This window comes from Blastocatellia bacterium, from assembly GCA_025054955.1.
Classification (GTDB): domain Bacteria; phylum Acidobacteriota; class Blastocatellia; order HR10; family J050; genus JANWZE01.
The window spans coordinates 1-41,954 of the sequence record JANWZE010000038.1; the positions used below are offsets into that span (position 1 = coordinate 1).

35 protein-coding genes and 1 pseudogene are annotated in these 41,954 nt (G+C 56.1%); 22 read left to right on the forward strand and 14 right to left on the reverse strand.

Translation table 11 applies throughout. From position 1 onward, the window contains the following. Positions 1–518 precede the first annotated feature (518 nt). The 14 genes from NZ823_05185 (at position 519) to NZ823_05250 (ending at position 16,240) form a co-directional block, all read left to right on the forward strand. Positions 519–2,054: a replication initiator protein A gene (locus NZ823_05185; protein ID MCS6804524.1), complete on the forward strand. Its 1,536-nt coding sequence runs from the start codon at positions 519–521 to the stop codon at positions 2,052–2,054. 112 nt (positions 2,055–2,166) lie between these two features. Beyond that, complete coding sequence (locus tag NZ823_05190) at positions 2,167–2,754, forward strand: hypothetical protein (GenBank protein MCS6804525.1); 588 nt, start codon at positions 2,167–2,169, stop codon at positions 2,752–2,754. A gap of 119 nt (positions 2,755–2,873) precedes the next feature. Next, entirely contained in the window at positions 2,874–3,554 is a 681-nt protein-coding gene (locus NZ823_05195; protein MCS6804526.1) for a type II secretion system protein M, read from the forward strand. Continuing rightward, positions 3,551–4,558, forward strand: coding sequence for a hypothetical protein (locus tag NZ823_05200; protein MCS6804527.1), 1,008 nt, complete (start codon positions 3,551–3,553; stop codon positions 4,556–4,558). The genes NZ823_05195 and NZ823_05200 overlap by 4 nt, the downstream gene beginning before the upstream one ends. Before the next feature lie 110 nt (positions 4,559–4,668). Next, positions 4,669–5,559: a hypothetical protein gene (locus NZ823_05205; GenBank protein ID MCS6804528.1), complete on the forward strand. Its 891-nt coding sequence runs from the start codon at positions 4,669–4,671 to the stop codon at positions 5,557–5,559. A gap of 4 nt (positions 5,560–5,563) precedes the next feature. After that, positions 5,564–6,775: a type II secretion system F family protein gene (locus tag NZ823_05210; protein ID MCS6804529.1), complete on the forward strand. Its 1,212-nt coding sequence runs from the start codon at positions 5,564–5,566 to the stop codon at positions 6,773–6,775. Beyond that, positions 6,772–8,427, forward strand: a complete 1,656-nt coding sequence (locus NZ823_05215) for a GspE/PulE family protein (protein ID MCS6804530.1) — start codon at positions 6,772–6,774, stop codon at positions 8,425–8,427. The genes NZ823_05210 and NZ823_05215 overlap by 4 nt, the downstream gene beginning before the upstream one ends. Positions 8,428–8,613: 186 nt before the next feature. Then, positions 8,614–11,130: a hypothetical protein gene (locus NZ823_05220; GenBank protein ID MCS6804531.1), complete on the forward strand. Its 2,517-nt coding sequence runs from the start codon at positions 8,614–8,616 to the stop codon at positions 11,128–11,130. Positions 11,131–11,223: 93 nt separating this feature from the next. Next, positions 11,224–11,712 (forward strand): type II secretion system GspH family protein, encoded by a 489-nt coding sequence (locus tag NZ823_05225; GenBank protein MCS6804532.1) that lies wholly within the window; start codon positions 11,224–11,226, stop codon positions 11,710–11,712. An 87-nt stretch (positions 11,713–11,799) separates the two neighbouring features. Next, positions 11,800–12,210, forward strand: a complete 411-nt coding sequence (locus NZ823_05230; GenBank protein ID MCS6804533.1) for a type II secretion system GspH family protein — start codon at positions 11,800–11,802, stop codon at positions 12,208–12,210. Between the two features lie 153 nt (positions 12,211–12,363). Continuing rightward, entirely contained in the window at positions 12,364–13,305 is a 942-nt protein-coding gene (locus tag NZ823_05235) for a hypothetical protein (protein ID MCS6804534.1), read from the forward strand. Positions 13,306–13,449: 144 nt separating this feature from the next. Beyond that, positions 13,450–14,244: a cyclase family protein gene (locus NZ823_05240; protein ID MCS6804535.1), complete on the forward strand. Its 795-nt coding sequence runs from the start codon at positions 13,450–13,452 to the stop codon at positions 14,242–14,244. Between the two features lie 31 nt (positions 14,245–14,275). Beyond that, the gene (locus NZ823_05245) at positions 14,276–15,481 is read left to right on the forward strand and encodes a glycosyltransferase family 2 protein (GenBank protein MCS6804536.1); all 1,206 of its coding nucleotides are present in this window, start codon (positions 14,276–14,278) and stop codon (positions 15,479–15,481) included. A 141-nt stretch (positions 15,482–15,622) separates the two neighbouring features. Next, a complete protein-coding gene (locus NZ823_05250) occupies positions 15,623–16,240 on the forward strand; it encodes a GTP cyclohydrolase I (protein ID MCS6804537.1) in 618 nt (205 codons plus the stop codon). Positions 16,241–16,374: 134 nt separating this feature from the next. Here NZ823_05250 and NZ823_05255 read toward each other — a convergent pair whose 3' ends face one another. Continuing rightward, positions 16,375–17,460 carry an ABC transporter permease gene (locus NZ823_05255; GenBank protein ID MCS6804538.1) on the reverse strand — a complete coding sequence of 362 codons (1,086 nt, stop codon included), beginning with the start codon at positions 17,458–17,460 and terminating at the stop codon, positions 16,375–16,377. Between the two features lie 72 nt (positions 17,461–17,532). Continuing rightward, positions 17,533–18,507: an ABC transporter permease gene (locus tag NZ823_05260; protein ID MCS6804539.1), complete on the reverse strand. Its 975-nt coding sequence runs from the start codon at positions 18,505–18,507 to the stop codon at positions 17,533–17,535. Positions 18,508–18,704: 197 nt separating this feature from the next. On the opposite strand from NZ823_05260, the gene NZ823_05265 reads away from it, so the two are divergent. From NZ823_05265 to NZ823_05275, 3 genes are all read left to right on the forward strand, one after another. Then, a complete protein-coding gene (locus NZ823_05265; protein ID MCS6804540.1) occupies positions 18,705–20,429 on the forward strand; it encodes an ABC transporter substrate-binding protein in 1,725 nt (574 codons plus the stop codon). A gap of 376 nt (positions 20,430–20,805) precedes the next feature. After that, positions 20,806–21,834 carry an alcohol dehydrogenase catalytic domain-containing protein gene (locus tag NZ823_05270; GenBank protein ID MCS6804541.1) on the forward strand — a complete coding sequence of 343 codons (1,029 nt, stop codon included), beginning with the start codon at positions 20,806–20,808 and terminating at the stop codon, positions 21,832–21,834. Between the two features lie 63 nt (positions 21,835–21,897). Next, entirely contained in the window at positions 21,898–22,950 is a 1,053-nt protein-coding gene (locus NZ823_05275) for an alcohol dehydrogenase catalytic domain-containing protein (protein MCS6804542.1), read from the forward strand. Between the two features lie 196 nt (positions 22,951–23,146). Here NZ823_05275 and NZ823_05280 read toward each other — a convergent pair whose 3' ends face one another. Further along, complete coding sequence (locus NZ823_05280) at positions 23,147–23,341, reverse strand: hypothetical protein (GenBank protein MCS6804543.1); 195 nt, start codon at positions 23,339–23,341, stop codon at positions 23,147–23,149. A 700-nt stretch (positions 23,342–24,041) separates the two neighbouring features. Here NZ823_05280 and NZ823_05285 point away from each other — a divergent pair. The 3 genes from NZ823_05285 (at position 24,042) to NZ823_05295 (ending at position 25,910) form a co-directional block, all read left to right on the forward strand. Beyond that, positions 24,042–24,740, forward strand: a complete 699-nt coding sequence (locus tag NZ823_05285) for a TonB-dependent receptor (protein ID MCS6804544.1) — start codon at positions 24,042–24,044, stop codon at positions 24,738–24,740. Between the two features lie 472 nt (positions 24,741–25,212). Beyond that, positions 25,213–25,425: a hypothetical protein gene (locus NZ823_05290; protein MCS6804545.1), complete on the forward strand. Its 213-nt coding sequence runs from the start codon at positions 25,213–25,215 to the stop codon at positions 25,423–25,425. Beyond that, entirely contained in the window at positions 25,422–25,910 is a 489-nt protein-coding gene (locus NZ823_05295) for a hypothetical protein (GenBank protein ID MCS6804546.1), read from the forward strand. Before NZ823_05290 ends, NZ823_05295 begins: the two co-directional genes overlap by 4 nt. 348 nt (positions 25,911–26,258) lie before the next feature. Here NZ823_05295 and NZ823_05300 read toward each other — a convergent pair whose 3' ends face one another. From NZ823_05300 to NZ823_05320, 5 genes are all read right to left on the reverse strand, one after another. After that, complete coding sequence (locus tag NZ823_05300) at positions 26,259–26,714, reverse strand: hypothetical protein (protein MCS6804547.1); 456 nt, start codon at positions 26,712–26,714, stop codon at positions 26,259–26,261. A 26-nt stretch (positions 26,715–26,740) separates the two neighbouring features. Then, positions 26,741–26,992: a hypothetical protein gene (locus tag NZ823_05305; protein ID MCS6804548.1), complete on the reverse strand. Its 252-nt coding sequence runs from the start codon at positions 26,990–26,992 to the stop codon at positions 26,741–26,743. 56 nt (positions 26,993–27,048) lie between these two features. Next, positions 27,049–28,701 carry a hypothetical protein gene (locus NZ823_05310; protein ID MCS6804549.1) on the reverse strand — a complete coding sequence of 551 codons (1,653 nt, stop codon included), beginning with the start codon at positions 28,699–28,701 and terminating at the stop codon, positions 27,049–27,051. 100 nt (positions 28,702–28,801) lie between these two features. Further along, entirely contained in the window at positions 28,802–30,478 is a 1,677-nt protein-coding gene (locus tag NZ823_05315) for a hypothetical protein (GenBank protein ID MCS6804550.1), read from the reverse strand. 260 nt (positions 30,479–30,738) lie between these two features. Next, positions 30,739–31,092, reverse strand: a complete 354-nt coding sequence (locus NZ823_05320) for a hypothetical protein (GenBank protein MCS6804551.1) — start codon at positions 31,090–31,092, stop codon at positions 30,739–30,741. Positions 31,093–31,349: 257 nt separating this feature from the next. On the opposite strand from NZ823_05320, the pseudogene NZ823_05325 reads away from it, so the two are divergent. Continuing rightward, positions 31,350–31,586 (forward strand): annotated as a pseudogene (locus NZ823_05325) (macrolide ABC transporter permease/ATP-binding protein MacB). A 170-nt stretch (positions 31,587–31,756) separates the two neighbouring features. Here NZ823_05325 and NZ823_05330 read toward each other — a convergent pair. The 5 genes from NZ823_05330 to NZ823_05350 all read right to left on the reverse strand — a co-directional run bounded on the left by NZ823_05330 (position 31,757) and on the right by NZ823_05350 (position 39,211). Beyond that, positions 31,757–32,656 (reverse strand): hypothetical protein, encoded by a 900-nt coding sequence (locus NZ823_05330; protein MCS6804552.1) that lies wholly within the window; start codon positions 32,654–32,656, stop codon positions 31,757–31,759. Positions 32,657–33,047: 391 nt separating this feature from the next. Continuing rightward, positions 33,048–33,698, reverse strand: a complete 651-nt coding sequence (locus NZ823_05335; protein MCS6804553.1) for a response regulator transcription factor — start codon at positions 33,696–33,698, stop codon at positions 33,048–33,050. 300 nt (positions 33,699–33,998) lie between these two features. Then, entirely contained in the window at positions 33,999–37,205 is a 3,207-nt protein-coding gene (locus NZ823_05340) for a histidine kinase (GenBank protein MCS6804554.1), read from the reverse strand. Between the two features lie 171 nt (positions 37,206–37,376). Further along, positions 37,377–38,621, reverse strand: coding sequence for a sodium/glutamate symporter (gene gltS / locus NZ823_05345; GenBank protein MCS6804555.1), 1,245 nt, complete (start codon positions 38,619–38,621; stop codon positions 37,377–37,379). Then, positions 38,618–39,211 (reverse strand): alpha/beta fold hydrolase, encoded by a 594-nt coding sequence (locus tag NZ823_05350; GenBank protein MCS6804556.1) that lies wholly within the window; start codon positions 39,209–39,211, stop codon positions 38,618–38,620. Before NZ823_05350 ends, gltS begins: the two co-directional genes overlap by 4 nt. A 497-nt stretch (positions 39,212–39,708) precedes the next feature. On the opposite strand from NZ823_05350, the gene NZ823_05355 reads away from it, so the two are divergent. Beyond that, entirely contained in the window at positions 39,709–41,604 is a 1,896-nt protein-coding gene (locus NZ823_05355; protein MCS6804557.1) for a M28 family peptidase, read from the forward strand. Between the two features lie 91 nt (positions 41,605–41,695). Here NZ823_05355 and NZ823_05360 read toward each other — a convergent pair. Continuing rightward, the coding region (locus NZ823_05360; protein ID MCS6804558.1) for an ATP-binding protein at positions 41,696–41,954 on the reverse strand (259 nt) is incomplete at its 5' end.

Below are 41,954 nucleotides of genomic sequence, written 5' to 3' on the forward strand. Positions count from 1 at the left end.
TTTCCTATAATACAGGGGTTGGGGGCAAAAAATACAGGGGTTGGGGGCAAGCAATTTCCTACTAATACAGGGGTTGGGGGCAAGAAATACAGGGGTTGGGGACAAGAGCTCAAAAAAAATACAGGGGTTGGGGGCAAGCAATTTCCTATGCTTAGACGGGAATCGAGACCATGAATTTACAACTTAGTAATCACGACATGTAGCTAATAAATTGATAAAACTAATGTTATATGAAGCAAAAATTTTTTCAGTTTTTTCGCATTTTTCTTCAAGCAAATTCCTATTTTTGGCACAAATTTTGCAATTGTTGTATATGTTGTTGTTGTATTGTTGGTGTTGTTTGGTGTGTGCAATCAATTTGTTTGTTTGTGTGTTGTTTGTTTGTTGATTCATGAGGCTGCTAACCACACTCCGACCCCCGTTTATAGCAAGACAGGGTTGTTGGTGGTATACAGGATCGGCTAGAATTACCGCCACACTACGAGGACAGGCCACTATGAGGGGAGGTAACAAAGACAATGCCAACCAGTGAAAAAAGGAAACGAACCCAACGAACCAAATTGAAAAAGGCTCCACGAACGACCAAGGAGACATCCGATCTCCCCTTGTTTCCCGAAGTCCTTCGACAGGGAAAAGACGAGATGAACCTGGCCACATTCCCAATGGCCGCTCTGTACACGCACGTTCCTTCAGGAGCGAGGTCGCTCAAGTTTGAGGACACGATCATTGGCAAAAATGGCAAGTTGGTGAAGCGAACCTGGACAATTCAAGGCGGTTCAGAAGCGGGATTGCCGACGGCCACCGACGAGGATGTGTATGTGGCGTTGATGGAGTTGACGCAGCGGCAGGGATTTGACAAGCAACAGGTCTTATTTTCCCGCTACGATTTGTTGAAGCGGCTTGGTTGGTGCATTTGCGGAAAGTGCTACGCCAGACTAGATGAATCGCTTGTCCGGTTGAGCAACGTCACATTCCATGCGCGCAACGCGTTTTGGGACAATGAAGCGAAATCGTATGTGACGGCGGCGTTCACGTTGATACAGGGCTATCACATTTATGAAGAGGTCACGGGGCGCAAGACTGAGCGCGATCAGCCGCATAGCTGGATCATGTGGAGCGATCAGTTGTATAAGAGCTTCAAGAGTGGCTATCTGAAGTTCCTTGATACCAACCTGTATTTTTCTTTGCGCACGTCTACGGCGCGACGGCTGTACCGCTACTTGGATCGTCACTTCGGGCGGAACGATCGCTTCACGATAGACATCTTCCAACTCGCTCACGAGCACTTGGGCATCAGTCGCAATTTCCAGTTCATTTCGGAAATCGTGCGCAAGCTCGAGCCGGCGCTGGAAGAGTTGGTTGAGAAGTCATACTTGGCTAGTTGGGAGGTTAAGGGGCGGACGATCGGTTTTCTGCGCAGTCCGCACGCGCGGCATGAACCGTTCGACACGACAGCCGAAGACTTCCCTGAAACGATTGACCTACCGTTTGACGCAGTTCGTGTCGTTGACGAGAATCTTGAGGAGCGTGTTGAGGAACAGGCTGAATGGCTGACGAAGCAATTAGTCGAGCGCGGCGTGACGCCGAGGGAGGCCAAGAAGCTCGTGGAGTCGCACTGGGGAGAGTTCGGTAAAATTCGGCTGGCTGTCGAGTATTTCGACTCGTTGATGGAGCAAGGGGGGGTTGGCATTAAAAATCCTGGAGGCTTCCTAGTGAGTTTAATCCGGGAAGGGAATTCCTTAGCGGCGGCGCAGCAGGCGCCTGCGGCCAAGCATGATGCCAAGCTCCAGTTGTTGTTGGATGAAATGATGTACAACGAGTACATCGAGCAGCAGGTAGACCAATACATTGCCTCGCTGCCTGCTGGGCAAATGGCTATGCTCGTGGAAGCCAAGAAGCAAGAGTTTTTGGCCAGCGATAAATCGAGCACGTACCGCAGGTGGAAAAAAGAGGTGTTTGACGAGTATGCAACAGTTTTTTGCCGAAAGGATATTGCCATGCGCCTTGGCTTGCCGGATTTTGCCACGTGGCAAGCCAGACGCAGCGCCTCATGAGAGAGTCGGACCAGGTTGGGCGCTCGGCACGAAAATGGAACCAGTCAGCCTCCAGAAACGTGTCGTTAGGCTACTAGTGGCTTGGATTCAGTGGTAAGATATGCGGGTGGACATGATAGCTGTGCGAACCAATTTAGCGACCCGTCCCTACGCCAACCGCCGGCTCATCAGCTTGGGGCTCGTGCTGGTGATTGTGTTGGGTGGTTGGCTGAGCCGTTTATTTCTGGAGCAGCTTGAAGCAACACGCCGCATGACGCGCGCGCTTGAGGCAGAAGCGCAGACTCAACAACGGCGTATTGCAGAACTGCGTAAGCGGATTCCGGCGCCAGTGAAGCCCGATGAGTTGTCGCCGCAGCAAATCGAGCTAATTACGGCGGCCTCGTCGTTGATTGAGCGACGGGTTTTTCCTTGGTCGCGTCTCCTGAGGGACTTGGAAACCCATCTGGGGGACAATGTGCGACTGACACGGATCAACGTCACGCTGGCCAATCCGGAGAGGATTGATGCGCTGAGGCCAGGCACCTCGCCGATGCAGGTTTCGATGACGGTGGTTGGTCGCCAACTCGATGATGTGTTGGATATGATGAGGTCGCTGCAAAACACGGGCCGATTTAGTCGCTTGCAATCGAAGAAGCAGATGATTGTTGAAGGAACGCAGGAGATCGAATACGAGGTCGAGATGCTATACACGCCCCGATAGCCGCTGGCTGCCAGGTGTTGGCGAAACGTTGCGGCGGAAGGGCACTGACAATCGGAGGAAATCCGAAATGTTTCGGATTTGGGATTTCGGATTTCCCTCGAAGAGGTTGAGGTGAGCTGATGACTGATTTTGTTTTGAGATCGCACGCATTGCATCGGGCCGCTCGGATCGGCCCTTGGCAGGTCGTGTTGGCCTCTCTTGCGATCATCAGCATGGGCGCGGCAGGTTTCTTTTATGTGCAAAACAGGCTGGCTGAGCAACAGCTCAATCAAGCTCAGGCGCGATACCAACAAGATCAAGCGACGCTCAATCAGTTGACCGAGCGGGTGAAAGAGATCGAGGCCCTTGAAAAAATTGATGTGCCTACGCCTGAGGCGATTCGCGCCAGTCTGGTCAAGTTTCAGGAGACATATCTATCCCCTGCGGAGACTGCTCAATTGCGCGCGATTCGGGAAGTCAATCAGTTGGCCAAACAAAGTGGTGTTCTTGTCACAGAGATCAATTTCACAGCCATTGAGCAGCGGGCATTGCAAGGGGAAGCGGAAGGCGTCAAGAGCGCCAAGTCATTGTTTCCCGGGTTGGAGATGTCGTTCACAGTTGAGGGCAGCTACAGTAGTGTGCGGCAGTTTTTGGCTTCATTGGAGCGAAGTCGCGTCTTCATCATCGTTGATGCGCTGGAGCTGAAGAGCGTGGAGTCATCTGCTTCAGATGGACGAGGTCGCCAAGCCGGAGCTGCCACCGATCAAGTGATTGCATTAGGTCTCAAGCTGGCGGTGTATTATCAACGCGAGGTGTCATGACAAAAGAGAGAAAAGTTTTGCTAGGCTTATTAGCAGTGGCTGCTGGCGTCTTGCTGGTAGACCGATTTATTTTGTCTGATCAGGCGACCGGATCAACGGCCACGAACACAGCGAGGGCGTCAGCGCCGCCTGGCGGAAATCAAGCCAACCGCAAACCCTCTTCGAGGGAAATCCGAAATCCCAAATCCGAAGTCCGAAACGGTTCGGATTTGGGATTTCGTGCTTCGGATTTCCCCGCAGGGGCTTCTGAGGTCGAGCAGGGGTATCGTCCGTTGCCGTTGCACGTGCTGGCTCGGCGCGATGGTGTCACGGAGCAAGCGAGTCGAAACGTGTTTGTTTATTACGTGCCGCCGCCGCCACCGGTCAAACCGCCGCCACCGCCGCCACCGCCGCCGCTGGCGATTTACTCGCTGGAGCCACATTCGGTTTACGCCAGGACAAAAGATTTCACGCTTACGGTCAAGGGCGCTCGGTTTCCCGAAGACGCGCAGATCGTTGTCAATGGGCGTCCTCTGAAGACGGAGCGCGTCAGCGAGGTCGAGCTGAGGGCCACTGTTGACAAGCGGATGATTGCCACGGCTGCGCCGCTTCAAGTGATGGTTAGGAATTCGACTGGAGAGCTCTACTCGAACCAATTGACGCTGGCTGTTCAAGAGCCAGAGCCACCGCGATACCGCTACCTTGGCCGTGTTGATGATCTTGTGTTCTTGCTCAAGAGTGATAACGAGCGCCTGGTGGCTCGCCTCAATGGCCAGTTGGTGGAGAACCGCTGGCTTGTCACGCAGGTATCGGCCGAGCGCGTTGTGCTCAAGGATGTGACATTGGATATCCTGCACACGCTGCCGATCGAAGACGCGGACGCAAGCCCAGGCGGTCAAGTTGGCGGCGTGCTTAGTCCGAACCAGGGCAACATCAATCGCGGCCGTAATCCACGTTCAAACGTGAGGGTGACGGATATGCAGCCGGCAGAACCGGTCTCAGCCGAGGATGAAGAACCGCGATGAGAGGTGAAGCATTGCCCCTGCGGGGAAATTCGAAATCCCCAATCCGAAACGTTTCGAATTTCGATATTCGGATTTCGGATTTCCCTCCAACAGGGTCTCAGGCAGGTTACATGCTGATTGTTACGCTCGGTATGCTCACCGTGTTTTTGGTGCTGGCTGCCGGCATTGCGCCGTCGGTGGCGCAAGAGTTGCGGCGCGAACGTGAGACGGAGATGCTCTTTCGGGGGCAGCAGATTGTTGACGCCATTGGGCGGTATAGGATTTTGGCTCAGCGCATCATGGCCGCTGGCGGCGCTGAGCAGCAGCCGCCTGTCGTGCCAGGAGGACAAGCTGTGCCTGGCGCGGTCGGATTCGGTTGGCCGCAATCGTTGGAGCAATTGGTTGATGGCGTCAACGTGCGCGGCTCCACGCGCAAAGTGCGCCTGCTTCGACCATTCGCATTGAAGGACCCGGTCAACGGCAACAAACCGTGGCGACCGGTCGGATTCAATGATGAGGCATTACGGGAATTTCTGGAGGCGTACTTTGAGACGATGGGTCAGCCGCTCTCGGTTTGGCCGCCACAGTTTCGCATGCAGTATTTGGGCAATACGGTTGAGTTGGGTCGAGGCGACAGCGGCAGCGCCCGCGGCAGGGCGCCTTCTGCGTTCAGGGGACCGGCCACTGATGGACAGGATGCTCAGCCACGCTACATCTTCGGTGTGGTGAGTGAAAGCGACGAGGAGCCACTGCGGGATTATTACGGCCTGGAGCGGTATAACCGATGGGTCTTCGCGTTTATCCCTGAGCTGCAGTCGGTCCCGGCGGATATGGACAAACAGATCGAAATGCTCAGCCGCGAAGTGATATATCCGACGGACCCGCTGGCTTTGAGGCAACTGGGCGGGGCATTTCGGCCGATCGCTCCGGTTGGACAGGTGCCTGGCCAAGCGCCTCCGGGCGGAGCGGCCAACGCTCCAGGTCCTGCAACGCCACCCAGCGGCAAACCGCCGATTCGATGAGGCTATGGCGACATTCATTTGCCGATTAGGAACGCCGATGGGCGAGATTTTAACGCGCACGATGGATGCCGCGTCAGAAGATGAAGTGCGGCTGCGCTTGTCGCGCGAGGGCTACCATATCTTCTCGATCAAGCGCGAGCGTGATGTGTTCAGGTTATGGTCAGGCCGGCCGCGGCGTCTGAAGCTGGAGCCGTTTCTCCATTTCAACCAACAATTGGCCGCGCTGATTCAAGCTGGACTGCCGATTTTGCAGGCCATTTCTTTGTTAGCCAAACGTCAAACGAATCCAGCGTTGCGCCACGTATTGAAGCAGATCGAAGCGCGCATTCGCGAGGGAACGCCGATGTCAGAAGCGTTTGCCGCGCAAGGTGACGTCTTCCCGAAGTTGTACACGGCCTCGTTGCTGGCCGGTGAGAAATCGGGCAATCTGGACGGCGTGTTAACCCGGTATATCGCTTACACCAAGCAGGTGCTTTCGCTGAAGCGGAAAGTGCGCCAGGCGATGACCTATCCGGTTCTGCTCATTGTGGCGTTGATTGGGCTGGTCGGCGTAATGACGAGTTTTGTGATTCCGCGATTTGCCATCATCTACAGGGATTTTGGCACGGAGTTGCCGACGATCACCCAGATGGTGCTGGCCGCCGGCGAAGCCACACAACGGAATTTATACTGGCTGTTTCCGGCGTTGGTCGCTGCGATTGCTGCTTTGTTCATCTGGCGTCGGACCAGTCGTGGCCGTGAGCTGATTGACGGATTGCTGCTGAAGGTGCCGCTGGTGGGTCAAATCATTCGCGATGCCACCACAGCGCAGTTAGGCCGGAGTTTGGCCACGTTGTTGCAAGGCGGCGTGACGCTGGTTGAATCGTTTCGCATCGCCAACGAGACGATCACCAATCGCGCGCTGGCGCGACTGAGCGCGCCTGTTTTGCCGCGCATTCGCGAAGGGCAGTCTTTTTCTGAGAGCCTGGAGCAAGCCGGCTGGCTGTCGCCGTTGGCGATTGATATGGTTCGCGTCGGCGAGCGTTCAGGCAGTTTGAAAGAAATGCTGGAAGAGTTGGCCAGTTTCTACGACGCTGAACTGGAGCTGCAACTGAATCAGTTGACCGCGCTAATTCAGCCGGTGGTGTTGATCTTGATGGCGGGGCTTGTTGTGATTGTTTTGCTGGCCATGTATCTTCCGTTGTTCAGCTTGTTATCGTCATTAGGGAATGTATGAGCACTGAAGTCAATTTTGACGCTCTCATCGGCGGGCCGGATACGGCGGCCGCGCCGCCGGAAACGCCTGAGCAGGAGCAGGCGCGGGCGCGGCAACTGGCCGAGCGGTATCGTTTGCCGTTTGTTGATCTGACACAAGTCCGATTGGATCAGGAATTGCTTCACGTCTTGCCGGTCGAGGTGATGATTCAGTATCGCTTTGTGCCGCTGCGGCGTGAAAACGGGCATCTGGTGATCGCGATTGCCGATCCGACGGCGCTGGACAAAGTGGATGAGATCGCCTCGCGTCTACGCAGTCGGGTGAAGCTGGCAGTGGCCACACCATCGGCGATTGACGCTGTGCTGACGCGTGGCGATGCCTCGCAGCGTGTGCTGGATGAAACGACGCAGCACTTGCGCGTGTCGCTCGTGCGGGAAACCGATCAAGGCGAGGAAGACCTTGATCTAGACCGTCTGACCGGCGACAAGCAGATGAGTCCGATTGTCAAGTTGGTGGACTCGGTTGTGTTGACGGCGCTGGAGCGCCGCGCCAGCGACATTCACATTGAGACGCGCGCCAACGATGTGTTCATCAAGTATCGTATTGACGGCGCGCTTTACCCGGCTGGCCCGCCCATTGACATTCAACATCATCAGACAATCATCTCCCGCATCAAGGTGATGTCGGAGTTGGATATTGCCGAACGTCGTGTGCCGCAAGATGGGCGCTTCCGTGTGCGCGTGCGCGGACGGACCATTGACTTTCGCGTCTCGATCATGCCCACGATTCACGGGGAAGATGCCGTCATTCGTATTCTGGACAAGGAACAGATCAACGAGCAGTTCCGCGATCTGCGCTTGAGCGTGCTTGGATTCGAGGAGGATGATCTAGCTCGTTTTCGCCGGTTCATCAAAGAGCCTTACGGTATGATCCTGGTCACTGGGCCGACCGGCTCAGGCAAGACGACGACGCTTTATGCTTCGCTCAATGAAATTCGCAATGAAGAAGACAAAATTATCACGCTGGAAGACCCGGTGGAGTACCAACTGCAAGGCGTCACGCAAATCCAGGTCAACGAGAAAAAGGGATTGACCTTTGCGCGCGGGCTGCGTTCGATTCTACGTCACGATCCGGACAAGATCATGGTCGGCGAAATTCGCGATTCAGAGACAGCGCAGATTGCCATCCAATCGGCGCTGACCGGCCACTTGGTGTTCACGACGGTGCATGCCAACAACGTCATTGATGTGATTGGACGATTCTTGAACATGGGCGTTGAACCCTACAACTTCGTTGGCGCGCTCAACTGTGTGTTGGCTCAACGGCTGGTGCGCGTGCTTTGCAGTCAGTGCAAGAGAACCTACCGGCCGACCGATCAAGAGTTGGTGGAATCGGGACTGAATCCCGAACAGTATCGTCATTACACATACTATGAGATCGGCGGTTGCGACGCCTGCAACTGGACCGGGTATCGCGGCCGCACGGCGATTCATGAGTTGCTTGACATGAGTGACACGATACGCGAGCTGATCATCGAGCGCCGGCCTGGCTCGGAGATTCGGCGGGCAGCGCAAGCTGAAGGCCTGCGTTCGCTGCGTCAGTCGGCGGTACGAAAGGTGCTCGCCGGCGTGACGACGCTACGGGAGATCAACCGCGTGACATTTGTCGAATAGGATCCCTCTTGGAGGGAAATCCGAAATCCAAAGCACGAAATCCGAAACGATTGGGATTTGGGATTTCGGATTTCCCCGCAGGGGTTACGGATCACGGATCACAAATTCTGTGCTAAGCTGTGTGATCTATGGTTTCATTCCACAGATTACGGATCGAGGAACCATAAGGCAAGAATGGAAGGCGTTATGAAAAGATGGATCGTTGTAGTCTTAGTATGCGGGTTATCCATGCCGGTGCCGGCTGGCGCGGCCAGTGGTAAGAAGCACTACCGACAAGCAGTGGCGCTGGAGAATGAGAAGAAATACGATCAAGCGGCTGAGGCCTACATGCTGGCGCTGAGCCTGGAGCCGGATAATCTGGTCTACCGGATCGCCTACCAACGCACGGCGACGCAAGCATCGGTCATGCTGGTGCGGCAAGGGCGCGAGGCGCTGGAGCAAGGGCGCTATGAAGAGGCCTACAATCTCTTTCGTCGCGCCTACCAGTTCGATAAAACCAATGAGCTGGCCAAGGACTTAGCCGAACGAGCGCTCGACTTGCAACGGAAAGCCGATGGGCTCGCGCCGGCGCCTCTGACGGAAACGCCCTATGGCGCGTCAATACCGATCATCGGTCCCAATCCGCACAGCGCGAGCCAACAACGCCCAACAATTCCATCGGCCAAGGACGCAACGAAAGACGACACGACGCTTTCACCGCTGTACCAGGTTCAAGACATCACACGGGCCAATGATGAGCTGGAGAACCACATTCGCGATCTGGCCGAGCGCATCGGGCTGAACATTGTCTTCGATTCGTCGTTCCGTTCGCGCAAAATGCCGTTCAGAATGAAGAACGTGACGATTCCACAAGCGCTCGATACGCTGTTGATGAGCAACAATCTGTTCTTCGAGCCGATCAACGACAACACGTTGCTGGTGGCCATTGACAACACAGCCAATCGCGCGCGACTCCAACAAATGAGCGTGCAAACGTTTTACCTGAAAAATTCCGATGAACAGACGGTGCAAACGATTCAAACCAACCTTTCGGCGCTCTTTGGGCAAAAGGTCATGGTCGTGCCTAATGCGCAGTTGCGTTCGCTAACTGTCCGCACGACTCCCGAAACGCTCAAGCTGGTCGGCAACATCATCCGGGCGCTGGACAAAGACAAACCTGAGGTGCTGATTGATGTCAGTATCTATGAGGTGTCGCGCAACGATTTACTGGAGATCGGAAATCAATTGCTCTATGAGGGCTTTTTGCCGTCTGGTTCATCGGTGCCGACGCGCCCCAGCACGCTCAGCAACCTGGCGATCACGGCCGGGCAGGTTATCACCGAGCAACGGCTGGCGCTGGCTATTCCCACCAGCATTCTGCGCATCTTGCAGACGCGCGGCAATAGCAAGCTGATTGACAGCATTCAAGTGCATGCGCTCGACGGGCAACAAGTCAGAGCCAATGTTGGCCAGCGCATCCCGATTCAGACGGCGTCGTTTCCTTCCAGTTTCGCCACGACCACACAGACGCAACCCAACCAGCCGCCGAATCAAAACCAAGGCGGATTTCTGGGCGGCGCGTTTGGTCTGGGTGTGCCGCAGATTGAATATCAAGACGTTGGCTTAAACATTCAAATCACGCCGACCATTTACACTGACGATGACATCAAGTTGGAGATGGAAATTGAAACATCCGGCGTGGCGGCTGGTGGCACGACGTTGACACCCATCTTCACGCAGCGGCGTCTGAAGAGCGTCGCGACAGTGCAAACGGGGCAAGCGGCCATGATGGCGGCGGTGGCGCAAAATCGGAAAGAGACAAGTCGAGGCGGATTGCCAGTGCTTGGCTTTTTGCCGGTCATCGGGCGATTCTTCAGCATCCCGACCGACCGAACAGCTTCCACTGACCTGTTAATCACGGTTACGCCGCACGTGATTCGCTCAGCGGACATTCGTGAGGAAGATCAGTTAGCCATGTCATCCGGTTTGCAACTGATGGGGCTGTCCGATACGATCCAATCGTTTTTGGAAAAGCGTGAGCAAGCGCGTCGAGGACGCCAGTCAACCGACGTGACGCAGAAGGCCGCCGCGGCCGAGAACAAGCCAAAGCCGGCGGGCAGCGAATCGCCGGCCGGCGCTTCGCCTGCGCTGATGGGCGCTTTGTCGCCCTCAGACACGCAGATTTTGACAAACGATCAGCGCGCCCTGGTTCCTGCCTTGACGCAATCGGCGCTGACGCAGAGCAGTGCAACGCCAAACGTCGCATCAAACCCGCTCGATACGAAACGCGCGGACGCCGGTACGCTGGCCTTCATGCTTTACTCAGACACGCATCAGCCAAAGGTCGGTCAAAAGCTCAGCGTGACCGTTGTGGCGCAAGCGAAGGAACCGATCGGGCAGGGCAGTTTTGTCATTCACTACAGTCCGGCGATCTGGCGACTGGCGCAAGTCACCCAGAGTGATGTGCCGATGGCCGATGGCCGATACCCCGCTGTCTCGGTCAATCAAACCACTGATGGAATGGTCGAGATTCTGGTGCGGATGCCGGAGGGCATGGCCACGAGGCCTGCGCCGGTACCGTTGGCGCGGCTGGTGTTTGAGGTGGTCGGCGCCGGAGAGAGCGTGATAGCCGTGGCCACAGAGGCGACGATGTTTGTCTCGCCTGATGGCCGCTCGTTCACCTGTACAGCTCAGCCACTATCGCTGAAGACAGTGGGTCGCTAGTGATGCCGACCCCTGCTGGGAAATCCGAAGCACGAAATCCCAAATCCGAAACGTTTCGGATTTCGATATTCGGATTTCCCTCGAAGAGGGCTAATGAATCAAAAAGGGTTCACATTGCTGGAATTGATCGTCACCATCTTGATCCTGACGATCTTCACTGGCGCCGTCATTCCGGTGGCCAGAAACACAATCAAGCGGCAAAAAGAGATCGAGCTGCGCCGCGCGTTGCGCGAGCTGCGCACGGCGTTGGATCGGTATCGGCAGATTGCCGATGCCGGCTTGATTAAGTCAACCGAAATCTCTCCGACCGATCAATGCATGGGCGGACAGATTGGTACCGGCTGCTATCCAAAGCGATTGGAGGATCTGGTTGAAGGTGTGCCGCTGTCTCGTGGCGTTGATCGTAAGATCAAGTTGCTCAGGAAAATTCCTATTGATCCAATGACCGGCAAAGCCGAGTGGGGAAAGCGCTCGTTTAGCGACGATCCGCAGTCTCAAAGCTGGAGCGGCCTGAACATTTTCGATGTCTATTCGCTTAGCGACGGCACGGCTTTGGATGGCACAAAATATCGAGATTGGTAGGGCGTCATGACCAAGATGGAATCCAACAAGCCCCTGCGGGGAAATCCCAAGCACGAAATCCGAAATTCGAAACGTTTCGGATTTCGGATTTGGGATTTCGGATTTCCCTCAAAGAGGGCTCGCGGTTTCACATTGCTTGAATTGATCATTGTGCTGGTGGTCATCTCGGTCTTGCTCTCGGTAGCCATTCCGCGCTATCAGGAAACGATTCGAGCAGCCAAGGAGAGCGTGCTCAAACAGAATTTGTATTTAATGCGTCGGCAGATCGAAGCGTTCGCTGCTGACAACGGACGTTACCCGGACTCGCTTCAGCAACTTGTCGAGAAAGGCTACTTGCGAGAGATTCCGCTGGACCCGATTACCGATTCGCGGGAAACGTGGCAGGAGATCAGAGAAGACAGCACCGGCCTTGGCTCGACCAGTCAACCGGGGATTGTGGATGTGCGCAGTGGCGCGGAGGGCGAATCATTGGAAGGGAAGCCCTATAGTGAATTGTGAACGAGTGAAGCTGTGTTTCTTGCGTCGTTGACGCTGCCGAAGCCCTCTTCGAGGGAACTTCCAAATCCCAAATCGGAAATCCGAAACGTTTGGGATTTCGGATTTGGGATTTCGGATTTCCCCGTAGGGGCGTAGCGATCACTCAAGTGTCGTATGAAAAGCCAGATTTCACGCATCGTCAGTTTTTTCACAGCGCCTGTGTTCCCGCGTCGAGCGATCAGCATTGAAGCGCAGCAGGTCGCGGTCGCCGCTGTTGGCAGAAAACGTGGGGCTATCGCTGTCACTCATGCAGCCATCCAGCCACTGCCCACAGGCCTGATTGAGCCGCGTTTCACCGAGCTCAACATCAAGGACAAAGACCGGGTCAGTCACGCCGTGGCTCAGGCATTGGAGAAAGCGGGACTGAAGCGTGAACGGCGTTGGTCATTGGCGATTCCTCGCAAGGCGACGCGCACCTTCATTGTGCATCTGGACGATGCCCCGGCCTCCAACAGAGACCGAATGGAAATGCTCGAATGGAAAGTCGAACGGTTGTTGGAAGTCGCTTTGTCAGACCTGACGGCGGCGTTCCAACGATTGCAGTCAACAAATGGTCAGGAACGCTACTTGGCGGTCGTCGCTTCCAATGAGGTCGTGGCGTCGTACGAAGCTGTTCTGGCGTCGCTCAATATCACTGCTGGCTTTGTGCTCCCTGCGCACCTGGCCGAAGCGGCATGGCTTCAGCTCTGGCCAACCGAGCGCGATGCTCTGTTATTTGCTGCCGAGCCGGATCATCTGACGGTCATATTCATGCGGCAGGGCGATTTCCTCTCATTGCGTTCGGTCGAACTGGTTGGCGAAAGTCTTGCTGATGAGATTCACCGGACGCTGGTCTACTACTTGGACAAGCTCGCTCCGCACGGCCTGCCGCAGTTGGATACGATTTTGCTGATCGGCTCTCTGCTCAACGTCAATCAGGTCGTTGCTTCCTGCCGCGATCTGTTCCCGATGGAGCAACAGCCGACTGTTCGCACGTTGCGGGATGAGCGACTCAGTCATGAGATCAGTTGGGAAACAGTGGCTGGCGCTGCTGGACTGGCTGCCATGGGATTGTGAGATCACGGTAGCCCCTGCGGGGAAATCCGAAATCCCAAATCCGAAATCCCAAACGTTTCGGATTTGGGATTTGGGATTTGGGATTTGGAAGTTCCCTCGAAGAGAGCTTGGGATTTCCCTCAAACAGGAGGGCGGAGGAGAGTGATGAAACGGATGGCAATGTTATGTCTCGTCGCGTGGCTGAGCGCGCCGGTGGCGCTCTCTCAAGGATTACTGGAAAGCGCCTTGACAGGGAAGGCGACGATTGTTGACCTGACACACAAACTCTCGTCGGCAATTCCGTATTGGCCGGGGCCTGCCTACAAGCCATTTCACTTCGAGACCATCGCCACGCTGGAGAAGGACGGCGTTTACTCTGGCGCCTTCTGCATGGCCGAACACATGGGCACGCATGTTGACGCGCCGAACCACTTTGAAGCCGGGCAGGCCTCGATTGATGCGCTGCCGTTACAACACTTGATCGCGCCGGCAGCCGTCATTGATGTCAGACAACAGGTGGCCCGAGACCCCGATTATCGCCTCACGGTTGATGACTTGAAGCGTTGGGAAAAGAAGCATGGCCGCGTTCCCAGAAATGCGCTCGTTTGTTTGTACACCGGTTGGGATGCCCGTTGGAGCGATCCCATTGCTTATCGTCATCAGGACGAACAACAGGTGATGCACTTCCCAGGGTTTTCCGCAGAGGTCGCCGAATTTCTCGTCACTCAACGTCACATTCGTGGCATCGGTATTGACACGTTGAGCGTGGACTACGGCCCGTCGAAAGATTTCATCGTGCATCACATCATGAATCGGGCTGGAAAGTACCACCTGGAGAACCTGGCCAATTTGGGCCGACTTCCTGCCACAGGCGCAGTCATCATTGCGGCGCCGATCCCGATTGACAATGGCTCCGGCGCGCCGGCCCGCGTGTTTGCCATCGTCCGTCGTTCGCCGTAGGATTTCAGTCAATGCGCAACACCAGTGACCTATGCTGATGACCGCTTTTTACATTCTGGCGCTGCTGGCTGTGATTCAAGGTCTCATTGCCTTGATGGAAGGAATTCGCTACTGGCAATATGTTCGCTCAAACCTGGCTGAGCTGCCCGCTGATTACCTGCCAAAAGTCGCTGTCGTGGTGCCGTGTAAAGGGCTTGAGACAGATTTCCGCGAGAATATCTTGTCATTGCTCGGACAGGACTACCCCGACTATGAGATCATTTTCGTGACCGAGGCAGACACCGATCCGGCGTATCGTCAACTGGCCGGCATTCTGCAGGAACAGAGTTTTCCTCACGCCGTGTTGATCACGGCTGGTCTTGCTCAGTCACGCTCGCAGAAAATTCACAACCTGCTCGTTGGGTTGGAGTACGTGTCTGACGACGTGGAAGTCTTCGCTTTCGCCGATGCTGATGCTACGCCAACAAGCTTCTGGCTCCGCTGGCTTGTGGCGCCGCTGGCTGATCCAACCGTTGGGGCGACAACCGGCTATCGGTGGTACGTCCCGGCGCGCGGCAATGCTCCATCTCTGTTGCGATCACTCTGGAATGCCACCATTGTGACTGCATTGGGGCCGCATCAACGAAATTTTTCCTGGGGCGGCTCGATGGCTATTCGTCGCAGAACATTTCAGTCAGTCGGTGTATCTGAGCGGTGGGTTAATGCCTGCGCCGATGATTACGCCTTAAGCCGCGCTGTCAAAGAGCAAGGCCTGTATGTTCGATTTGTTCCCGCCTGCTTGTTGCCCTCACGCGGCCCGTGCTCGTTGGCCGAGCTGCTTCGGTTTACCACGCGCCAGATGATCATCACCCGCGTTTACTGGCCGGCATTGTGGTGGCTGGCGCTGGTTTCCAATCTGTTGTTTTTCGCTGTTTTTTATGGTGGCATAGGAATTTGGTTATGGCGCTGGTGGGCGGGACTGGACGTGGGCGCCGTACCGTGGATTGTGACGTTCATCTACCTGCTCGGTTTGCTCAAAAGCCTGTTCAGACAGAAGGCTGTCGAACTCGTGTTGAAAGAGCATCGGGCGGAATTGAAACGGTATCGGTTGGCTTATTGGTTGCTCTATCCACTGGCCAACTTGATCTTCCTCTACAACCTGATCGTCTCCGCGGTCAGCCGTGTGATCGAGTGGCGCGGCGTCCGCTACAAACTCGTCTCGCCAACGCAGACGTGGATTGTGGATCGTGGCTCGTGATTCGTGGCTCGTGGACCGTGGTCCGTAGCCCTCTTCGAGGGAAATCCCAAGCCCTCTTCGAGGGAAATCCGAAGCACGAAATCCCAAATCCGAACCGTTTCGGATTTCGATATTCGGATTTCGGATTTCCCCGCAGAGGTTATGGATCACGAGTCACGAATCCCGGACAATGAAGAGATGACAAACGACAAGAGACAGGAAACAAGCGAACAAATTGCGCAACGCCTGCGAGAGATCATCCGGCTACTCGGACTGAATGAGGCCGACCCAGAATTACAACGAACGCCGGAGCGCATCGCTCGGTTATACGCAGAGCTATTTTGTGGCGTCAGTGAACCGCCGCCCGACATCAGTGTCACGGACAACCCGCATCTGTCTGGCGAGATGATCTTGATCCGCGATTTGCCGTTTCATTCGATGTGTATTCACCACTTCATTCCGTTCTTTGGCGCCGCTCACGTCGCATACGTGCCGAGAGAGAAAATAGCTGGCCTCAGCAGCATCGCGCGCGTGCTGCGCCATTTTGCCAGTCAGCCACAGCTTCAGGAGCGCATGACGAACGCCATCGCGGATCACATCCAAGCGACGTTGCAACCAGAAGGTGTCATCGTGCATGTGCGGGCGCGGCACTTGTGTATGGAAATGCGTGGCGAGCGCGTGCCCGGCTGGGTGGAGACGACCGCCGCCCGCTGGGTCTTTCAAAAGGGTCCGCTACGGGATGAATTTTTCGCCCGATTGAAGAACGGACCGGCAGTTTAACCCTCTTCAGCCCTCTTCGAGGGAAATTCCAAATCCGAAGCACGAAATCCGAAACGTTTGGGATTTCGGATTTCGTGCTTGGGATTTCCCCGCAGGGGCTTGGGATTTCCCCGCAGGGGTTACGAATCACGAAATTATCCCCATTCCGAGGGGCGTGTGCGCGAGCGCGGGTCGAGCCAGTCGCGGACCGCGTCGCCAAGCGCGTTGAACGTCAGCACGGTCACCAGGATGGCCACGCCCGGCATGAGTATCCACCAATCGTTGAGCAGGACAGGCAGTTCCCGCGCCGCGCTCAACATGTTGCCCCAGCTCGGTTGAGGCTCCTGGATGCCCACGCCGAGAAACGACAGGGCTGCTTCACCGAGAATGAACGAAGGCACAATAATCGTGGCTTGCACAAGCGCCGGCGTCAGCGCATTGGGCAGGATATGATGGCGGATCACCCAGCTATCTGGCGCTCCAACCGCCTTGGCAGAAACGACAAATTCGCGGCTCATCAACGTCAGCACATTGCTCCTGACCAAGCGGGAGACTTCCGGCCAACTGACAAGGGCAAAGATGGCGATCAGTATGGCCAATGTCTGAGCATAGGAAATGTCGAGCGGAAACGCCGCGCGTAAAGCGAGAATCAGAAAGATCGCCGGGATGGATTGAACAAGCTCGCCAAGCCTCATCAACACAGCGTCCACACGACCGCCAAAGTAGCCTGACACGCCCCCAATGGAGACTCCCAGCACGAGCGCGACAACCAGACTGCTCAGCGCAATACTGAGCGTGACGCGGCAGCCATATACCAACCGTGAAAACACGTCGCGTCCCAACCGGTCTGTGCCCAACAGGTGCACGCGGGTTGTCGTCGGCTGTAGGGTGTTGGCAGTCACCTGCTGTTGATTTGGCACTTGCAGACCGAACAGATGAAGCGAGCCTTCAAATACGCCCAGCAGCTTATACGAATCGCCTCGAACGAAGAATGCCAGAGGATAACGCTCTTGTCGGTTTTCGGTGTAGTGCCGGCCTGGCACACTCAGGTCGCGTTGCACCGCGTATACGAAGGGACGAAGATGGAACCGGCCATGCTCATCAATGAAGCGAATGGGCATCGGCGGCAAGCCGATGAATGGCCGGTGTTGCGTGCGAACGTCGTAAGGAGCGATGAATTCGCCAAACATGGCGCCGACAGCCAGTAGGCTGAGCCAGAGCATGATGAGCCATCTCTTCATCGCGTTCCGTTCAGTTGATGCGCAATGGGAACATGGATGCGTTGTCCAATCGGCGTAGTGGATTCCACTGGTTCAGTAATTCAATTCCAGTTTGGCTCTTGGATCGTTCAAACCGAGCAGCACATCAGCAATCAGGTTGCCCACGATCAGCATCGCTGAAGCAACCATGACCGATGCCATGACAACGTACATGTCGCGTGACAACACGGCCTCGACGGTCAATTTGCCCATGCCGGGCCACGCCATGACGGTTTCGACGAGCGCCGAGCCGCTTAACAAATTTCCTATCGAGTAGCCAAACAACGTGATGATCGGATTCAATGCAGCGCGCAGCGCGTGCTTGACGACAACGGTTGTTTCCCTGAGTCCTTTGGCGCGGGCGCTGCGCACGAAATCTTCTTCCAGCACATCCAGCAAGTTGGCTCGCATCTGGCGTAAGTAGACAGCCAACGGCGCCACGCTCAGGATCAGGGCTGGCAAGATCAGATGGTGCGCTGCGTCCATGAGGCGTTCCAACCAGTTCATTTGTTCGGCGTGCCTGGAGTATTGGCCGCCGATGGGGAACCAGCCAGTTTGAGCAGCCAGCACGAGCGCTAACAGCGCCAGAAAGATTCGCGGCGTAGAGAGCGAGATCATCGCCACCCACCCCGTGATTCGATCCACCCAGCCGCCCCGTCGCACGGCGGCCACCACGCCCAGCGGGATGCCCACCACCAGAGCGATGAGCGTCGCGCTCAGGGAAAGCGTCAACGTGTTGAGCAGCGCCGGCGCCATCAACGTGGCGACCGGTGTCTGGTACTGAAAGGAGACGCCAAAATCACCGCGCAAAAGTCCACTGAGCCAGTGGCCGTACCGCAATGGGACGGGCAGGTCTAAACCCAACCGCTGACGCAACGCCTCAATGGTCTCAGGCGAGACGTTTGGCCGTTCCAGCAACTCCGCCAACGGGTCACCTGGCGTCAAGGCGATGATGAAAAAGCTGAGCAGAGAAACCCCTAGCAGCAGCGGAATCGCTTGCAGGACTCGTTTGACTAATAACCTAACCATGGTGGCGATACGGCAACCGTTCAGTCCGTTGCCGATCGCCTATCATCGGGCGCTTGCGCAGAGCCACGACGAGCGACAGCAACGTTTCTTTTTCCTTGCGTGTGGCCTATAATCTATGCCCGCGTGCTGGGAAAGTCAATTAAGAACGTGACCCACCCATATTAGCAGTTTGGTGTGGCCGTTGACCAAAGACCGATATGAAAAAGACCTTGCGACTGCTCACGCTTTTGACGCTCGTGCTGGCCGGTAGCTGCGCGCGGACGAACGAGCCAACCAATCAACTGACAACTGGACCGCAATTCGGTGGACGGCTCGTCATTGCGCAACTGAACGGCCCAAGGACGTTCAACCCACTGTTCACTGACGACAATGAAAGCTTGACGGTGCTCAGCTTGTTACAAGCAACGCTGATCCGCATCAATCGGCAGACACAACAAACGGAATTAGACCTGGCTGCGTCGGCTGATTTTTCACCTGACGGGCGTGTCTTGACGATGCGGCTGCGCCCTGATTTGAAATTCTCCGATGGTCACCCGCTCACGGCGGAGGATGTCGTGTTTACATTCCAGGTGATCTATGACCCCACCATCCCTTCGTCGGTTGCTGACATTTTGAAAATTGGTGGGCGACCGATCCAGGTTGAAGCCATCAACGATCGCACCATCCGGTTTACTTTTCCTGAGGTCGTGGCTGCTGCTGAGCGATTGTTTGACGTGGTCAATGTTTTACCGAAGCACATCCTGGAAGCGGCCTATCGAGCCGGCAAACTGAAAGAAGCGTGGAATGTTTCAACGCCACCCGATCAAATCGTGGGCACCGGGCCGTTTCGGGTGCAGGCCTACGAGCCTGGTCAACGATTGACGTTAATCAGGAACCCTTACTACTGGAGACGCGACGAGCAGGGCAGAGCACTGCCGTACTTAGATGGCATTGATCTGCTGATTGTGCCGGACAAGAACACGCAGCTTTTGAAGTTCCAGCAAGGCCAATTGGATATGTTCTATCCGGTGCAAGCGGAGCAAGTGGCAACATTACAGCCGCTGGTTCAACAGGGGGACGTGGCCCTCCATGATTTAGGATCAAGTTTGATCGCGGAATTACTCTGGTTTAATCTCAATCCGGGACACACTCAACAGGGCAAGCCGCTGGTTGATCCGGTCAAGGCTCGATGGTTCCATCGTGTCGAATTTCGTCGAGCGGTGGCCATGGCCATTGATCGTCAGGCGATCGTTGATACGGTCTTTTCTGGCAGGGCAACGGCTCTGTCTAGCTTCGTCTCTCCGGGCGAGACGCAGTGGTATGATGCTCAGCTTGCGCCACTCCGTTACGCTGCCGACCAGGCGGCAAAGCTGCTGGAGCAAATCGGTCTGGTGGATCGCGATGGCGACGGGGTCCGCGAGGATGCAGAGGGTCATCCGGTGCGGTTCACGCTCATCACCAATACCAACCCGTTGAGGCAAAAGATCGGCTTGCTCATCCAGCAGGATTTGAAGAAAGTTGGCCTTGAGGTCGTCTTTGTGCCCATCGAAAGTAGCGCGCTACAGGACAAGATTTACAACAAACGCGATTATGAAGCGTGCCTGTTTTCACTCCAGAGCGGCGATACAGACCCCAATTCCAAACAGAACTTCCTGTTGAGCAGTGGCAGTTTGCACTACTGGCATCCGCGACAGAAAAAGCCGGCCACGCCGTGGGAAGCAGAAATTGATCAGTTGATGGCCGAGCAAGCGCGAACGATTGATCCGGTTGCTCGCAAGGCTCTCTTTAATCGCGTTCAGCGCCTGATGGCTGAACAGATGCCGGTCATTCCACTGGTCGCGCGCAATATGGTGACGGCAGCCCGGCAACGCGTCGGTCATCTCAAGCCGGGCATCCTTTGGGATCATCTGCTGTGGAACGCTGAGGAGTTATACATCCGTTAGCGCACCCGCCATGTTCGATAGCCCCTGCGGGGAAATCCGAAATCCGAAGCACGAAATCCGAAACGTTTCGGATTTGGGATTTCGGATTTCCCTCGAAGAGGGCTTGGGATTTCCCTGGAAGAGGGCCGGCATACCTTTACGGTTCGGTCATCTGGATGTAGAATTGCGGCCTAAACAAAATTGGCAAGCATGATTGGCGAGGGGCTACGATTGGGCACACGAAAGCACCATGCCAGCGGCAGTCGGCCGGCAAGCCGCAACGTCAAACCAATGAAGGTTGGCCATCCAAGCGCGTGGTCCTGCGTTGATCGCCGCGTCATTCACCTGGCGTGAGAATGCGCGACAGATTGCCTGACTAGAAACTGGAGCAACGAACATGATGCGAGCAAGCATGCTGATTCGGCCGGGTCAACTGGAGCTGTGTGAGGTTGAAAAGCCAAGCCCAGGGCCAGGCGAGGTTGTGGTCAAAGTCAAGTCAGCGTTGACCTGTGGGATGGACCTCAAGGCATTTTTGCGCGGGCATCCCAGAGTTTCTATGCCGACGTTGTTCGGTCATGAGTTTTCAGGTGAAGTGGCTGAAGTGGGCCGAGAGGTCAAGAAGTTCCGCGAGGGCGACCATGTGATGTCGGTCCCTTCGGCGCCGTGTGGCGCTTGCTATTTTTGTATGCGGGGCCAAGACAACCTGTGTGAAATGACGAGGCAGTTCAAAGTTGTCGGCGCATTTGCTGAGTATATTTGTGTGCCTTCGCACATCGTCGCGCAAAACATGTATGCCAAGCCGGCTCATCTGTCATTCAAAGAGGCAGCCTTGTTGGAGCCGTTGGCCTGCGTGCTGCATGGGTTCGATCAGTTTTCATTGCACCAGGATGATACCGTTGTGGTGATCGGCGCCGGCGCCATGGGGTTGCTCCACCTGGCGATTTTGCGGACGTTGGGCGTGGAGAATGTCATCCTGATTGGACGGCGCGCCTATCGGCTCCGCTTGGCCCGTGAATTGGGCGCCAAGCATGTCGTTGACGCCACACAGACGGATGGTCTGGAGTATGTCCGCGATGTCACAGGCGGTCATGGCGCTGATGTTGTCATTGAGTGCACGGGCAAGCCAGAGGTATGGGAATCGGCCATCGGGATGGTACGGCGCAGTGGACAGGTGGTGTTGTTTGGCGGCTGCCCGTCAGGCACGAAAGTATCGGTTGACACAGGCCGCTTGCACTATGATCAAATCACCTTGCGCAGCCCATTCCATTACACCCGAGCGGCGGTGCGGCGTTCCTACGATGTGCTCAGCAGCGGCTTGCAAGCCGCTCGACAACTGATCACTGCTGAGTATCCGCTGGAGCAATTGCCCAAAGTCTTCTCGCTGCTGCGTCAGGGCGACTGCGTCAAGTATGCGGTCGTTCCCTGAGAGGCCAACGGTGGGCGGCCAGTTGCGACTCACACTGCTGTGGCCGAGCACGGACCTCGCACGATGAAGGTTGCGCGACTCTACAAATTCAACGATGTCCGCGTTGAGGAGATGCCTATCCCTGACGTTGGCCCTGGCGATGCGCTGGTGCGCACCACAGCATGTGGTATTTGCTCCGGCGATGTGCTTGATTGGTACATCGAAAAGAAAGCGCCGCTGGTGCTTGGTCATGAGCCAGTCGGTGTGATCGTCGCCGTAGGGCCCAACGTGAAGGATTTTGCCGTTGGCGATCGTGTGTTCGTACACCACCATGCGCCGTGCACAACCTGCCGCTACTGTCGCCGAGGCTCCTACAGCATGTGCGCGACGTGGCGCCGGTCGAACATTGTGCCCGGCGGCATTGCCGAGTTTTTCCTCGTTCCCGAGCACAATCTGCAACAGGACACGCTCAAGCTGCCGGCCAACGTCCATGATGAAGATGGCGTATTGATTGAACCGACGGCCTGCGTCGTCAAGTCACTTCGCCGGGCCGGTCTTCAAACTGGAGATGTGGTGCTCATCATTGGATTAGGTGTGATGGGGTTGTTGCATGTGCTGCTGGCGCGAGAGTACGGAGCAGGGACGATCATCGGCGCCGATTTAGTCGCGTCCCGTTGCCAGCGGGCGTTGCAGTTGGGCGCTGATTACGTGGTCAACGTGTCGCGGGAAAATCTGATCGAATGGGTTCACATGATCACCGAAGGCATCATGGCTGACGTGGTGATTGTTGGGCCGGGCAGCCTGCAAGCGATGCAAACCGGCCTAGCCTGCGCAGGGAAGGGCAGCACCGTGTTGCTTTTCACGCCGGCTGCGCCGCAGCAGATGCTGGCCGTCGAACCATACAAGCTCTACATGGACGAAATCAGTTTGGTCGCCAGTTATTCTTGTGGCCCTGACGATACTCGTGAAGCGTTGGCGCTTGTGCAGAAAGGCGTGGTGAGAGCCGAAAAGCTTGTGACCCATCGGTTCACCATCGAAGAGACGCCGCTGGCCTACCGGGCTATGGCCGCTGCGCAAGAGACGATTAAAGCGATCATCACCTTCCCGAACGCGCGTCAGGCCGGGACCTCAGGCTAAGTAACGTGACAAAAGTTCGGGGCGTTTTTGGGGTGCTGCGACCTGTCGCAGCTTTGGCTGCGAAAGCAGTGACACGTCACCGCACTCCAAAACTGCCCCCAAAATGTCCCAGGACTTTTGTCCGCCCACTTAGGAATTCGCGTTGAAGCGGGCTGAGTTTACTCTTTACCAACAAGATTCTCCTTGTGCCACTGGCTCAACAGGAACTCCCAGAATAGCGTCGCCGCCCAAGATAACGACACAGGTCAGGCCACCTTCGCCACACTTCTTCCGGCGAAGTGAACGCCCAGACATCCGTGTCGCGAGCTTCACCGAGCAGCTTAGCCAACAACCGGGTTCGCTCGGCAGGCGATGCTGTCTTCAATTGCTGCCTGAACTCCGCTACCGTCATCGGCCCGTCTCACTGGAAATAGGGGATAGCCGATGGATCATTGAGATTGGTTGAAAGAGAAACGCTCACCTGAGCCTCCACTGAAGACACATGATCGCAAAGCGCGAGGATACGACTTTGCCATGCCCTTAGCAAGCCGGTAGCCGTTTCGACAGTGGTGAGTGAAAAGATGGAGTCGCTTCCCCAGAAAGCCCTGGCAGTGCGCGCCTCTGGCGTGGTTGTTGTTTACTTGAAGCGGATGGTCCCAGGTCTTCATCGTTCGTGGTGTGCTGCTCATGGACGTTCCCCTGTGTTTGTCGAGCTAGTCAAAAGATTTGTTGACAAAAAAAAAGACGGACAGCGATATGTTAGTGCGCGTAAACACACATCGCTCCATGCAGAATTAGAAGCAAGATTGTGTAGGAGAAGCGTACGGATCAAGGGACATTCGAAGCTGTACAGGGCATTTTGGCTGATCTGGATGCACAGATTCAGCACATTGGGGATAAGACCCGCGAAGGCCTCACTCGTGGCGCGATTCAGTCGAGCGATCCTCATGTTGCCACACGTGTCGAGGGTTTGGTTAGACGCTCCCGCCAGCAGCTTGGCCAACTACGCGCTGAGTTCCTTCGGACCCGGTCGCCTGATTCGGTCATTCCAGCAGCGATGGAGCTGTTCCAAGAGTTTGGGCGGGAATTTGAACTGTTGGACTTGCAGGTTGATGAAGCTATTACTGAACGTGATCTCGATGAATTGTCAGGATGCGCGAAGCGTCGTGCAACAGCCTTCCGGCCCCAGGATCTCCACCACCGATTTCTACCAACTCGGAACCTCCTTCAATGCGCGACGGGTTTCTTTGAGCGCCGACCTGTTCCTCATTGATCGCTCGAATGAGCAAGTCTATATTCCCGATGACGGAAGCATCGAATTCCAAGGGCCGAGCCGGGCGTATGGAGTTGAGGCGAAAACGTCTATCCAAATCACGCGCCACCTGGCCTTCAACGCCGGGCTAACCCGCGTCGGGAATGCCTTCTTCCGGGGCACGTCGCCACGAGTCTATGTGGACAGTGCGCCGCACGTTGTCTCCAATGCTGCCTTGACGCTCAGTGACTGGCATGGCTTCAGCGGCTCACTGCGATTTCGTTACATCAATAGCTACCGATTGGACGGCGAAGATCCCGGCATTCGCGCTTCTGGTCTCAGCGTGCTGGACTTCAGTTTGGTCAAGCGAATCCGGCGCTGGCTGGATGTCAACCTGGCGGTGGATAATCTCACGGACAAAGTTTACTACGAGATGCAGAATTATTTCGAATCGCGGCTACGACCCGGCGATCCGATCATAGCGCGGATTCATGGCACGCCCGGCTACCCGATCACGGTGACGGTTGGATTGACCTTCCGCTTGTTCGCCAAGGATTAGCCCGGAGGTCCTTGTTTAACGTCCCTGGGAGCGCCTGCTTCCAGCGGGCCCATTCCTGGCCACGCCAGGCCGGTTCGGGTACCCGCGCTCCCAGGAAAGGCCATTCTTCTTCTGCCCTCACACCGAGCCTGGTCAGAACCCCTGATGAGTCACCGAAGCTGATCATCGAAGAGAACGATCAGGTGGAGGAGGTCAGCAGCTATTACTTCCGGGTGGAAAGACGATGAGGCGATGGGTCGCGTGGGCTGGTGGCGCTCAACCTCAGCTTGAACGCTGTTACACTAACTCGCATTTCAAAAGTAAGAGTGGTCTTCAGATCGCGATAAATCGGCCTCTGGCAGGGGCCTCCTACATTCTTGGTGAATTGCACATTGGTATGAGCGCGGCGAGCCAACGCGGCGCCGGTGGTCGGATCGTCGCTGGTTACAGAAGCGCGATGTGCCATGCTATAATGCTGGCCAGAGGAAAATGTATGGTAACGACGACGAAGTCCCGCAGGCTGGATCAACCGACGATGACGTTGGAGCCTGATCCGGTCATTGAGGCGTACAAAAAGGACGTGGACCGTACCCTCATTCGGGAGAATCTCAAGCTCTCGGTGCAGCAACGCATCGAGAATTTGATGAAGCTGCAGGAGTTTGTCGAGGAACTGCGGCGCGCCGGCCGGAAATTGAAAGAGCCATGATCACTGAGTTTGATCAACTGATCCCACGGCTGGTAACAGCCCAGGTTGAGTTTATTATTGTGGGTGGCGCCGCGGCGGCGGTTCACGGCTCCGCCCGCGCCACTGAGGATTTGGATATCGTGTATCGGCGGACTCCAGAGAATGTATCGCGCTTGGTTGACGCGCTGGCTCCGCTGCAGCCGTATCTGCGTGGCGCGCCTCCCGGATTGCCGTTCCGGTGGGAGGAGCGGACCATCTGGAATGGTCTGAACTTCACCCTCGTCACCTCGCTGGGAGCAATTGATTTACTCGGCGAGATTACCGGCGGCGGCGGTTATGAGGATCTGCTCCCGGACTCGGAGCGGATCCGACTGTTTGGCGTTGAGTGTTTGTGCCTCGGCCTGGAACGTCTCATTCAGGTTAAGCGGGCCGCCGGTCGTCCGAGAGACTTGGAAGTCATCGCCGAGTTGGAAGCGATTTTAGAAGAGCGAGCCCATGATGCCTAACCTGGATCAGCTCCCACCTTCTGGCGCCTGTCTCAGTAACCAGATCGACCGGGTTCCCTATTGAATGGTCGCGGATGGCGATGCGTTGGTTCACGGCGACGTTATTCTCCACGACCACCGTGCCATCGGGAAAGCGCGCTCGAACGGTCGCCGTCGCTCATCGTCTTCTGGAGCCCGGTCCAATCCGTGGATGACACGGATTTTCGCGGATCAAAAAAACAATTCTTCATATAGACCCTACCGCCTTCCTGAGCATGGTAAAGGACTTCCCTTGGTGTTTAATGAGTCCTACCTCCTGAATAGAGCAATATGCCCATAGGAGCTTTCTCGTCAGTTCTGCCAGGGCGTTCACTGCCTGGTGCGGAACACGCCTCTGCCACCGGTTCCGGCAAAAAGCCGACCTGAGCGATTCAGCGCCAGAGCGTGGATAGAAACTCCCGGCAAGCCGGCGCTGGAATCGCCCCAGGCGTTGCTGTTGGCGCGCAGGTGGTAGACGCCGCCGGACAAGGACAATCCAGCAAACACATCAGCCGCCCTGTTCACCGCCAGCGCAAGGATAAAGAAAAACCCAGGCGGAGGCGTCAGGCCGGTATTGACCGGCTGCCAACTGTTCCCATTATTGCGGGAACGGAAGATGCCACCGTGTGTCCCGGCAAAGATGTCGCCAGTGAATTTGACGACGAAAGCGCTGACATTCAGATTCGTCAGGCCGGTATTGACCGGCTGCCACGTCTGCCCATTATCCCTCGAGCGAAATACCCCGCCGCCAACTGTTCCGGCAAACACATCTCCGGCAGCGTTCACCGCCAACGCATGGAGATCGACACTGGTCAGGCCGTGTGAATGGCGGTCCAGGAGTCACCATCATCGGTGGAGCGGAACACGCCGCCATTCGTCCCAGCAAATATATCCCCACCAGCATTCACTGTCAGTGCCCGGACATGCCCGCCCCACGGCCCGTTGGTTGGCTCCCAAGTAATCACCCCTTGCGAGAACCCCTCGATGTGCAGGGTTGCCGCAACTAAAACTGTCACCATAGTTACAACAAAAATCTTGCTCCAATGGTTTGTCAGCCTTTTCACTTTCGCCTCCTTGCTGGAGGGTGGCAAATTTTTGGAGAAATTGGCCACCCCGGATGTCACTTGCCGATGGTCGCCGTCCCTCCGTGAGCGAACACTGTCAGCCTCTTGGCGAACGTCAGCGTTTCGGGATAGGAGCCACCTTTGATCTTGATCCGCGCTCCATCCCAGGCCAAGCTGTTGGCCTCGCCGACCGTGTTGAACGGCTTATTGGATTCGCCTGTCTCCGGACCAAATAAGTTGGTGCGATCCACGTGGATGGTGCCGCCCATCTTGAGCCAGCGTTGAATGATCGGAAACGTCGTCTCGAACTCGCCGTAGAAGATTTTGAATTCGTCTCTGTTGTCGCAATTGATATTCTCATCACCACAATCGGCCGGATCAGGGCAGCAGGGCCCGTACAGTTGCCCGGCCAGTTGTCCAGCGCTGTTGAAGACACCTGAACCGCTCGATCCGCTTTGGGTGAGTCCTTTGTCCATGTCGTAGAAGTCGTAATCAGACGGGTCTGCACAGAAAGTGCAGCCGCCGCAGACACCGACGGGACTCACAAAAACGGCTCGCTTCCAGCTCCCAGCGGGATGGTGAATACCGTGAGCCGTTTCGGGATGGCCAGTCGTCCAGCCGGCCAGCCCGACGCCCGGAGGCAGGGTCCCATTGAGGCGGATGAAGGTCATGTCGTTGCCGCCGTCATCGGGGTTGGATTCGAGCAGCTTGCCACCGGTGTTGCGCGGTAGTGACATGTAATTGGGAAGCGATCCCCCGCACGAGTTACGTTGCCAGAACCATACAACCTCCAGCGTGTTGGTGACGGCCTGTGTGCTGATACAATGGTACGCCGTGAGGAAGTATGGCACAAATGTCTCGTCGTCAAGGTCATTAAGAAGCGTACCGGTGCAGACAACTCCTTGACCACCCGCTATGAAATTCATCTGCCCCGTTGCGTCACGCGCAAATGGATTGACAGACTCACACATCACGTCGAGGTGGCAGGATAGTTGTTGGGGTGCCGCCACTCCTGCTTGGCCTTGAACCAACCCTGCCGGGTCCTTGTCAAAGTGCAGGATTTCAGCCACCTCAAGTTGTGGCTCATCGGTTCCGGACACTTCGATGAACGCCGTATCGCCAGGCAGCGAGGCAGTCCAGAACTCACCGGTCCCGTCCGATCCCTTTCCAGTGAACGGGCCACGCACGATCAGGCCGTCTGCATCACGGGCGTAGACGATAACTGACCCTTCACCCACATCAAAGTTCGTGAAGTGAAGGCGGAGACCGAACGCGCCAGGAGACCGGATGGCCAACGTCCACAGGTTGCCTCCGTTGGGTAATGCATTCCGCAGCGCGGAATTCTTGATCAAGAGCGGAACTGCGCCGATGGATCGAACCAGACCCACGCGGAGTGGGCCTGGACGTACATGGGCATACTTCTTGGCCGCCGCTTGGTCCGCCGCGGCAATCTGTTCTGGACTCACCGGACCCAGGTCATAGACATTGCGCCCTTCCTGGAACGCGTCGGCCAAGTGGAGACTGATCGGCGCGGGCGCCTGTTTCGCCGCCGCCTGCACATCCATAGGAACTCGCTCAGGAAACGCTTCATGAGTGACCTTCTCAGTTTTCTGCGCCCACGCATCGGTGACCAGAACCAGGACCAGGACCAGGAAAGTCATGGGTATATTCATGCCAAATGTGTCTTTCTTCCAAATGTTCATAGCCATCGTTCCTCCTTTGCTCCATTCCTTAATACGCTGAATGCTGAACGCTGAATAATGAACGGATTCAGGCATCTGTTTTTCATTCATCATTCTGCATTCATCGTTACTGGAGCGACACCAGGACCAGCACCAGCCCTTTGCCGCGCTTCAGCTCCGTCATCGCCTTGCCGATGATCGCACCCTGAGCCTTTTTGTGATTGGTGACCTTCATGGCGTGACCCGGCGTGTCGGAGGTGGTCAGCAGATTGCCGGGTTCGATTGCGCCATAAGATGCATCGGCCCAGCAGTAGACCCGACCCGTCAGCGACACGGGCAGCGAGCCGTCGGCCACTGTGCCTTCCTGCTTCAGGGTCAGACCGGGATTGATCCCGTTGGCCCCGCTGATAATGCCAGCGACGGTGCGGTCGTAGGCTTTGTCGGCGAGCCGCAGGCGTCCGGGTTGCTCTGGATCAATGGCGACGACCATGCCAGGCTCGATGGTCTCGGCCCGGCTGACTTCGAATGGCTCGGCCAGGTCGCTGCCGCCAGTGATTTGGAGCACGGAGACGGTGACGTTGCCGCTGGAATCAATGCGCATCCGCTCAGCCCCGTTCGTCCTGAACGTCATCTCATTGGTCGTGCCTAGATAGGCGATCTGTCCGGGTACCGCATCGGCTGACGTAAGGAAATTGATGGCGCCCAGAAAGGTTGGGGATGAGGCATTGTTTTTGAGTTCGAGCACCGAGCCAAAGCTACTGCTGGACGTCGTGAGCCGGGCAACCCCTTGGGTAGCCAATACTTCCAGTTGCCGAGTCGGGATCACCGGCCCGATGCCGAGCTTGCCTTCCTCCGTGAGAACCATTGATGGTAGGCTGAGAAAACCTCCTGGGGCCCCGGCATAAAAAAGCAGGGACTTGGCGTCGGTGGAAACGCCAAAACCATGAAAATTATTGCCGGCTGAGTTTTGGAAAACCGCCAGTTTTCTCCCAATGCTTGATCCTAAATCGAGAAGATGCTGCGGTGTTGTCGTCCCGATGCCGACGTTGCCCAGGTTATCAACAATAAAATCGAATGAAGGTGAACGTCCGCCCCTCTTGACAGCAAAAGACGGAGACGAAGGGTTAATAAGTTGGTGAATCTCAAATGTTGCCTGCGGTGCCATCGTCCCAATGCCGATTTTGGTGCCATTATCAAACATGATCGAATCGAGCGTGGCGACGCCTCGGCTGTCGAATTTAGCAACAAAATTGGGTGTGCCTTGCGGGGCTGCGGCCGTCGTGCTGGCAGTTGCCGGCGTCTCTTCTTCTTTCACTGCGTCCACGCCTTTCGCTCCCTCCACATCACTTGGAAACCCCACCGGCACGCCAATCAAACTCCATCGCTCCTGCTGGGCGAAGATCGCGTACGGCGTGGGCGTCAGCCGCTGACGCGGTGACAGCACCGTGTACAACTCGCTACCGCCACTCGGGCGCACGGCGATTTTCAGCCAACTTTCTTGGCCCTCAACAGCGGCGTGGCCAAAGTCCAATTTCACTTTAAATAACCCGTTGGTCAGAACGATGCCCTCGTGGACGATTGAACCGAGTTCATCACCCCCCGTCTGCGCCGTGTACAAGGTGAACTGAAAGTCATAGGTGCCACTCGCGGGCACGCCACCGTCTTTCAGTTGGCCTTGGTAGATGAACGCGGTTTGGGTCAGAGCGTGGTTGAAGTCTTTTTCCTCACGCTGTTGCCCTTTGTGGTCGGCAAATGTTGTCTGGGTCAGAGCAGGCCCGAAAGCCAGCCCGACCCAGAGCAGCACAACCAAGAATGTTCGGTGCTCGCGCACCGGTAAAGATCGAATCAGTGATGTCGTTTTCATGATGTTCATCTCCTTTCTTAAAATTTGCGTTCTTCCCAAAATCACCAGGAGCCAGTGTTCAGTGATCAGTGTTCAGTAGTTCTACTGGCCACTGAGTTTCATGAGGCGTCGGCCTGGTGGCCCAGAGCGAAGCGGAAGAACCATGGGTTTCAATCCTCACCCAAGCCACCAGTGGCCCGTATGGTGTTATCTTCCCAGCTTCATTTCGGGACCGTCGCCCTCTTGAGACTCAAGACATACATCGTCCCAGGCAACAATGTACCGGGGGCATCGCTGAAACCATACATGACCCCATTGGCGCACTGCGGCGCTTGAATAGTCCGCTGCGCCCCATTGGCGAAGGTGAGCGTGATTCGATGATCGAGCAGGCTGATGCTCACCCCCAGTTGGTCGGTCGCATCTGGGTCGAACGGAAATGGCCCCGCGCCGAATCCACCCGCGCAGTTCGTTTGGTGCCACTCCCGGTCGTCAACGAAGCGTTTTCCACTGCCTCTCAAGAAACCAATGCCCGCGAATGTGCTCAGATCGAGCGTGCCTTTGGTGTAAGTTGACATTTGGGTGGCGGTTTCAGAAGAGCTAGCTCTGTAATGAGAGACCATTTCGAAAGCGACAACGTTTTCTGGAGCTGCTTGAGCCCATTGAGCGAACTCTTGCAAGTACGCATTACATTGGGCGCGAGCGACGCTGGGAGTCGCAGCAATAAACAAGCCCACAAGGGCAAAGGTGATGGGTTTGATCATTCGCATCAAAATGTGTGAAAGTGATGGGTTCCTGAGTGTCATAGGTCCTCCTTTGTTGTATATTGCAGCCGGCCGATGAGCCGACCAGCGCGCTGGATACCAAAACCGGCGCCGAAATCATGGCCCTCTTCGACCGGCTTCATGAACAGGGCAATGCCATCATTGTGGTCACATACGAGCCGTCGGTGGCCGAGCACGCGCATCGCATCATTCACCTCAGAGACGGTCAAATCGAAAAAGAGCAACGTCACCCTCTTCGAGGGAAATCCGCCAGCCCGAATATCGAAATCCCAAACGTTTCGAATTGATCTGATATTTGACTGTCATTGTTCGATCCCTCCTTAATGGCCACAGAGTCACAAAGCCACGGCGGTATTTCATTCCAATGACGCCTCTGTAGGCTCGGTAGCTCGATGACCTCCTTCTCTGATCGAAATTCATAGTCCAGTGTCACCTTCCACCTGGAACAAGACACTGCTCAGGGCAGCGGAATGTTTTCCACCTTGAACGGAACGATCTTCAAAGAAGCTGGCGTGGCCAAGTAGATGACAAGTTGCGCATCAGGGCCGGGCACGGCCTCGCTGAACCCGTAGGCCACCAGCGCTCCTGAGCGGGTGCGACTGTGTGTTTCAATGGGCTTGCCTTGGCCGTTTTGGAACGCCAGATCAACTACCCGCCCATCAGGATCTTCAATCACAAAGTACAGGCTGTTTTCGTCCGCGGACATCATCCCGCCAAAGATCCCTTGAACCAATTGAGCGAAGGCTTCAGCGATCTTCTCGCCTGCCTCCTGTTTCTTCTCGATTTCCTTTTTCTTGGCTTCCAACCCTTCTTGAGTCATGTAGGTGATCTGAACGTTCCACTGTTTCAGCGCCGGTGATTGGAGGGGTTCGTTGGCCCGCGCCATAAATCGCTTCTCGATGATCACACCGCCATTGGCCTGCGTGGGTTGAAAGAGTTCGACTTCCCCTTCCAGCAATTTGATGAACTTGGCGCTGCGGGCCGGGTTTTTCAATTTGATGGTCTTTTCGAGGCTGGTCTTCTGTTCGGTGCTGATCCCCTCGAGCGGGGGCGAGGCTTTGTCTTCTTTGAGCAGGTCACGACCGGTGTCATCACTGGCGGACTTAATGCGAATGGCCCGAAGGCCAGCCGATTCAGCGACTGCATCGCCGATGATCTTGAGCTCAACTTCACACTCGGCGAAGAATTGGCCGGTCGTGCGTTTGTCGGTAATATCACCGACCATCACGCGAACATCCGGCGCGCCGTGTTGTGCGTCCGTGCTCGGTGCGATGACGAGACACAGTCCACCAACCCAAGCGCAGAGAAATGCGCCAAGCCGCCGGATGGATTTCGTTCTCAAAAGAGGTGCCGCCATTCTCATTCTCTCCCTCATCAAAGTCGCCTCAGCGTCATGAAGACCCAGCATAGCCCGTTTTGAGATCGGGCATAAGCGCATGATCATGCATTTTTTCGGGGGAATTACTGCCTCAAGCGAGAAAAAGGGTCAGTTCATGCGCCACCCAGTTCAGGCCTCAGGCCTAGAGCGATTTTCAATTAGCTTGGGGGCCCCGCATCCTGCGGGTTGATGAACGCTGCAAGCGTACGCTCCCAAGACAAACTCATTCGCAAACCGCTCTAAAACCCAGAAGACAGCAGCCCCTGCGGGGAAATCCGAAATTCCAAATCCGAAATCCAAATGTTTGGAATTTCGGATTTCGTGCTTGGGATTTCCCTCGAAGAGGGTCTCGTGGTCTGATGTCTGAAGGCTAGGAGATGAGGCCGCTTTTGAGGGCTTTGCGCACGGCCTCGGATTTGGAGTGAACTTGGAGTTTAACGTAGACGCTGCGGATATATTTGCGGACGGTATTGATGCTGATGTTCAGTTGATTGGCCGCCGCCTGGTAGGTCGCGCCTTTGGATAAGAGTTCCAGCAGGCGACTCTCTTGCGGCATGAGGCGATACTCAGGCTGTTCTGGCAGTCCCGTTTCTTGAATCAGCCGGACGACTTTCCGTGCGATCCCCGGCGACATCGGCGAGCCGCCCTCATGGGCTTCCCGGATGGCATCCAACAGCTTCGCCGGCGGCGTGTTCTTCAACAAATATCCACAGGCTCCATTGCACAGCGACTCGAAGACTCTCTCCTCATCTTCGTAGATCGTGAGCATCAAGACCTGCATGTTAGGGAATCGTTCTTTCAGAAGACGAACGCCTTCAGAGCCAGACATTCCCGGTAGGTGAATATCCAGCAGCAGGACGTCAGGCACCTCTCGGTCAATCAGTCGCAGTCCCTCTTCTACCGAACCAAAGGCCGCGATACAGCGATACCCCGGTGTGCCGTTAATAAGAGCGCTCAAGCCGTCGCGCACCACTCGGTCGTCTTCGATCAGGACCACGCGGGTTGACTCGGTTGTTTGCATACGGCGCTATCCAGGATGAAACGTGATAGTAACCAAATTCAATGGCGCTCCACAAGCGCATGTTCATGCACCGAGTGATCCGTTTTCTCTGTCTGTTGTCATTTTTGGGGGGCGCATTCCGTGATCCGTGATCCGTAGAATAGAGCCACAGATTACACAGATTAGCACAGAATTCGTGATCCATGATTCGTGACCGTAATCCCTGCGGGGAAATCTGAAATTCCAAATCCGAAATCCCAAACGTTTCGGATTTCGGATTTCGTGCTTCGAATTTCCCCGCAGGGGCTGAGCGCCAAAGGACTAACGTAGCGGCACCGTCAAAGTGAGCCGCGTTCCGTGGCCCGGCGTGGAATCAATTCGCAACTGACCGCCAAGCTGGGCGGTTCGCACTCGCATGTTCTCTAACCCGTGTCCCTGACGAATTTGTCTCCCACCATCTTCTTCGACGAATCCGCGCCCATTATCGGCTATCTCCGCTTGCAATTGGCTCTCCGTGATGGTGATGGTGAGCCGGACTGACGTGCAATCAGCATAGCGCACGATGTTGTTGATGGCCTCCTTGAAGATCAAATACAAGTGGCGGCGCTGCTCCAGCGTCAGCTTCACCTTCTCCGGGTCCGATGGCATTTGAATCTCACAAGCGATGCCTTTGGTTTCCAGCACCTGCGAGGCGAGGTTGGCGATGCGAAGAATGACGTTGCTGAGATCATCGTGCCGAGGATCAATGGACCAGACAATATCGCTCATCGTGCCCACCAACTCGCGTGCCATCTCGGCGATCTGAGTCAACATCTGAGCCGATTCCGGACGGGTGACTGTATTGTGCTGTTTGACCACCTCGCTGAGAATGGCGATTCGTGACAGGCTGGCGCCGATGTCGTCGTGCAGGTCGGTGGCAATGCGTGTGCGCACTCGCTCCAGTTCGAGCAACCGAGCGACGCGGTAACGATGGATGGCATAAATCACCAACCCAATGACTGTCACCATCAGTGTCAGAAACCACCAGCGCTGCCAGATTGGCGGAAGGATGGTGAAGGAAACCGTGGCCGGCGTTGGGCTGGCCACGCCGTCGGCGCTGACGGCACGCACCAGAAAACGATACGTGCCGGGTGATAATTTCGCGTAATGGACTGTGCGTTGATCGGTCGGCGCGCTCCAGTCTTGGTCAGCGCCTTCCAACTTGTACTGATAGCGTAAGAGTCCGCCCGCAGCAGAACTGAGTCCGAAGAAATCAATTTGAATTTGATTTTGATCCGGCCCGATCTCCAGGATAGAGACGGCGCTTTGCCCGAAGACGGAAATAGGGTGACTGATTCCTCCGATCCTGAGGCCGCTGATGAACGCCGGGGACGGAGAAGCCGGCCGGTCAGGTTGGGGCGTGAGCCGTGATAATCCTCTGATCGTGCCGAACCAGAGGTTACCTTTTCGGTCACGGTACGCTGAAAGGACTTGTGCGGCCGCCAGCCCATCCGCCGTGGTGTAGCGCCTGACGTGGCCGGTCTGCGGATCGAGCCGTCCGATCCCCATCGTGGCGCCGAAGTAGATACGCCCCTGCTCGTCCTCTGTGATCGCGCCGAACTGGGTCATCGCTTCAAAGCTGCCCGCCAGCGCGTTGGCCACCGTAGTCCTGGCAAAGTGTGGCCGCTCCGCGGTGGGATCAGCGACGTAGTACAACCCATTCGGAGCCGCCAGTGATATCCAGAGCCGACCCGCGAGGTCGCGGTGGATCGCAAAGACCGTGCGACCAACGAGACCCTCCTTTGAAGTAAACAAGGTGAAACGGCCGGCTCGGTATCGCGCGAGACCGCCGCCGAAGAATCCGATCCACACATTGGCTGAATTGTCCTCGCCGAAGGCCGATACTCTCTCCAACCTCGGCAATCCATCAGCGTCAGAGTAACGATGGAACAACCCGGTCGCTCGCTCCCAACGAGTCACCACCTCGCGGTCAGGAGCGAAAGTGCCGATCCAGATGTCTCCGCGCGAGTCCTCAAACAGGCGAGTCACGTCATTGCCGGCCAGCCCATCGCGCGTCGTGTAGACCGCTTTGGGAGGTGTGTGCGCCAATTGCTCGAACCGGCGCACCTGCGGGAAACGATACAATCCATCGCTGGTAGCGATCCACCATTCACCCGTGCGGTCCTTAAGGATTTGATGGTACGTGCGCCAGTCAGCATCCGTGATGTGTTTTGGCAGCTTTGGCTTGACCGAGGTGAAACCCCGGCCATCGAAGCGATGAATCCGCCAGCCGTCACCCCAGCAGTACAAATCCCCTGCCGCGTCTTCGAAGATAGTGGCGTATTGATCCGACCACAGGCCGTCGGCTTTCGTGTAGGTGACTAATCCAGCTCCCGCCAGCATCATCGCGCCCGCCGAGAACGTGGCGATCCACAGATTGCCGGCAATATCTTCAGCCATCGAGAGGGACAAGTTTTCGTTTACCCCCTGCGCGGTTGAATACGTCTTGAACCGTCGGCTATCGAACTCGGTCAGATAGCCGCCTGTGGTGATCATGTAAAACTTCCCGTCGGAGAGCTGCCTGACGGCGAGCACTTCGTTGCTGCCCAATCCATCCGCAACGGTCAACCATCGCGCCTGGCCGGGCCTGACGGGCAATTGAACATCAGACAGTTCTGACGGGGATGGCGTGCGGTTCTTGATCAGCGTCAGCCACAACGCGCGATGCCTGGCCTGCGTCGCTGATGCGGGTAATGGTTTCAACACAATCAACCCCGCCTGATGACTGATCCACACTCTGCCCTCCTCGTCTTTGAACAACGACCAGACCGTGTCTGTGCCGGTGGGTGATGGCCGAAGGTCATAGTGGATCATTTGCCCATCAGGCAGGCGACGCACCAGACCATACTTGGTGCCGATCCACAAGCTGCCCTCGGCATCTTCGGTGATCGCCCAAACCTGCACAAGGGCGTCGGGATAGCGCATGATGCCCAGCGCGACCGGGACGAATGATGTTTCGCCATGAGCCCGGTCCAGCGCAAACAAGCCGCCATCAGTCCCAGCCCAGATGCTCCCCCTGCGGTCTTCATACAAAACATTCACGCGATTACTCACGGCCATATCGCCGACTGGGTAGACGGTAAAGAGGCTCTCTGTCTCACGGGGCTTCTCTCTGACTCGAATTTCAGACGGTGGATACTTGGGAGATTGATTGAAGCGACACGCACCACTGCCATTGGTGGCCGCCCAGTATTCCCCCTGGCGCGTTTCCAGAAAATCGTTGAATGATTGAACGAAGCCCTCGTTCAACCGGTAGGTGGTGAATCGTTGTCCATCGAATCGGCTGAGACCGTCGAGCGTGCAGAACCACAAAAATCCTTGTGAATCCCGCACGATGCGTTTGACGCGATCGTGCGCCAGTCCGTCGTCGGTGGTGTAGTATCTGATCGGCAATCGCTCGGCTCGGACAGGAGTCAGCCCTGCCAGGTGCAGACCGAGCCCCAGCGCGACACAAACAATGATGACCTCCTCCCAGTGACCTCCGCGCATAAATTCCACCACGCGGGAACGAACGGGTAATGCTATTGTATGTGCCAAGGCCGGTCAAGGAGCCACGGAAGCCCCTCCGGGGAAATCCGAAATTCGAAGCACGAAATCCCAAACGTTTCGGATTTGGGATTTCGTGCTTCGGATTTCCCGCGAAGAGGGTGCTGTCGCCGGTTACTTGAACAGGTTGGCCATCGTGGTAATGATCAGCGCGTTGGTGAAATCAATCAGAAAGGCGCCGACGATTGAAACGACTAAGTAGGCGCGCGGGGCTGCGCCGAATTTTTCCACTAGCGCGTCCATGCACGCGATTGCATTGGCTGCCGTGCCCAGCATGAACCCGAGGAACCCACTAGCCATCACGGCTGACTCATAGTCCCGACCCATCAGATGAAACGAGACAACATAAGCCACCGCAACAGTGATGAGGACCTGGGCCAGCAAGATGACGAGCAGAGGAAGCGCCAGGTTTACCAGCTCCCAGAGCTTCAGATTCATCAAGGCCATCGAGATGAACAGCGACAACGAGATGTTGCCAATCGCTTCAGCGTTGGCGGGCGAAAGGTGGATGAACTTGAAGCGGTCATCAAGATTACGGAATAAGGCTGCAACAATCATTGCGCCGATATAAGCCGGCAGCACGATGCCTTTGGCGCTGATCCACTTGCCGATGATCGAACCGATGCCCATGGCGATAGCGACGATCATCAGGCTACGCAGCACATCAGATTTTTCCGCCCCTTCTTCATAGATTGACCCGTTGTCAACAGATGAAACCTCGGGCGCAATGGGCGGGGCTGGTACTGCCGATGGCGCATGCATTCTCGGTGAGTGCTTGAGCAGGCGGTATCGTTCAACCAGGCGAGTTCCAAGTGGGCCGCCCAGCAGGCCACCCGACGTGATACCGAACGTTGCTGAAGCCAATCCCAAGGTGGTGGCGCCGCTGATGCCGAGTTGTTCGAACGTCGGGCCAAAAGCGAGGCTGGTAGCAGGCCCGCCGGTCAGACTGACCGACCCGGCAATGATGCCCAGCAGCGGATGCAAGTGAAACAATCGGGCCAGCGCGATGCCGACAAGATTTTGTACAACGGCTAACAGACTGGCCAAGCCAAAGAAGACGAGCACTTGCCAGCCGCCACGTTTGATGAGCTGAAGGCTTGCGTTCAATCCAACCGTCGTGAAGAACGCGATCATCAGCAGATCGCGCAGCGTCAGGTCCATCTCCACGTTAACGACGCGGTCTCGCAACGTCAAAAACACAATTGAGCAGAGCAATCCGCCAATGACGGCTGCGGGAATGTTCAATCGGTCGAGCCAGCTCAGCCGACGCTTCAGGCTGATGCCTACCATCAACACTACGGCGGCCAGTGCCAGCGTTTGAATGACGTCCATTTTGATGTGAATTGGGAGTGCGTTCATCGGGTGAAGTAATCAGTGATGGCGTCGGCCAGCGGCTCGAGCTTGCGATGAAAAAAATGATCAGCGCCTTCGACCCAAACCAGTTCCTTCGGTTCCGGGATCGTCAAGAGCAGGGCTTGCATGCACTCGATTGAGCCAAATTCGTCCTCGCTGCCTTGAATGAAGAGTTTTGGTTTTGTGCAGTTCACGAGAAAAGAAAAGTCATTCATATTGACCGGCATTCCAATGCCGATCAGGTGAGAGACGCGCCCGTGCTGCGCGCCAACGGCTAGCCCGACCCATGCGCCGAATGAGAAGCCAGCCAGAACGATTTCAATCTGGGGGTACTGCTGGTTCAGGTAATCAATGGCCGCCTGCACATCAGCTCGTTCGCCATGACCGTAATCATACGAGCCGGTGCTACGGCCGACGCCGCGAAAGTTAAAGCGCAAGACCACCATGCCCAGTTGGTGCAGAGCGCGGCCTGCGCGAAATACGACTTTGTTATGCATGCTGCCGCCATATTGTGGATGCGGGTGACACACAATCGCGCCACGCGCCACGCGAGTTTGTGCATGAGCAGGCGGCGTCCAAAGAATGCCTTCAAGCATTACTCCTGCTGATGACGGAAAACGTACCTGCATGGTTGATGAGCGGACATTGTGTCTTATCCGGTCGGTCAAGGCAACACCACAACCAGTCAAGGAAGGATCGAAGCCGTACAAAAATCCTACAGTCCGTGGACCGTGGACCAGAGAAAGCTCAAGCACGAAATCCGAAATTCGAAACGTTTGGGATTTCGGATTTGAAATTTCAGATTTCCCCGCAGGGGTTACCGATCACGAATCACGAATAAGTTCATCCTGCAATTTTTTTGAGACAGTTGACTTCTTTTTGAATTTCTGGAGAATCACTCGTGTGCTAGTGAACATTACCAAGGATAGAAACGGCGCCCTCTTCGAGGGAAATCCCAAGCCCTCTTCGAGGGAAATCCGAAGCACGAAATCCCAAATCCGAAACGTTTCGGATTTCGTGCTTCGAATTTCGGAATTTCCCCGCAGGGGCTTGGGATTTTCCCGCAGGGGCGCACGGGCTATGGGAGGGAGACATGAAAACGCGCTATTGGCTCGTAATTGCTTTAGTCATTGTCACGATGGGGTTGGCTTTGAGGGTGACCTCTTCGGAGTACGGCGACAAACGAACGTTCGTCGTGTCTGCGATCACGCCGCAAGAACTCTACTGGCATATTCGCTACCTGGCTTCTGATGATTTGAAGGGACGATTCACCGGCACGCCTGAAGCGCGGGAAGCGGCTCGCTACATTGCTGATGAGTTCCGCTCGTATGGAGTGAAGCCGTTGGGCGATGCCGTCGGCAGCAGCTACTTTCAGACGTTCCCCTTTATTGCTGGCGTGAAATTAGGGGAGAAGAACCATCTGTCATCGAACATGGCCGGTCGCGCACGGCAGTGGACGCTCAAACAGGATTTCATGCCGATGGCGTTTTCTGCGCCGATGTCGGTTGAAGGTGAAGTGGTGTTTGCCGGCTATGGCATTTCGGCCACAGACCTCGGGTATGACGATTATGCCGGAATAGAGGTGGCCGGTCGCATCGTCATGGTGCTGCGGCACTCGCCTGAAGGGGATCATCCGCACAGCCGATTTGAGCGACATGCCAGTTTGCGGGCCAAGGCCTTGATGGCGCGTCAGCGGGGAGCCAGGGCGATTATCTTCATCGCCGACGACGAGGATTTCAAGAACAACAAGCTGGCGCAGTTGGAATTTGATTACAGCTTTTCTGATGCCGGCATTGTGGCTGTGGGCGTGAGCCGTCAACTGGCTCGCGAGTGGATCGCATCCAGTGGGGCTAACCTGGATGAGTTGCAGAATCAAATCAACCAGCAGCAGAAGCCCAGTTCGCGGGTGCTCACGGGCGTGACAGCCAGCGTGCAGGTTGATCTGGTGAAGGACACGCAGCCGGCTGACAATGTCATCGGCTACATCGAGGGCAACGATCCAAATCTGAAGCACGAGGTTGTCATTATCGGCGCTCATTATGATCATCTTGGGTTAGGTGGGCCAAGCTCGCTTGCGCCGCAGCAACGTGGCGAAGTGCATAACGGCGCTGATGACAATGCGTCAGGCACGGCTGGGTTACTGGAATTAGCGCAGCTTTGCGCGGCTCGACGGTCTGAACTCAAGCGCAGTCTGTTATTCATCGCGTTTTCCGGCGAAGAAGAGGGATTGCTCGGATCAAACTATTACGTCAAACATCCGGTCATTCCGTTGGAGCGCACCATTGCCATGCTCAACATGGATATGATCGGGCGGCTCAAGGAGAACACGTTGAACGTGCAGGGTGTTGGCACGTCGCCGCAATGGCCTGCCTTGTTGGAAGAAGTCAATCGTGACTTATCGCAGCCGGCTGCCGGTTCATCGCCCGAATCACGGATCACGAATCACGACCCAGGGACCACGAGGTTCACGTTGAAGCTCACTTCTGACGGAGCCGGTCCAAGCGATCATGCAGCATTTTATCTGAAAGACATCCCCGTCTTGTTCTTCTTCACCGGCACGCATAGCGACTATCACAAGCCATCGGATGATTTCGACAAGATCAATGCCGAAGGGCAAGCGCGTGTGGTTCAGTTCATTTACGACACGTTGATGAAGATTCAGGCGCTACCGACGCGACCATCGTTCACCAAGACGCAATCGTCTGAGATGGGCCGCCGCGGTTTCCGCGTCACGTTCGGGGTGATGCCTGATTATGCCGAAGAGGCAGAGGGCATGAAGATTTCCGGCGTGCGCGAAGGCAGCGCGGCTGAGAAAGCTGGTTTGAAGGCCGGCGATGTGCTGGTTCGCATTGGCGCCACCAAGATCAAAAACGTCCATGATTACATGTTTGTGCTTGGCGAATTGAAAGCCGGCGAAGCCGTCGAGGTCGAAGTCATCAGAGAGGGGCGACGGTTGGTATTTAATGTTGTGCCCGAAAAGAGAAACTGAAAACCCTCTTCGAGGGAAATTCCAAGCACGAAATCCCAAATCCGAAACGTTTCGGATTTCGTGCTTCGGGTTTCGGATTTCCCCGCAGGGGCTAGGGTTCTTGTCTCAGTCGAATGGTAAAGGTCGTTCCCTGGTTGGGCTGGCTTTCAACGCTGATCTGCCCGTGATGAGCTTCGATGATTTTCTGCACGGAGGCAAGACCTAAGCCGGTCCCGTGCGTTTTGGTGCTGAAGAATGGATCGAAGATTTTGTCAAGGATGTCAGGCCCGATGCCCACGCCGGTGTCGCGGATGGCATACTCGATGAACGTAGCGGGGGCCTCGCCAGCGCTTATATCGCCGTTGTCGGAG

Coding starts and splice junctions, on each gene's coding strand:
- NZ823_05185 (MCS6804524.1), top strand. CDS start 519: ATGCCAACCAGTGAAAAAAGGAAACGAACCCAACGAACCAAATTGAAA.
- NZ823_05190 (MCS6804525.1), top strand. CDS start 2,167: ATGATAGCTGTGCGAACCAATTTAGCGACCCGTCCCTACGCCAACCGC.
- NZ823_05195 (MCS6804526.1), top strand. CDS start 2,874: ATGACTGATTTTGTTTTGAGATCGCACGCATTGCATCGGGCCGCTCGG.
- NZ823_05200 (MCS6804527.1), top strand. CDS start 3,551: ATGACAAAAGAGAGAAAAGTTTTGCTAGGCTTATTAGCAGTGGCTGCT.
- NZ823_05205 (MCS6804528.1), top strand. CDS start 4,669: ATGCTGATTGTTACGCTCGGTATGCTCACCGTGTTTTTGGTGCTGGCT.
- NZ823_05210 (MCS6804529.1), top strand. CDS start 5,564: ATGGCGACATTCATTTGCCGATTAGGAACGCCGATGGGCGAGATTTTA.
- NZ823_05215 (MCS6804530.1), top strand. CDS start 6,772: ATGAGCACTGAAGTCAATTTTGACGCTCTCATCGGCGGGCCGGATACG.
- NZ823_05220 (MCS6804531.1), top strand. CDS start 8,614: ATGAAAAGATGGATCGTTGTAGTCTTAGTATGCGGGTTATCCATGCCG.
- NZ823_05225 (MCS6804532.1), top strand. CDS start 11,224: ATGAATCAAAAAGGGTTCACATTGCTGGAATTGATCGTCACCATCTTG.
- NZ823_05235 (MCS6804534.1), top strand. CDS start 12,364: ATGAAAAGCCAGATTTCACGCATCGTCAGTTTTTTCACAGCGCCTGTG.
- NZ823_05240 (MCS6804535.1), top strand. CDS start 13,450: ATGAAACGGATGGCAATGTTATGTCTCGTCGCGTGGCTGAGCGCGCCG.
- NZ823_05245 (MCS6804536.1), top strand. CDS start 14,276: ATGCTGATGACCGCTTTTTACATTCTGGCGCTGCTGGCTGTGATTCAA.
- NZ823_05250 (MCS6804537.1), top strand. CDS start 15,623: ATGGATCACGAGTCACGAATCCCGGACAATGAAGAGATGACAAACGAC.
- NZ823_05255 (MCS6804538.1), bottom strand. CDS start 17,460: ATGAAGAGATGGCTCATCATGCTCTGGCTCAGCCTACTGGCTGTCGGC.
- NZ823_05260 (MCS6804539.1), bottom strand. CDS start 18,507: ATGGTTAGGTTATTAGTCAAACGAGTCCTGCAAGCGATTCCGCTGCTG.
- NZ823_05265 (MCS6804540.1), top strand. CDS start 18,705: ATGAAAAAGACCTTGCGACTGCTCACGCTTTTGACGCTCGTGCTGGCC.
- NZ823_05270 (MCS6804541.1), top strand. CDS start 20,806: ATGATGCGAGCAAGCATGCTGATTCGGCCGGGTCAACTGGAGCTGTGT.
- NZ823_05275 (MCS6804542.1), top strand. CDS start 21,898: ATGAAGGTTGCGCGACTCTACAAATTCAACGATGTCCGCGTTGAGGAG.
- NZ823_05280 (MCS6804543.1), bottom strand. CDS start 23,341: ATGACGGTAGCGGAGTTCAGGCAGCAATTGAAGACAGCATCGCCTGCC.
- NZ823_05285 (MCS6804544.1), top strand. CDS start 24,042: ATGAAGCTATTACTGAACGTGATCTCGATGAATTGTCAGGATGCGCGA.
- NZ823_05290 (MCS6804545.1), top strand. CDS start 25,213: ATGGTAACGACGACGAAGTCCCGCAGGCTGGATCAACCGACGATGACG.
- NZ823_05295 (MCS6804546.1), top strand. CDS start 25,422: ATGATCACTGAGTTTGATCAACTGATCCCACGGCTGGTAACAGCCCAG.
- NZ823_05310 (MCS6804549.1), bottom strand. CDS start 28,701: ATGGCTATGAACATTTGGAAGAAAGACACATTTGGCATGAATATACCC.
- NZ823_05320 (MCS6804551.1), bottom strand. CDS start 31,092: ATGTCAACTTACACCAAAGGCACGCTCGATCTGAGCACATTCGCGGGC.
- NZ823_05330 (MCS6804552.1), bottom strand. CDS start 32,656: ATGGCGGCACCTCTTTTGAGAACGAAATCCATCCGGCGGCTTGGCGCA.
- NZ823_05335 (MCS6804553.1), bottom strand. CDS start 33,698: ATGCAAACAACCGAGTCAACCCGCGTGGTCCTGATCGAAGACGACCGA.
- NZ823_05340 (MCS6804554.1), bottom strand. CDS start 37,205: ATGCGCGGAGGTCACTGGGAGGAGGTCATCATTGTTTGTGTCGCGCTG.
- gltS (MCS6804555.1), bottom strand. CDS start 38,621: ATGAACGCACTCCCAATTCACATCAAAATGGACGTCATTCAAACGCTG.
- NZ823_05350 (MCS6804556.1), bottom strand. CDS start 39,211: ATGCTTGAAGGCATTCTTTGGACGCCGCCTGCTCATGCACAAACTCGC.
- NZ823_05355 (MCS6804557.1), top strand. CDS start 39,709: ATGAAAACGCGCTATTGGCTCGTAATTGCTTTAGTCATTGTCACGATG.